This is a genomic window from Acidimicrobiia bacterium, assembly GCA_036396535.1.
Lineage (GTDB): Bacteria > Actinomycetota > Acidimicrobiia > Spongiisociales > UBA5794 > DASWKR01.
The window spans coordinates 1-57,671 of the sequence record DASWKR010000083.1 but is presented as its reverse complement, the minus strand read 5'-3'; the positions used below and the strand labels follow the sequence as shown (position 1 = coordinate 57,671).

General features: G+C 68.4%; 45 protein-coding genes and 1 tRNA gene (1 of these 46 running past the window's edge). 18 read left to right on the top strand and 28 right to left on the bottom strand.

Features of this window, described 5'->3' with window-relative positions:
• Window positions 1–463, top strand: the end of a protein-coding gene (locus VGC47_14500; GenBank protein HEX9856518.1) for a CDP-glycerol glycerophosphotransferase family protein. It extends 1,424 nt beyond the left edge of the window; 463 of the gene's 1,887 nt are visible here — the last part of the coding sequence; its start codon lies beyond the left edge, outside the window; it ends in the stop codon at window positions 461–463.
• Here the strand turns inward: VGC47_14500 and VGC47_14495 are convergent.
• Window positions 439–2,112: a CDP-glycerol glycerophosphotransferase family protein gene (locus tag VGC47_14495; GenBank protein HEX9856517.1), complete on the bottom strand. Its 1,674-nt coding sequence runs from the start codon at window positions 2,110–2,112 to the stop codon at window positions 439–441. The genes VGC47_14500 and VGC47_14495 overlap by 25 nt on opposite strands.
• 168 nt (window positions 2,113–2,280) lie before the next feature.
• Between VGC47_14495 and VGC47_14490 the strand changes: the two genes are divergently transcribed.
• The 4 genes from VGC47_14490 (at window position 2,281) to VGC47_14475 (ending at window position 5,818) form a co-directional block, all read left to right on the top strand.
• Window positions 2,281–3,282 (top strand): hypothetical protein, encoded by a 1,002-nt coding sequence (locus tag VGC47_14490; protein HEX9856516.1) that lies wholly within the window; start codon window positions 2,281–2,283, stop codon window positions 3,280–3,282.
• Window positions 3,283–3,381: 99 nt separating this feature from the next.
• Complete coding sequence (locus VGC47_14485; GenBank protein HEX9856515.1) at window positions 3,382–4,251, top strand: ABC transporter permease; 870 nt, start codon at window positions 3,382–3,384, stop codon at window positions 4,249–4,251.
• Window positions 4,238–5,029, top strand: coding sequence for an ABC transporter ATP-binding protein (locus tag VGC47_14480; GenBank protein ID HEX9856514.1), 792 nt, complete (start codon window positions 4,238–4,240; stop codon window positions 5,027–5,029). Before VGC47_14485 ends, VGC47_14480 begins: the two co-directional genes overlap by 14 nt.
• Window positions 5,030–5,818 (top strand): CDP-alcohol phosphatidyltransferase family protein, encoded by a 789-nt coding sequence (locus VGC47_14475; GenBank protein HEX9856513.1) that lies wholly within the window; start codon window positions 5,030–5,032, stop codon window positions 5,816–5,818. It begins immediately after the preceding gene.
• A 475-nt stretch (window positions 5,819–6,293) separates the two neighbouring features.
• Here the strand turns inward: VGC47_14475 and VGC47_14470 are convergent, their stop codons facing one another.
• The 3 genes from VGC47_14470 to nucS all read right to left on the bottom strand — a co-directional run bounded on the left by VGC47_14470 (window position 6,294) and on the right by nucS (window position 8,712).
• Window positions 6,294–6,527 carry a hypothetical protein gene (locus VGC47_14470; protein HEX9856512.1) on the bottom strand — a complete coding sequence of 78 codons (234 nt, stop codon included), beginning with the start codon at window positions 6,525–6,527 and terminating at the stop codon, window positions 6,294–6,296.
• Between the two features lie 313 nt (window positions 6,528–6,840).
• Window positions 6,841–7,761 carry a hypothetical protein gene (locus VGC47_14465; GenBank protein ID HEX9856511.1) on the bottom strand — a complete coding sequence of 307 codons (921 nt, stop codon included), beginning with the start codon at window positions 7,759–7,761 and terminating at the stop codon, window positions 6,841–6,843.
• A 294-nt stretch (window positions 7,762–8,055) separates the two neighbouring features.
• Window positions 8,056–8,712 (bottom strand): endonuclease NucS, encoded by a 657-nt coding sequence (gene nucS, locus VGC47_14460; GenBank protein HEX9856510.1) that lies wholly within the window; start codon window positions 8,710–8,712, stop codon window positions 8,056–8,058.
• A gap of 129 nt (window positions 8,713–8,841) precedes the next feature.
• Here nucS and VGC47_14455 point away from each other — a divergent pair, with 129 nt between their 5' ends.
• Entirely contained in the window at window positions 8,842–9,552 is a 711-nt protein-coding gene (locus VGC47_14455; protein HEX9856509.1) for a hypothetical protein, read from the top strand.
• A gap of 79 nt (window positions 9,553–9,631) precedes the next feature.
• Here VGC47_14455 and VGC47_14450 read toward each other — a convergent pair whose 3' ends face one another.
• The 4 genes from VGC47_14450 to gltB form a co-directional block, all read right to left on the bottom strand.
• Window positions 9,632–10,435, bottom strand: coding sequence for a VOC family protein (locus VGC47_14450; protein ID HEX9856508.1), 804 nt, complete (start codon window positions 10,433–10,435; stop codon window positions 9,632–9,634).
• 87 nt (window positions 10,436–10,522) lie between these two features.
• A complete protein-coding gene (gene sufB / locus VGC47_14445; GenBank protein HEX9856507.1) occupies window positions 10,523–12,628 on the bottom strand; it encodes a Fe-S cluster assembly protein SufB in 2,106 nt (701 codons plus the stop codon).
• A 406-nt stretch (window positions 12,629–13,034) separates the two neighbouring features.
• Window positions 13,035–13,622 carry a TetR/AcrR family transcriptional regulator gene (locus tag VGC47_14440; protein ID HEX9856506.1) on the bottom strand — a complete coding sequence of 196 codons (588 nt, stop codon included), beginning with the start codon at window positions 13,620–13,622 and terminating at the stop codon, window positions 13,035–13,037.
• A gap of 163 nt (window positions 13,623–13,785) precedes the next feature.
• On the bottom strand, window positions 13,786–18,210 hold the full coding sequence (gene gltB, locus VGC47_14435; GenBank protein ID HEX9856505.1) for a glutamate synthase large subunit: 4,425 nt from the start codon (window positions 18,208–18,210) through the stop codon (window positions 13,786–13,788).
• 133 nt (window positions 18,211–18,343) lie between these two features.
• On the opposite strand from gltB, the gene VGC47_14430 reads away from it, so the two are divergent.
• Complete coding sequence (locus VGC47_14430) at window positions 18,344–18,796, top strand: NAD(P)H-binding protein (GenBank protein HEX9856504.1); 453 nt, start codon at window positions 18,344–18,346, stop codon at window positions 18,794–18,796.
• A 5-nt stretch (window positions 18,797–18,801) separates the two neighbouring features.
• Here VGC47_14430 and VGC47_14425 read toward each other — a convergent pair whose 3' ends face one another.
• The 3 genes from VGC47_14425 to VGC47_14415 are packed head-to-tail and all read right to left on the bottom strand — an operon-like array spanning window position 18,802 to window position 22,377.
• The gene (locus VGC47_14425) at window positions 18,802–19,977 is read right to left on the bottom strand and encodes a dihydrolipoamide acetyltransferase family protein (protein HEX9856503.1); all 1,176 of its coding nucleotides are present in this window, start codon (window positions 19,975–19,977) and stop codon (window positions 18,802–18,804) included.
• A gap of 11 nt (window positions 19,978–19,988) precedes the next feature.
• On the bottom strand, window positions 19,989–21,149 hold the full coding sequence (locus VGC47_14420) for a PLP-dependent aspartate aminotransferase family protein (protein ID HEX9856502.1): 1,161 nt from the start codon (window positions 21,147–21,149) through the stop codon (window positions 19,989–19,991).
• 4 nt (window positions 21,150–21,153) lie between these two features.
• Window positions 21,154–22,377 (bottom strand): GNAT family N-acetyltransferase, encoded by a 1,224-nt coding sequence (locus tag VGC47_14415; GenBank protein ID HEX9856501.1) that lies wholly within the window; start codon window positions 22,375–22,377, stop codon window positions 21,154–21,156.
• Window positions 22,378–22,541: 164 nt separating this feature from the next.
• Here VGC47_14415 and VGC47_14410 point away from each other — a divergent pair, with 164 nt between their 5' ends.
• Together VGC47_14410 and VGC47_14405 are read left to right on the top strand one after the other, a co-directional pair.
• Window positions 22,542–23,336 (top strand): LLM class F420-dependent oxidoreductase, encoded by a 795-nt coding sequence (locus VGC47_14410; GenBank protein ID HEX9856500.1) that lies wholly within the window; start codon window positions 22,542–22,544, stop codon window positions 23,334–23,336.
• A gap of 33 nt (window positions 23,337–23,369) precedes the next feature.
• Window positions 23,370–24,326 carry a Gfo/Idh/MocA family oxidoreductase gene (locus VGC47_14405; GenBank protein ID HEX9856499.1) on the top strand — a complete coding sequence of 319 codons (957 nt, stop codon included), beginning with the start codon at window positions 23,370–23,372 and terminating at the stop codon, window positions 24,324–24,326.
• On the opposite strand, the gene VGC47_14400 is transcribed toward VGC47_14405, so the two are convergent.
• Genes VGC47_14400 through VGC47_14385 form a run of 4 tightly spaced genes read right to left on the bottom strand, consistent with a single transcriptional unit; the run spans window position 24,299 to window position 30,217 of the window.
• Window positions 24,299–24,961: a pyridoxamine 5'-phosphate oxidase family protein gene (locus tag VGC47_14400; protein HEX9856498.1), complete on the bottom strand. Its 663-nt coding sequence runs from the start codon at window positions 24,959–24,961 to the stop codon at window positions 24,299–24,301. The genes VGC47_14405 and VGC47_14400 overlap by 28 nt on opposite strands.
• Window positions 24,962–24,994: 33 nt before the next feature.
• Window positions 24,995–26,611 (bottom strand): DUF885 domain-containing protein, encoded by a 1,617-nt coding sequence (locus VGC47_14395; GenBank protein HEX9856497.1) that lies wholly within the window; start codon window positions 26,609–26,611, stop codon window positions 24,995–24,997.
• Between the two features lie 49 nt (window positions 26,612–26,660).
• The gene (locus VGC47_14390; protein ID HEX9856496.1) at window positions 26,661–28,436 is read right to left on the bottom strand and encodes an ABC transporter ATP-binding protein; all 1,776 of its coding nucleotides are present in this window, start codon (window positions 28,434–28,436) and stop codon (window positions 26,661–26,663) included.
• Window positions 28,433–30,217 (bottom strand): ABC transporter ATP-binding protein, encoded by a 1,785-nt coding sequence (locus VGC47_14385; protein HEX9856495.1) that lies wholly within the window; start codon window positions 30,215–30,217, stop codon window positions 28,433–28,435. Before VGC47_14385 ends, VGC47_14390 begins: the two co-directional genes overlap by 4 nt.
• Before the next feature lie 175 nt (window positions 30,218–30,392).
• On the opposite strand from VGC47_14385, the gene VGC47_14380 reads away from it, so the two are divergent.
• Genes VGC47_14380 through VGC47_14365 form a run of 4 tightly spaced genes read left to right on the top strand, consistent with a single transcriptional unit; the run spans window position 30,393 to window position 35,055 of the window.
• The gene (locus tag VGC47_14380; protein HEX9856494.1) at window positions 30,393–31,358 is read left to right on the top strand and encodes an endonuclease/exonuclease/phosphatase family protein; all 966 of its coding nucleotides are present in this window, start codon (window positions 30,393–30,395) and stop codon (window positions 31,356–31,358) included.
• Window positions 31,359–31,401: 43 nt separating this feature from the next.
• Complete coding sequence (locus VGC47_14375) at window positions 31,402–33,357, top strand: M3 family metallopeptidase (protein HEX9856493.1); 1,956 nt, start codon at window positions 31,402–31,404, stop codon at window positions 33,355–33,357.
• Window positions 33,358–33,367: 10 nt separating this feature from the next.
• Entirely contained in the window at window positions 33,368–34,171 is an 804-nt protein-coding gene (locus VGC47_14370; protein ID HEX9856492.1) for a hypothetical protein, read from the top strand.
• Window positions 34,168–35,055 (top strand): 1,4-dihydroxy-2-naphthoate polyprenyltransferase, encoded by an 888-nt coding sequence (locus tag VGC47_14365; protein ID HEX9856491.1) that lies wholly within the window; start codon window positions 34,168–34,170, stop codon window positions 35,053–35,055. The genes VGC47_14370 and VGC47_14365 overlap by 4 nt, the downstream gene beginning before the upstream one ends.
• A 19-nt stretch (window positions 35,056–35,074) precedes the next feature.
• Here the strand turns inward: VGC47_14365 and VGC47_14360 are convergent, their stop codons facing one another.
• Window positions 35,075–36,607 carry a benzoate-CoA ligase family protein gene (locus VGC47_14360; GenBank protein HEX9856490.1) on the bottom strand — a complete coding sequence of 511 codons (1,533 nt, stop codon included), beginning with the start codon at window positions 36,605–36,607 and terminating at the stop codon, window positions 35,075–35,077.
• 41 nt (window positions 36,608–36,648) lie between these two features.
• Between VGC47_14360 and VGC47_14355 the strand changes: the two genes are divergently transcribed.
• Complete coding sequence (locus tag VGC47_14355) at window positions 36,649–37,431, top strand: alpha/beta hydrolase (protein ID HEX9856489.1); 783 nt, start codon at window positions 36,649–36,651, stop codon at window positions 37,429–37,431.
• The gene (locus VGC47_14350) at window positions 37,428–37,817 is read left to right on the top strand and encodes a thioesterase family protein (GenBank protein HEX9856488.1); all 390 of its coding nucleotides are present in this window, start codon (window positions 37,428–37,430) and stop codon (window positions 37,815–37,817) included. Before VGC47_14355 ends, VGC47_14350 begins: the two co-directional genes overlap by 4 nt.
• A gap of 3 nt (window positions 37,818–37,820) precedes the next feature.
• Here VGC47_14350 and VGC47_14345 read toward each other — a convergent pair whose 3' ends face one another.
• From VGC47_14345 to VGC47_14325, 5 genes are all read right to left on the bottom strand, one after another.
• Window positions 37,821–38,432 (bottom strand): TetR/AcrR family transcriptional regulator, encoded by a 612-nt coding sequence (locus VGC47_14345; protein HEX9856487.1) that lies wholly within the window; start codon window positions 38,430–38,432, stop codon window positions 37,821–37,823.
• Entirely contained in the window at window positions 38,429–39,871 is a 1,443-nt protein-coding gene (gene boxB / locus VGC47_14340; protein ID HEX9856486.1) for a benzoyl-CoA 2,3-epoxidase subunit BoxB, read from the bottom strand. The genes VGC47_14345 and boxB overlap by 4 nt, the downstream gene beginning before the upstream one ends.
• 1 nt (window position 39,872) lies before the next feature.
• Entirely contained in the window at window positions 39,873–41,519 is a 1,647-nt protein-coding gene (gene boxC, locus VGC47_14335; GenBank protein ID HEX9856485.1) for a 2,3-epoxybenzoyl-CoA dihydrolase, read from the bottom strand.
• Window positions 41,520–41,565: 46 nt separating this feature from the next.
• Entirely contained in the window at window positions 41,566–42,174 is a 609-nt protein-coding gene (locus VGC47_14330; protein HEX9856484.1) for a CBS domain-containing protein, read from the bottom strand.
• A 94-nt stretch (window positions 42,175–42,268) separates the two neighbouring features.
• Window positions 42,269–44,992, bottom strand: coding sequence for a GNAT family N-acetyltransferase (locus VGC47_14325; protein HEX9856483.1), 2,724 nt, complete (start codon window positions 44,990–44,992; stop codon window positions 42,269–42,271).
• Between the two features lie 91 nt (window positions 44,993–45,083).
• Here VGC47_14325 and VGC47_14320 point away from each other — a divergent pair, with 91 nt between their 5' ends.
• Window positions 45,084–46,085: a TerC family protein gene (locus VGC47_14320; protein HEX9856482.1), complete on the top strand. Its 1,002-nt coding sequence runs from the start codon at window positions 45,084–45,086 to the stop codon at window positions 46,083–46,085.
• Window positions 46,086–46,307: 222 nt separating this feature from the next.
• Here the strand turns inward: VGC47_14320 and VGC47_14315 are convergent, their stop codons facing one another.
• Window positions 46,308–47,657 carry a HAMP domain-containing protein gene (locus tag VGC47_14315; GenBank protein ID HEX9856481.1) on the bottom strand — a complete coding sequence of 450 codons (1,350 nt, stop codon included), beginning with the start codon at window positions 47,655–47,657 and terminating at the stop codon, window positions 46,308–46,310.
• Window positions 47,654–48,337, bottom strand: a complete 684-nt coding sequence (locus VGC47_14310) for a response regulator transcription factor (protein ID HEX9856480.1) — start codon at window positions 48,335–48,337, stop codon at window positions 47,654–47,656. Before VGC47_14310 ends, VGC47_14315 begins: the two co-directional genes overlap by 4 nt.
• Before the next feature lie 418 nt (window positions 48,338–48,755).
• On the opposite strand from VGC47_14310, the gene VGC47_14305 reads away from it, so the two are divergent.
• Window positions 48,756–49,088: a hypothetical protein gene (locus VGC47_14305; GenBank protein ID HEX9856479.1), complete on the top strand. Its 333-nt coding sequence runs from the start codon at window positions 48,756–48,758 to the stop codon at window positions 49,086–49,088.
• Here the strand turns inward: VGC47_14305 and VGC47_14300 are convergent.
• From VGC47_14300 to VGC47_14280, 5 genes are read right to left on the bottom strand one after another with little or no spacing between them, the layout of a single operon-like run.
• The gene (locus tag VGC47_14300; GenBank protein HEX9856478.1) at window positions 49,075–50,673 is read right to left on the bottom strand and encodes an ABC-F family ATP-binding cassette domain-containing protein; all 1,599 of its coding nucleotides are present in this window, start codon (window positions 50,671–50,673) and stop codon (window positions 49,075–49,077) included. The two genes, VGC47_14305 and VGC47_14300, sit on opposite strands and share 14 nt — an antisense overlap.
• A gap of 60 nt (window positions 50,674–50,733) precedes the next feature.
• Window positions 50,734–51,885, bottom strand: a complete 1,152-nt coding sequence (locus VGC47_14295) for an LLM class flavin-dependent oxidoreductase (protein HEX9856477.1) — start codon at window positions 51,883–51,885, stop codon at window positions 50,734–50,736.
• A gap of 48 nt (window positions 51,886–51,933) precedes the next feature.
• The gene (locus tag VGC47_14290) at window positions 51,934–52,731 is read right to left on the bottom strand and encodes an MBL fold metallo-hydrolase (protein HEX9856476.1); all 798 of its coding nucleotides are present in this window, start codon (window positions 52,729–52,731) and stop codon (window positions 51,934–51,936) included.
• Window positions 52,728–55,331, bottom strand: coding sequence for a PQQ-dependent sugar dehydrogenase (locus VGC47_14285; protein HEX9856475.1), 2,604 nt, complete (start codon window positions 55,329–55,331; stop codon window positions 52,728–52,730). Before VGC47_14285 ends, VGC47_14290 begins: the two co-directional genes overlap by 4 nt.
• Window positions 55,332–55,362: 31 nt before the next feature.
• A complete protein-coding gene (locus VGC47_14280) occupies window positions 55,363–57,387 on the bottom strand; it encodes an EAL domain-containing protein (GenBank protein ID HEX9856474.1) in 2,025 nt (674 codons plus the stop codon).
• Window positions 57,388–57,581: 194 nt separating this feature from the next.
• On the opposite strand from VGC47_14280, the gene VGC47_14275 reads away from it, so the two are divergent.
• Window positions 57,582–57,667 (top strand) — tRNA-Leu (locus VGC47_14275).
• Window positions 57,668–57,671 lie beyond the last annotated feature (4 nt).

Below are 57,671 nucleotides of genomic sequence, written 5' to 3'. Positions count from 1 at the left end.
CAAGCCGCACCCGCTCACCGGACACCGGCAGGGGGAGCTCGGAGCCGTGGTGGGCGAGATCCGCGCCCTGCTGGCTGCCGATGCGACGTTCCACCCACCGACGTCAGGTCACCCCAGGGTCCACCTGTACGAGTGGTTCGACTTCGCCGACCTGCTCGTGACCGACGTCTCGAGCGTGGTCTCCGATTTCTTGGGGTGGGACCGCCCCTGCGCCGTCACGAACCCGCGCGGGCTCACGCCCGAGGCTCTTCACGACGAGTTCCCGACGACGGCGGCCGCATACGTCATCGACCCGGACTCTCCCGCCACGGCGCAGGTCCTCAGGAGCGCCCTGCTCCACGACCCGCTGCGCCCGAAGCGGGAGCAGGCGCGCACCTACTTCATCGGCGGCCAGGACGAGGATCCCCTCGACCTGTTCAACCGCGCCCTGGACGACCTCTACGGCTCGACGAGCTCGGCCTGAACCTCAGAACGGGAGATGAGCTCGCGGATCGCCCCGGCGAACCGCTCCCCGGCTCTGCCGACGTGAGCGAGGAACTCGGCCCTCGCCGCCGCCCGCAACGGGCGGCGGGTGTCTGCGCCGAGGGCGTCGGAGAGCACCGCCTCCAGCCCGGCGAGGTCGGCCCCGACGACCGCTGCCCAGGCCGCCGACGGGTACCTCGCCCGGAAGGCGTCCTCGCCGAGACCGGGCACATCGATCACCACGGCGGGCCGTTCGGTCGCCAGAAAATCGACGAGCACGCTCGAGATGTCGGTGACGAGGACGTCGGCGCGGTTGATCGAGTCGACGAGCGACTCCTCGCCCGGCTCGATGAACTCGCCACCGCGCTCCGCGACGGCATCCCGGATCGCCGCCACCACCCCGGCCAGCCTTCCGTCGACCGTCCCGGTGAGCGGATGAGGGCGGACGAGGAGGTCGACGTGGGCGGGGATGGACCGCACGAGCTCGTAGCCGGAGAGCGGAAGTGAGGACAGCGCCGTGTCGACGTGGTACCCCTCCCACGTCGGCGCGTACAGGATGCAGGGGCGGCCCTCGGCGATCGGCCGGCGTCGGATCGAGTCCGTTTGCGGCCTCCCGACGATCGACACCGAGTCGGGGCCGTCGACGATCCCTGCTCCGATGAGCCGTTCGTAGGCCGCCGCCCCGGCCACGATGTGATGGTCGTAGAGACGCATCGTCTTGCTGGACGAGGGTGGCTTGTCGCTGTCGCCATGGTGCAGCTGGACGTGGGTGAGCGAGGTGAAGCGAACGAGTTGGTTGTTCTTCGTGGCCGTGTTCACGTACACCGCCAGCCTTGCCGAGGGAGGGACGACGAGATCGAGGTCGGGAAAGTCGCCGACGAACACCACCGGCACGTCCCAGCGGCCTGCGACCACCTCGAACGTCGACTCCTCCCTGACGACGAGCAACATCGGACGTCCGGCCGCCTGCAGGTGGGGAATCCACTGATCGAGCTGGTACATGGTCCGCAGCGCCCCGCTGAAGTGGACGAGGATCACGGGTGCGTGTTCGACGACCGCGGCACCGATGACGGGCCGCATGGCGGCGGCTCCGTGACGCAGCCGGGTCACTGCCGCCCCCATCACCACCACGGCCCAGGCGGCGTACACCGCCGCGACGACGCCGAAACCCACCGTCACCGCCTCCTCCGTGGCGCCGGCGACGACCAGAGACGTCACGGCGAGCTGCGCCGCGACGCACGAGACGACCAGAGCGGCCCCGGAGCTGCGCCGGCGCTCGTCGACGTCGCCGCCGAAGCCGGCAGCCGCCAACTCTCTCGGGTAGCGCGCCCAGACGACGTTCTCGACGCCGAGGACGACGACGGCTAGCGCGGCAACCCCGGCCGCCAGCCGGGGCGGCGCAGCCCGTTCGAACGGAGCCACGATCGCCGCCATCCCGCTGGCCCACACCGAGATGAGGCCGTGTGCCAAGGCCCGCCTCCCGACGTGGCGATCGATGTAGCCGCCGCCTCCCCGGGCCAGCGCCAGCACCGCCACCGGTACGAGCAGCAACACGGCGGCGGCGGCTCGCTCGGAGCCGACAACGAGCAGCACGACGAAGAGCAGGCCGACTCCGCCGCCGGCTGCGGCCACGGCTGCGATGCGCCTCAACGGGCCTGCTCGCGGCCTGCGCTCGGTCGGTTTCACGGCAACCTCTCGCCTGGGTCGTCGACCCGGGGATGATAGGAACCCGACCGCTGAACTCCCGTGAAGGCCCGCGGATCGCCGGCGGCCCACTGGTACCCTGCGGCTCCCAGCACCAGGACCGCGGTCACCCATATGGCTTCCGTCGATCAGCTCATCCTCCACATCGGCGTCCCGAAGACGGGCTCGTCGCTCATCCAGAAGTCGCTGCGCGCCCTGCGCCAGCCGCTGCGCGACCACGGCATCGCCTACATCGACCGCAAGGCGTTCCTCGCCATGGGCGACTATCGGGCATGGGCGGCGTACGACAGGTCGGCATACTCGAAGGAGAAGTTCTCCGACGAGCTCGCCGGCGCAGTGGAGGCTGCGAGGAAGAAGGTGGCTCGCGGGGGTCGGACGTTGCTCATCTCGAACGAATCGATCTCGGGGCGGCTCTCCCCCGACTACGGGGACCCCTTCTGGCCGCGGGCAGGCGAGAGCATCGCCGAACTGGTGTCGGTGATCAAGCCGGAGCGCACCCGGGTGATCGTCTACGTCCGGCGCCAGGACAGGCTGCTCGAGTCGCTGTACATGCAGCGGATGCACCTCGGATACCAGACACGCTGGGAGCACTTCCGCGACAAGGTCTGCCGCGACGATCGGGTTCGCTACACCCAACTGCTGGCGCTCGTGGGGGCGGCTCCGAGTGTCCAGTCGTTGCGAGTTCGGCCGTTCGAGACGATTCAGGCCGGGGCGGCTGCCTTCACCGCCGACTTCCTCGACGAGCTCGGCCTGGGAGAGCTGGTGTACGAGCTCGAGCCCAAGACCCTCGCCACCACCAACCCGTCGTACACCCAGCCGGCCTGGGAGGCGGCCTTGGCGCTCAATCCCCTTCTCTCGGCGCCCGACCAGCCGAACAAGGTCCGCAAGTTCCTCACAGACCTCTTCCCGCCCGGGGAGTACCCGCCCGCCGAGCTGCTCACCGACGAGGAGCGCTTGGCGATGCTGACGCGCTACCGAGACGAGAACGAGGCGCTCTTCACGCGCTACCTGCCCGAGTTCCCGCGGGACACGTATTCGACCCTGGAGGGAACGAAGCTCCTTCGAGATGTCTTGACGCCGATCACCCTGCCGGAGGACGGCCGGCCGAAAGGGTGATGGGCGTGACTCGCTACCGGCGTTAGCATCAGCCGTCCACTCGCCGGGAATGCCAGGTTTCTCGGCGGTCGCTCCGGCCTCGCTGCTATGGAGACTTCCTTGGCCAAGCAATCCTCCACCACAGCCCTCGACGGGCTGATCGACGTGAGCGCGTCGCGCACCGTGCCCGAGTACCTCGCCGACCTGTGGCGCCTGAGGAACTTCATGGCCGAGGTCCCGAGGGCCGACCTGCGGGCCAGGAACATGAACACGCTGCTCGGCAACGTGTGGTACCTCGTGAGCCCGCTGCTCCAGGTGGGGGTCTACTTCCTCGTCTTCGGCGAGATCCTGGGTGTCGACCGCGGGCTGCAGAACTTCCTCGGATACCTGACGATCGGTGTCTTCCTCTTCCGGTACTCCCAGCAGTGCGCCATCGCCGGCGCCAAGTCGCTCACGACGAACGAGGGCCTCATCAAGTCGATCCGGTTCCCGCGCGCCGTCCTTCCGATCTCGGCCGTGACCGCCGAGACCCTGGCACTCGTCCCCGCCCTGGGCGTGGCCATCGTCATCACGATCCTCACCGGCGAGGCGATCGAGGCGCGGTGGCTGCTCTTCATCCCGTACGTCGCCCTCCTCGTGATGTTCACGATGGGGATCGCCTTCATCACCGCCCGCCTCAACGAGACGTTCCGGGACATCCAGAACATCCTCCCCATCTTCTTCAGGCTCACGTTCTACCTCTCGGGCATCTTGTACAGCATCGATCGGTTCACCGCTGAACCGGACACCCCGCAGTGGGTGCTCAACGTCGCCAGGCTGTTCCCGTTCAATCCGTGGTACTCGCTCATCACGCTCGCCAAGTCGTCGATCCTCGCCGAGGTCGACGCACCGCCCGAGATCTGGATTTCGGCCGTCTCGTGGTCGATCGTCGCCCTGATCGGCGGATTCCTGCTCTTCAAGGCCGGAGAGTCGACGTATGGCAGGAACTGACCTGCCCGGTACCGGTGAGCGGCCGATCACGCTGTCGGTGCGCGACGCCAGCGTCGTCTACCGGCCGTCGGCGGACACCAAGCGATCGCTGCGGGACTCGCTGCTCGGCAGGGCGCAGCGCAGCAGGGAGATCCACGCCGTCGAGGGCGTGTCCTTCGACCTCGCGGCGGGGGACATCCTCGGGATCATCGGATCGAACGGCTCGGGCAAGAGCACCCTGCTGCGAGCCATCGCCGGGCTGATCCCTCTCGAGTCGGGCTCGATCTACGCCAGGTCGATACCGACCCTGCTCGGGGTGGGCGCCGTGCTGCAGCCGAAGCTGTCGGGGAGGCGGAACATCATCATCGGCGGCCTGGCCCTCGGCCTCGACAAGATGACCCTGCGCGACCGCTTCGACGACATCGTCCGGTTCGCCGGCCTCGGCGAGTTCATCGACCTGCCGATGCAGACGTACTCATCGGGCATGCGCGCCCGTCTGCTGTTCTCGGTTTCGACCATCGTCAGACCCGAGTTGCTGCTCGTCGACGAGGCACTCGCAGTCGGCGACGCCTCGTTCAAGCGGCGCTCCCTGAAACGCCTCCGCTCGATGGCTCAAGATGCCGGGACGGTGGTGCTCGTCTCGCACAAGCTCGGGGAGATCAGGGGGAGCTGCAACCGGGTCATCTGGCTGGAGAAGGGCGAGAAGCGGATGGACGGTGAGCCGGCGGCGGTCATCGAGGCATACAAGGATCATTGGAAGGCGCAGGACGAAGCCGAAGCCGAGGCGGAGCAGGGTTGAATGGCGGTAGATGAGGCGGGTAGGCGACCAACCGTCGCCGAGGTGAGGGCGGTTGGCCAGCCGGCCGAGGTGCTGGCGCGCCGCTCGGAGGAGCACTGGACGGGCACCCTCTACATGAGGCGCATCTCGCCGTTCTTCACCTGGCTGGCGCTGCGAGCCGGCCTCAGCGCCAACTCGGTCACGGTCATCATGATCGGGGTCGGGATCGCCGGCGTGGCGGTGGCGACGCTGCCCGGGGTCGCCCCTGCCGTGGCCGCCCTCATCGCCATCCAGCTCTACCTGCTGCTCGATTGCGTCGACGGCGAGGTGGCCCGCTTCAACGCCACCACCGGCGCCCGCGGCGTCTACCTCGACCGGCTCGGCCACTACCTCGTCGAGGGCGGGCTCATGGTCGCCGTCGGGATCCGGGCGTCGGGTGGCGACGAGACCTGGGTCATCGTCGGGATGGCTGCCGCCATTGGAGTGCTGCTCGAGAAGGCCGAGACCGACCTGGTGCCGGCGTCGCGGCTGCGCTCCGGCTTCGGCCCGGCCCCCGCCGAGGCGGACGAGATCACCGGATCCGGCCTCGCCAGGGTGCGCTCCATGGCCCGCCTGGCGCCGATCCACATGGTCACTCACGCCGCCGAGGCGACCCTGCTGATCCTGGCCGCCGCCATCGCAGACGAGATCGCCGAGTCGATGCGGTTCGGCCGGGCGCTCGCCGTGACCATGCTGAGCATCACCTCCGTCGTCGTCGTGCTCCACCTCGTGAGCATCTGGCGCTCGCGACGGCTGGATCAGAACCCCTAGTGGTCTGTGGCGGGATTGATGACCACGGGTCGCGGCTGTCCCGGTTTGCGGCGTCGGCTACTCGGAGGTCCGGTCTGCCAGGTGCCCCCTCGGCTCGGGTCGCAGGGCGACCGCTCGCCGGTCCCCCGCCGAGCGGGAGACAGCGTGTGTGGCCCGTCCGTACGGTTGGCAGGCTTCTACGCAATCCCCCGGTTTCCGGGGGATCGACGAGCGCCGCAGGCCGAGTCGAGGGGGCCGGGCAGTGTGGCGGCCAGGTGCCCCCTTCGGCTCGGGTCGCAGGGCGACCGCTCGCCGGTCCCCCGCCGAGCGGGAGACCGCGCTTGTATGGCCGTCCCCGGTCTGCGGCGTCGGCCACCCGGCGGTCCAGAGCCGAGGTCACCAATCGAACGACGCACCACCAGAACATCGGTCGAGGCGAACAAGGCGGCGATTCGCCTCGACCTCGACTGGTGCATCACATCCGACTGCTCGTAGCCTACAGATCGCACCCAAGCAAGTCGTATTCAGCCGTCGGGTTCGTGGTGTTGAGACAGGGCAGATCCTCTTCGTCGATCGTTGTTGCTGGCGATTCGGGCGCTTCGGTCCCGCGTTCGCCGCCCAGGGCCGCGAGGGATACGCCGACAACTGCCAGCAATGCCAAGGCCACGAGAAATAGACGGAGCGGCTCAGCCCAGCCGGCGTTGCGCGGAGTGTCCTCTCCCGGCCGCATCAATCATCCTCCAGCGTGCGACGTGTCGAGTTGACCTTCGGCGTTCAGAGACCGCGACTTTATCGGCTCGGCCACATCGGGCGCGGAATCGCCGCCGATCCCAGCCCAAATGAAGACGGCGGACCGGTGGCTGAAAGCTGCTTGCGGAGAGAGACCCGGTTGAGAGAGACGGCCCTCGATCACCACGGCGGGCATGCAAACCCAGCGAAGCTGTGATCCAAGAGATTCGGCGCCCGAGCGTCTCTCGGCAGTTGCCATTCTCTCAGTGCATCTGCAGGCGTTATCAGCAGACGATGAAGCCCCGGAGGATCTCCTATCTGGATGTGGCCGTGGCAGTGACCAGGCGGCCCTGACGCGCCAGAACGTCGTCGAGACCGTCAACCTCCACCAAGTAGAGGCTGAGTTGTTGAGCCTCTGCGTCGATGACATCGTCGAGCACGTCGGATCCGATCGTTCCGAGGAACGCGATCGGCTCGGCGAGGCTCAAGTCGTCACGCAGTAGCCACACTTCGAGGGCCTGGTCATCCACGAACACTGAAAGGTCCTCCTCGGCCAAGGCCCTATCTGCCAGCATGCAGTCGTTCCATCCGAACTCCGGAACGAAGGTGCAGTAGCCCACGGCACCGAGACCGTCCCAACCGGCTCCCGTGGTCCACGACACCCACAGAGTTCGCAAGTCGTCGAGAACCTCGGCCGGGGTGTCGCCCACGTGGAGCACGCGTTCCATAGGCTCGCGGTCGCTCCACGCGATCGGACCCGAGCCTCGCAGCCACTCGCCAAAGGCGTCGCGCAGTATCGGGTCACCGCCGAACAGTGTGCCCATGAACTCGCGGGCCGATCCCAGATCGACACGTTCGGCACGAAACCGGGCGACGTTGTCCGTATCGACCTCGGCGCAATCTCCCTCGAAGACGATCCGATCATCCAACTCGATCACGCCAAGTACCCCAGTCGACGATGCGTACTCGTTCACCGTAACGACAATGTCGAGATCTTCGACGACGTCGAGAACCCTCGAAAGTCGAGTGCGCGGTACGTACAAAACGTCAGGAATGGCACCAACGAGCAACTCAGCTCCGAGATCGACGGTGAGGAATCCGACCCACTCGTCATCGTTGAACATCTGCACGTCATGCTCTACGGCGCTGCGAAGCGATGACCCGTCGAGCAGCACCAGCGACAGACTCGACCTCTCGGCATAGTCGAGCACGCTGATACGAGGCTCCTGGATCACACCTGGCTCGTCGTCATCCTCGAGGCACCCACCCAACTCATCGCCAAGGTCGCTGCGGTCAACCTGCCCAGAATTCGACACGGCAGGGGTCTGCAGTTCATCCGATGTCGAGGATCCACTGGGGGAGGCGCAGGCGGATGAGGCGACGACCATCGCCGCCAACACCAAACCGACCCGCGGCCCCCTCACCTAACCGAGATCCCGAAATCGTGTGTTGTCGAAGGCGACAGATCTGAGGTCACCGTCACCGTCCACGACATGACCTTATCGGCACTGCTCGGCAACGGAGCGGAGTCAGAACAGGCGCAGCGCGGGCGAGTCGATGCCCTTGAGCGCCTCGTAGTCGACCTCGCGCCACTCGATGCCGCGATCCTCGGAGAGGGTGCGCGCCTGTGGCTTCACCTGCTGGGCGACGAAGAGTCCCCGGACGGGGGCCAACCGCCGGTCCCGCCCGAGGAACTCGACGTAGCGGGTCAGCTGCTCGACGCCTTCGATCTCGCCACGGCGTTTGATCTCCACGGCAACGATGCCGCTCCCGTCCCGGCACAGCAGATCCACCGGGCCGATCGGGGTCGGGTACTCGCGTCGAATCAGCTCCATGCCGTCTCCCAGCAGATGGACCCGGTCAGCGAGGAGCCGCTGCAACTCGGCCTCGACACCGTCCTTCGTGAGCCCCGGGTCGTCACCCATCTCGACCGACGTGTCGAAGTGCACGACGTCGAAGCGGATGACGAGGCGCTCTCCCTTGGGATTCGTGACGGTCCAGCGCCCATCCTCTTCGACGATGTGGTTCGGAGCGTTCATCCAGTTCAGGGGCTTGTACGCCCCGCCGTCGGCGTGCACCGCGACGCACCCGTCCGCCTTGATCATCACGAGTCGAGTGGCGCGCGGAAGGAATGCGCTCAGTCGCCCCTCGTACTCCACGGTGCAGTCTGCAACGACGATGCGCATCAGACGAGCGTAACCCGGTCGGGAGCGGCGCCACCGTCGGCGAGAGGACCAATGGCCCTATGTGCGCCGTCGGCCAGACCCGAAGATTGCTTGTGACAGGGTTCACAAACCGAGAGAGGAGCCCCAGAGATGTCACGCAGGATTCGAATGCTCGGAATCGTGCTCTTGATCATCGGCGTCGTCTTCGTGGTCGCCGGTGGCGTCGCCTTCGCCAAGGTCCAGGATGGGTACGGCACGTTGCAGGCTTTCAGTGAGCAGCAGAACGTCACCCTGGCGTACACGGAGGACGGCCAGCTCACCGACCGTGGCACGACCGAGGGTGCCGACGCCATCATGGCTCTGCTCACAGAGGACTGGCAGTACCCGGTTGTCGAGGCCGACTTCGACCCCGCCGACCCCCTGGTCAACACCGCAACCGAGTACATGTACCAGATGGCCACGATCTCATACCACACGCTCAACGGCACGCAGACCGTCGTCCTCCCCGAGGACGTCGAGTACAACGGTGAGGTCTTCGAGGCAGGGACGTACGACGTTCCGGTCGACGGCCGCTACTGGACGGGGTTCGACAGGAGCCACCCACTCGACGGCATCGCCCGCGAGCAGGCGTGGACCGGCACGGCGCATGGCCTCATCGCAGAGCTCGGCGTCGGCACGGTGACCCATACGGCCCTCCAGATAGGCCTGACGCTCGCAGCCATCCTCGCAGGAGTCGGACTCATGGCGATGGTGACGGGCGGCGGCCTGGTGTGGGCGAGCAAGGACAAGAAGATCTCGTGGGCCGTCCCGGACACGATCCCGGAGTCATTCGTGGACGTGCCCAGCCAGCCCGCAATCTGACCGGACGACGCGAAGCATCATTGGATTGGGGGCCCCGACGGGGGCCCCCAATCCGCGTTCACGCTGCCCCCGACGTCGCTCAGCCGGCGGCCGCCTGTGATGGGTCGATCACCATGAATGATGCGCCGAACGGGTCCGAGACTGCGGCGATCTTCCCGAACTCGGTCGCGAACGGATCGCGCAAGATGGTGCCTCCGGCCGCCTGGGCGGCGGCGACCGCCTCGTCTGCGCTGTCGACGGTGAAGTACACGGCCCAGTGCGCAGGCACCTGCTGTGCAGCGTCCGCCGCGATCGGCATGATGCCGCCGTTGAACTGGTCGTCGGCGAGCCCTTGGCCGGTGACCTTGGTGTCCATCGCGATGAGCCAGTAGTCCGAGTCACCCTGTTGCTCGAACCGCCACGGCAGGATGGCGCCGTAGAACGCCTTCGCCGCCTCGACGTCTCGCGTCGCCAGCTCGTTCCAGGAAAAGGCGCCGTGGGCGCCGAACAGCTCGGCGCCCTTGTGGGTGCCCGGCTGCCACAGACCGAGGACGGCACCTGTCGGATCGACGACGATCGCCATGCGACCCGTGTCCATCACGTCCATCGGCGGCATGATCACCTGTCCACCAGCCGGTGCCACCAAGCCGACAACGGCGTCGACGTCGTCGACGCCGACGTAAGAGCTCCACGCAGACGGCATCCCCTCGGCTTGCAGCCCGCCGAGCCCTGCGACGTTCAGGCCGTCCCGGTAGAGGAGGGTGTAGATGTAGTCGCCGTTCTCGTCGACCTGGTCCTCACCCGTCCATTCGAAGACGGACGAGTAGAAGGACTTGGCAGCCTGGGGATCCGGCGTGGCGAGGTCGACCCACGTGAAGAGCCCGTGGGGATAGTTGTCTGACACTGCAGCGCCTCCTTGACATCGAACCGGGCGATTGGCGCGAACCATACGCGTCGGGTGTGACAGATTCGGGGGCGCGCGCACCGCCGGTCAGCCGACCGAGCCCTCCATCTGAAGCTCGATGAGCCGGTTGAGCTCGACCGCGTACTCCATCGGGAGCTCCTTGACGATCGGCTCGATGAACCCGGCGACGATCATCGCGGTGGCCTCCGCCTCGGTGAGCCCGCGACTCATCAGGTAGAAGAGCTGCTCGTCGCCGACCTTCGAGACGGTGGCCTCGTGGCCGATTTGCGTGTTGGACTCCTCGATCTCCATGTACGGGTAGGTGTCGGACCGCGAGTCCTCGTCGAGGATCAGCGCATCACATCGCACGAAGCTCCGGGCGTTCTCGGCGCCGCTCTCGACCCGCACCAGGCCGCGGTACCCGCCGCGTCCACCGTCCTTCGAGATCGACTTCGAGGTGATCAACGACGTCGTGTTCGGGGCGGCGTGGACGATCTTGGCGCCGGCGTCCAGGTGCTGCCCCTTGCCTGCGAAGGCGATCGAGAGCACCTCACCATGGGCGCCCTCTTCCATGAGCCACACCGCAGGGTATTTCATGGTCAGCTTGGAGCCGAGGTTGCCGTCGATCCATTCCATCGTGGCGTTCTTGTACGCCGCCGCCCGCTTCGTCACCAGGTTGTAGACGTTGTTCGACCAGTTCTGGATCGTCGTGTAGCGGCAGCGGCCGCCCTCTTTCACGACGATCTCGACGACCGCCGAGTGGAGCGAGTCGCTCGAGTAGACCGGGGCGGAGCAGCCCTCGACGTAGTGGCAGTAAGCGCCCTCGTCGACGATGATCAGGGTCCGCTCGAACTGGCCCATGTTCTCCGCGTTGATCCTGAAGTAGGCCTGCAGCGGCTGGTCGACGTGGACCCCCGGCGGCACGTAGATGAACGAGCCGCCGGACCAGACCGCCGAGTTGAGGGCGGCGAACTTGTTGTCGTTCGGGGGGATGATCGTCCCGAAGTACTGCTTGACGATGTCGGGGTGCTCGCGCAGGGCCGTGTCCGTGTCCATGAACAACACGCCGAGGCCTTCGAGGTCCTCCCGGTTGCGGTGGTACACGACCTCGCTGTTGTGCACGACGATGCCCTCGGCGATGAAGTTGTGCGGGCCGTCGATCTCGATGTCGTACACAGGAGCGACATCCGCCTCCTCGACCGCGACCACCCTGGCGAAGCCGAGCGTCTTGGTCTCGTGGGCGGCGAGGCTCACGGTCGGGTGCTCGAAGCGCCACGGACCTGCCATCCTCAACCCGCACAGGAGTGCGAGCTCGGCCACGTCATCCAGCAGTGACTCCGACGAGGTGCGGTCAGCCGCCTCGACCTGGCCGCCTGCGTCGATGCAACCTCCCAGGAAGGCGAGCCGCTCACCGGCCGGGAGTCCATACACCCACACCGGGAGGCGCTTGGTGAGCACATCGCCGTTGATCCCGTTGATCTCCAGCCATTCGACCAACGCCTCGGAGTCGACCGCGATCCGGGCGGAGTCCGTCGTCGTGGCCCCGCCGTCGAAGAGCGACTCGATGACGCGTAGGGCTTGGGCGCGCAGCACGCCCTGCGCCTCGGGGATCATGAACTCGACGAGGTGGGTGGGATGGTCCGCTGCGGTGTGGCCGCTGCCGTACCAGAGCCCGAGCAGCCACATGAGGTCGCGGCTCGTCTCGGACGGGAACGCCGCCGTGCTCTCTCGGTGCGGCATCAGGGCGTGGGACTCGCCGAAGTCCGGCAGATCCCGGGCCACTGCGACGAGGTCCCCGACCGACAGCTCGCCGACGGTCTTCCACTCCGTGTGCCGGGCCCGAGGCGCCCCCGGCCTCCGTGCCTCGGCGAGGACGAGGAGCGGATGGTTGTCCGTTGCGTGGATCACCCGCTCGAAGCGGGACCCGATCGTGACTCGGTAGGTCTGGCGGACGTCGGTCTGCGCCGAGTGCTTGACGGGAGCGACGGTCAACTCTCCTGTGCTCTCGTCGAGCGAGAAGACCTGGTCACCCGGCGTGACGTCCTTGATCGGGACGAGCCCTCGTGCGGTCGTGTACACCCTCACGTCACCGCGCAGGCACTCATACTGCGCCGTCACGCCGGCGAGGTACTTGCGCTCGGCCTGAGGTATGCCGAGCTTCTCGTACGTCTCCTTGATGGACTCGGGAACCATGTCCCAGTCCTTCGCCTGGCCGGTCATCGGCTTGATGTAGTAGTAGATGTCGTCGAAGTCGATCTCGTCGAGGTGCCCGCCGCCTCCCCAGGTGGGTACCGGCTTGCGAAGGAACCGCTGATAGGCCTTGAGCCTGAACTCGAGCATCCACTGCGGCTCGTCCTTGATGCGGGACATCTCGCGGATGATCTCCTCGTTCAAGCCCTTCTTCGGCTTGAACACGTAGTCGTCCTGCTTGTCGGACCAGCCGAGCTGGTACTTGCCGAGGTCGACATCAACGGTTGCCATCGAGGATCACTCCAACTTGCCGGATAGGCGTCCGCGGCAATTTCTACTATCGCCATAGTAGCAACACCCCGGGGCCACGCACAGAGCCTCGGCCTCAGCCGAGGTGAAGGCCTCGGCCTCAGCCGAGGTGAAGGCCTCGCAGCAGGAACTCGGTGGCGGCGTCCGACACCTCGTGCACGCGCTGCTTCGGATCGGGGCTCGCCTTGAGCTCGCGGGCGGCAGTCATGATCACCTCGTAGATGAGCATCCCGGCCAGCCGTCCCGGCAGCTCCCGGAACACACCTGCTGCCACCCCGTCGCCGTACACGTCGCGGAACGCTCGCGAGAGGTCTGCGTGGGAATCCTGGATCCGGCGTTGGGCGTGGTCGGACAGCCGTGCCACCTCGGTGTGGAGCACGAGGCCGATCGGGTCGGTGCCGACGAAGGCGATCATGCGGGTCGCCAGCTCCGCCAAGCGAGCGCTCGGCGGCAACCCGTCGTCGACGTCGGTCAGGATGTCCGAGACGAGATCCGGCAGGCGCGTCTCCACGAGCTGCACGATGAGGTCCTCGATGCTCCCGAAGTACTCGTAGAAGGTGGTGCGTCCGATGCCCGCCTCGGCAGCGATGTCGGCGTGCGACGTCGCCTGGACCCCCGTCTCCTCGAAACGGGCGAGAGCCGCATCGAACAGGGCGTCGCGGGTGGTAGCCGGAGGTCTGCCTGGCATCCTCCAAGAGTAACGGCTCGGGCGTGATGTGACTCGCCGGGGCGGATTGTGGGAGTGCGGGGAAGACCGGCTCCGCCCCGGCGAGCCCTCCATAGTGATACGAAGGCGCCGACGGACCGGTTCCGTTCCCGCAGACCCCCCGCAGGCCAGGCCAGACGCTGCGTCAGCCCACCGCAGCGTCGAGGACGGGCTGGTCGTCGGCGATCGGCGTGTTCGCTCTCAACACCCAGAACTCGTGCCGGGCTTCGTCCCAGCGGTCGACGATGCGCTCGGCGACCCGACTCCTCGTCTCGGCGATGTGGTCGTGCAGCATCTGTCTGACCTCGGTGGCGTCCCCGTCCTCGAGCCGTGCGGCCGTGGGGGCGGACTCGGCGAAGTGCGGCTTGGCCTCCGGATCCCACACGTAGAGGACGCCCCCGGTCATGCCGGCCGCCACATTGCGGCCCACCGGACCGATGACGGCGACGCGACCGCCCGTCATGTACTCGCAACAGTGGTCGCTGGCACCCTCGATGACGGCGGTCGCCCCCGAGTTGCGAACCGCGAAGCGCTGGCCGACCGTGCCGGCCACGTAGAGGGCACCGCCCGTCGCCCCGTAGAGGCAGGCGTTCCCTGCTCCGTGGGCCGCCGCCCCCGGCTCGCCGGCCTCCGGCCTGATCGAGATGAGGCCTCCTCCCATGCCCTTGCCGACGTAGTCGTTGGCGATCCCGACGAGGCGCAGCGCCACACCGGTGGAGAGGAACGCCCCGAAGCTCTGACCCGCGGTGCCGCTGAGACGAACGTTGATCGTTCCATCCGGGAGGCCGTCGTCGCCGTGCACCTCTGCGATCTCACCCGAGAGCCTGGTGCCGACGGCGCGGTCCGTGTTGCGCACCGGGTACGCCAGTTCGAGGGAGGCTCCGGTCGAGATGACCCGCCTCCCCTCGAGCGCCAGCTGCTCCCCCACCCGGCTCCTCGCCACGGTCCTGAAGCTCCGGTTCGTGCCGAAACGGTTGTCGAGCAAGGCCTCCGGGCGCGCCATGAGCGACAGGAACTGCGCGGCGATCGGGTCGCCCGACACCCGGGCAGTCAGCAGATCCGCTCTCCCGATCACCTCGTCGAGGGTGTGGACGCCGAGCATCGCCAGGTGCTCGCGGACGTCTTCTGCGATGTTCCTGAAGAGCACGACGAGTTGCTCGACCGAGCCGGCGTATTTTGCCCGGAGATCCTCGCGCTGGGTGGTGATCCCGACCGGGCACGTGTTCTCGTGACACTGCCTGACCATCTTGCAGCCGAGGGCGAGCAGCGCCACGGTTCCGAAGCCGTACCGGTCGGCACCGAGCAGCGCCGCCATGACCACGTCGCGGCCGGTGCGCATGCCCCCGTCCGTCTCGACGGTCATCGTGTGCCTCAGGCCGTCGCCCACGAGCGCCTGGTGTGCCTCGGCCAAGCCGAGCTCCCACGGAGAGCCGGCGTGCTTGATCGAAACGAGAGGCGATGCGCCGGTTCCGCCCGAGTTTCCCGAGATCAGCACGACGTCTGCGAGCGCCTTGGCGACGCCGACCGCGATCGTGCCGACGCCCGGGCCCGACACCAGCTTCACCGACACCCTCGCCAGCGGCTTGAACGCCTTCAGGTCGTGGATGAGCTGGGCGAGGTCCTCGATCGAGTAGATGTCGTGGTGGGGAGGGGGTGAGATGAGGGTGACACCCGGCTCCGTGTGACGCAGCGTGGCGATCTCTCCGGAGACCTTGTGGCCCGGGAGTTGGCCACCTTCGCCGGGTTTGGAGCCCTGAGCCATCTTGATCTGGAACTCCTCGGCAGACGCCAGGTATCCGGGTGTGACGCCGAATCGCCCGCTGGCGACCTGCTTGATGGGCGAATTGCGCGGCGTGCCGTACCGGGCGGGGTCCTCACCTCCCTCGCCGCTGTTCGAGAGGCCTCCGATGTAGTTCATCGCCTCGGCGAGCGTCTCGTGAGCCTCCTTCGAGAGGGCGCCGTGCGACATGGCCGCGGTCGTGAAGCGGCGCATGATCCGGTCGATCGACTCGACCTCGTCGATCGGGCCGGGCACCGCGGCCGGATGGAAGTCGAGCAGGTCGCGGATCTCGAGCGGCTCCCTGTCCTGCTGGACGACGGCTCGATAGGCGTCCCAGTCCGAACGCAGGCCGCTTCGGACCGCCTTCTGGAGCGCCAGGACGGTTCGGGGGCCGTTGATGTGGGTCATCCCACCCGAGCGATGGCGGTAGTAGCCCCCGACCTCCTCCTCCCCCGCCGCGAAGGCGGCGTGCCGTCCGAGAGCGTCCGAGGCGATCTTGTCCAAGCCGACGCCCCCGATCCTCCTCGGCACGAACCGAAAGGCGAGCTCGCACACCTCCTCGTCGAGCCCGATCGCCTCGAACAGCTCGCTGCCGAGATATGCCGTGATCGTGCAGATCCCCATCTTCGACATGATCTTCAGCAAGCCCTTCTCGAGGCTCTCCCGGTAGCCCTCCTGGGCGGCGACGGCATCGAGGGCAACGTCGCCGCGCTCGGCCATCGCCCGCACCTCCTCGATGGCGAGGTATGGATTGACCGCAGAGGCGCCGAAGCCGATCAGGCAGGCGACATCGTGGGCGTCGCGCGGTTCACCAGAGACCGCGATGATCGAGCACCGGATCCGCAGCCCGGTCTCGACGAGCCGGTGGTGCACGGCTCCGACCGCCAGGAGGATGGGGATCGGGGCGCGCGTCCCATCGACCTCCTTGTCGGAGACGATGAGGATCGTCACGCCCTCTGCGGCCGCCGCTTCCGCCTCGTCGCACAGCCGCCCGACCGCCTCGACCATCCCGCCGGCGCCTTCCTCCGCCGGGAACAACGCCTCGAGCCAGACCGACTCGAACGCAGGGTCCGACGACGAGCGGAGGCGCTGGACCTCGGCGTCGCTCAACACCGGCGACGCCAGCTCCATCAGGTGGGCCTGCTGCTCCGTCTCCTCGAGAAGCGACCCGCGCCTGCCGAGATACGAGCGAAGCGACATGACGAGCCGCTCCCTGATCGGGTCCATCGGTGGGTTCGTCACCTGGGCGAACGCTTGGTGGAAGTAACGCGAGAGGCGCTGCGGGAACCCGGACAGCACCGCCAGGCCGGTGTCGTGGCCCATCGAGAGCACCGGCTCCACGCCTGCGGTCATCTGCTCCAGGATGAGCCGGCGCTCCTCGTTGGTATATCCGAACACCCTCGCCAGCCTGGCGGGATCGAAGAGCTCGTCTTGCTGATCGTCGAACGGGTTACGCACGTAGTTCGTGTTGGTGCGGATCCATTCGCCGTATGGCGCTCGCGCGGCCAGGGCCGACTTGATCTCCCCGTCGAACGAAACGGCGCCCGTCGTCAGGTCGACCATGATCGTCTCGCCGGGCCCGAGCTGTCCCGTGCGCAATGCCTGGATCTCCTCGGCCGGAGCGATGCCCGCCTCCGAGGCGACGATCACCAGGTCCGGGGTGAGGGTCCACCTCGAAGGGCGCAAGCCGTTCCGGTCGAGGCCGGCGATGACGTGCCTGCCGTCCGAGGCGGCGATCGCCGCCGGGCCGTCCCAGGGCTCGGTCAGGAAGGCGTGGTACTCATAGAACGACAGCAGCTCCGGGGCGAGGTCGGAGACGTTCTCCCAGGCTGCCGGGATCAGCATCTCCTTGACGTGGGCTACCGAGCGGCCGGACCGGATGAGGACCTCGAATGCGTCGTCGAGGCTCGCCGAGTCGCTCCCGGTCGACTCGACGAGGGGCTTGAGGTCCTGGGTGCGGGATCCCCACACGGCCGAGTCGAGGTCGTTGCTGCGGGCCGCCATCCACGACCGGTTTGCCTGGACGGTGTTGATCTCGCCGTTGTGGGCGATCGTGTGGAACGGCTGCGCCAGCGCCCACGCAGGGAACGTGTTCGTCGAGTAGCGCTGGTGGAAGATGGCGAAGTCCGTCTCGTACATCGAGTCGGCGAGGTCCCAGTAGAAGGCCTCGATGAACGACGCGGTGAACAGGCCCTTGTAGACGATCGTCCTGCAGGAGGCGGACGGGATCGAGAAGCCATCGATCTCGTCGGCGGCGGCGCGGCGCTCGGCGACCCGGCGCGCCAAGTAGAGCTGCCGCTCGAACTCCTCTTCGTCGATGCCGGCCGGTGCCGCGATGAGGGCTTGCTCGATGATCGGAACCGAAGCCCTGGCCGTGTCGGAGAGCGCCATCGGCCCGACCGGGACGCGCCGCCATGTCAGGAAGTCGAGCTGTTCCGACTCGACGGCTGCTTCGACGGTCTTCCGGCAGCGATCTGCGTCGCTCCGCGGCAGGAAGGTCATCATCACGCCGAGGAGCTCGGGGACCGCCAGAGCTCTGGCGTCGAGCTCTCTCGCCATGAGCCGGTGAGGGATCCTCGTCATGATCCCTGCTCCGTCGCCCGTCCCGTCTGCGCTTCGTGCCCCGCGATGGTCGAGGTTGTGGAGGCACTCGACGGCGAGCCGCGCCAGCCGATGGGTCCGCCGCCCGTGGCGATCCGCGACGAACCCGACACCGCAGGCGTCGCGGAACCCGGCCGGGTCGTAGAGCGGCAGCGCCAAACGCAGTTCGCCTTTCTTGGTTATGCGCATATGCGCAGAATCCGTGAGTGAGCGATTGTACGGGTCGAGCTGCGATTCCCCAAAGCCGGCCGGGCCGCTCGTTCGAGCCCCGGAGAGCCACGGGAGGCCGCCGCCGGTGGGACGGCTGATAGCCTCGGACTCCATGCCGGTCATCGTCATCGGTGCGGACACGGACCTCGGGGAGGCGGTGCTCGACGCGCTCCTCCCCCGCGAGAGCGAGATCAGAGCATTCGTCTCGAGCCCGGAAGCGGCGGACGGGCTCCGCCGGCGCGGCTTGAAGGTAGCCCTCGGTGACGTGTCGGACGGCTCTCATGTCAGCGCAGCGGCGCGCGACGTGTTCTGCGCCGTCCTCGTCGCGACTGCAGCTCGAGACGCCAGGGAACGTTCGTTCGCGGCATCCGAGGATGCGGTCATGGCGGCGTGGGAGGACGCCATGCGGGAGGCAGGCGTGCGGCGCGTCATCTGGCTGGACGACGGCGGAGCTGCCGGGTCGAGCACGGCGGCAACCGAGACCGTGCGCGTAGACGCAGCAGGTCGCGATCCGACGACGGTGGCAACTGAGGTGGCGCGCCTCGAGGGGGCCGCCAGGCTCTGAAGGCTTCAGCCGGCCAGGAAGAGCGCCGGCTCGGCGAGGTTCTCTGCGAGCCGGGCCGCGAATCGCTGGCCGAGGGCGCCGTCGATCACGCGATGATCGAACGAGAGGCTGATCGGCAGCGTGGTCCTGGCGACGACGGCGCCGCCGACGACTGCGGGCGCCTGCCTCGCCCGTCCGATCGACAGGATGGCCGTGGTGCCGTGCGGGATGATCGGAGTGCCGTGGGTGCCTCCGATCGCCCCGATGTTCGTGACCGTGAACGTCGACCCGCTCGTCTCTCCGGGCGTGAGTTTCCTGGCCTTCGCCCGGACAGCTAGGTCGATGATCCTCGCCGCCAGGCCCGCCACGTCGAGCTGGGACGCGGCCGTGACGACCGGCACGATGAGTCCGTCCGGCGTGTCGACCGCGATGCCGACGTGGTGGCTGCGGTGCATGACGAGCTCGTCCCCTTCGAGGGTGGCGTTGAACTCCGGGAACTCGGCGAGCACAGGCAGCACGGCCTTGATGACGAGCGCCTCGATCGGTATCGGGGCCCCGAGCCGCGTCTCCAGGGCACGACGCGCCTCGAGGATCCGGGTCCCGTCGACCTCATGGAACGTGGTGACGTGCGGGATCTCCCGCCAGCTCCGCTCCATGTGCTCGGCGATCGTCCGGCGCGTCCTCGACAACTTGACGCGCTCGTCGTCTCCGGACGTCGCCGCGGGCGCGGTGGTGCCCCCGTCGGCCAGGTGAGCCTCGATGTCCCGCCGGGTGACGGCGCCACCCGGCCCCGTTCCGCTCACCGCGGCCAGGTCGACACCTGCTTGGCGCGCCATCTTGCGAACGATCGGCATGGCCCTCGGTTCGGGGGAGGCGGCCGGCCTCGCAGGTGTCGAGTCGCCTCCCGACCGGGCAGGCGTGGCTGCCGGTGCTGCGGGGGCTTCCGGCTCGGCACCGAGCTCCGAGGGGTCGCCGACGACGATGAGCACCTTGCCGACGTCGATGGTCTCGCCCTCGGCGGCCCCCAGCCGGAGAACGGTGCCGCCGTAGGGGCTCGGGATCTCGACGACCGCCTTCGCAGTCTCCACCTCGACTACGACCTGGTCGACGGCGATGACGTCGCCGACGGCGACGTGCCACTTGACGACCTCGGCGTCGACGAGGCCTTCACCGATGTCGGGCAGCAGGAACTCGCGAGCCATGGCCGCCAAAGCTAGCTGGCTGCGAGCCGACCGAGCGCCTGCTCGAGGTCGGCGATGAGGTCGGCTGCCGGCTCGACGCCGATCGAGAGGCGGAGCAGGTTGTCCGGGACGAGGCTGTGGGGACCCTCCACCGCCCTGCGGTGCTCGATGAGGCTCTCGACGCCGCCGAGCGACGTCGCCGGCACGAACACCCTGGTGCTCGTGGCCACCAGGCGTGCCGCCGCCGAGCCGCCCCGCACCAGGATCGAGAGCATGCCGCCGAAGCCGCCCGTCATCTGGCGGGCGGCGATCTCGTGTCCGGGGTGGCTCGCCAGGCCGGGATAGAGGACGGCCTCCACCATCGGATGACTCGAGAGCCGATCTGCGACAGCCATGGCGGTGTTCGAACATCGCTCGAAGCGGACCCCGAGGGTCCGCAGGCCCCGCTGCAGCAGCCAGGCCTCGAAAGGCCCGAGGGCGGCGCCGAGCAGTCCCCGCACCTGGCGCACCTCGGTCCACCTGTCGTCGTCGCCCGCCGCCACGAGGACGCCGGCGAGCACGTCGGAATGGCCGTTGAGGTACTTCGTCGCCGAGTGGAACACGAAGTCGGCGCCGAGGTCGAGCGGCCGGGTGGTCACCGGCGGCGCCACCGTGCTGTCGACTGCGAGCACCGCCCCGGCCGCGTGGGCGACCTCCGCTGCCGAGGCTATGTCGACGACGTCCCAGGTGGGGTTCACGGGCGACTCGATCCAGACGATGGCGGTCCGGCCGGGGCGGACCTCCCGCGCCAGACCGTCGGGGAGCGCCGCGTCGAAGAGTGTCAGGTCGATGCGACGCGTCTCGACGAGCCGGCGCAGCCAGTCCTGGGCGCCGTGGTACATGACGCTGGGAGCCACGACGTGGTCACCCGCCCTGACCGTCTCGAAGAAGGCCACGACCGCAGCCATCCCCGATGCGAACACAAGGGCGTCGGCCCCTCCGTCGAGCGTCCGCAGGGTCTCCTCGACGGCATCCCATCCCGGGTTCGAGTAGCGGGCGTACACGTGGGTCCCGATCGTCTCGTACGACGAGTCCCTGGCGAACGTCGTCGACGGCTGGATCGGCGGGACGACGCCTCCGGTGGCCGGGTCCGGCCGGTGGGCGTGCCCGCCGGCCTCCTCCGTGCCCCCTCCCGAGTCCACACTGGCGTCCACCGGGCTAGAAGATCTCCTGGCACCACGGGGCGACGTCGCTCGAGAACATCGAGCCCAAGCGGAGGACGTCTCGGTCGGCACCCTCGACGAGGCCTGCCCTGGCGAGCATCGTGGCGCGGCGCCCGCCGAGATAGAGCGCTCCCAGGGCGTGGGCGGGCAGCGTGACGTCCGGATGGTCGGAGGTCGGCGTGCAGCTCCCGGCGCCGTCCTCGACCTCGAGGCTGAAGGTCCCCTGCGCCCAGTGACAGAACGGGTCGACGACGTGGATCTTGATCAGGCCGTCGGCGGCGTATGTGCGGCCCTGCAGCGCCGCCGGCACGTCGTGGAGTCGGAGCCACAACGAGTCCGACACCTTGCGCGTGATCGCCCGAGGGTTGGCCACCTCCCACGGCAGCGCAAAGTCGACCGGGGCGTTCCACCACTTGACGTTCGGATAGAGGTCGACGTTGCCGACGAGGTGCCACAGCGCCCTGCGGGCCTCGGGGTTGAGGCCGATCATCTCCACCACCTCGAGCCGGCCGTTGGGGATGCCTTCGCCCCAGTCGCTCTTCTGGCGGTACGTCACGTATCCGGTCGGTCGGTCACCCTCGAAGGCGATGGCGTAGCGGCGGGCGCTCGCTCCGTCGCGGTCGCGCTCCGGGTCGTGGAAGTGTCGATGCTCCCACCAGACGTTGCCGCGGGCGAGCATCCCCGGACGATCCCGCCAGTGCTGCTCGTAGACGTCCGGGAGCATCTTGCGGGCATCGTCGGCACCGACGAGGCGGACGTGCTCCGTCGGCTCGTCGCCTCGCAGGCCGACGGCCCGAGAGTCGAACGACACGTCGAGCAGGTCTGCGGCGCTCCCGAACCCGAACCTCGAGTAGATCGGCGTCTCCGACGCCCAGAGCCCTACGAGTGGGTCACCACGGTCGCGGGCCTCGTCGAGGTGGCCGCGCATGAGCGCCCGAAGGATGCCGCGCCTGCGATGCGTGGGGCGCACGCTGACGATGGTCGTCCCGGCCATCGGCAGCGTTCCCCCCGGCACGGCCACCTCCATCGAGAAGGCTCCGGCCGTCCCGACGATCTCGCCTCCGTCGAATGCGGCGAACGTGCGCGAGGTCTCGAAGAGGTCGCGGAAGCGATCGAGCGCTCCCTCCTCATCCGAGACGTCCCCGCCGAAGTTCTCGATGAGCGACCGCCGGAACGCCTCGACGTCCCCGTCAGTGATGCTGCGCACCTCGATGTCCATCGCCGTGACGCTATCAGACGGTCCGGCGCTCGGACCGGTCGCTTCGTCATCCGACGTGCGGCGGGTCCCCTGGGCGAGGCGGCACGCCGGCACACGGAGCACCGGGATGCGGCCGTACTCACGCCGGGTAGCGTCCCCACCTCGAAGACCGAGAGGAACCCTCGATGACAGACGTTCGCATCGCCGTCCAGATCCAACCGCAACACGCCGATTACGCCGCCATCAGGGACGCCGTGGAGACGGCAGACGAGCTCGGGTTCGACGCCGCATACAACTGGGACCACTTCTACTCGCTGTCGGGCGATCCCGTCGGGAAGCACTTCGAGTGCTGGACGATGCTCGGTGCCTGGGCCGAGTGCACGTCGAGTATCGAGATCGGCGCCCTGGTGACGTGCAACTCGTACAGGAATCCGCAGCTGCTCGCAGACATGGCACGCACCGTCGACCACATCTCCGGCGGCCGGCTCGTCCTCGGTATCGGCGCCGGCTGGTTCGAGAAGGACTACGACGAGTACGGCTACGAGTTCGGGACGGGGCCGAGCAGGCTGCGGGAGCTCGACGCCGCCCTCCCGCTGATCAAGGACCGCTGGAGCAGGCTCAATCCGCCGCCGACGCGGCGCATCCCGATCCTCATCGGAGGCGGCGGCGAGAAGGTCACCCTGAGGATCACGGCGGAGCACGCCGACGTGTGGCACGCCTTCGGCTCGATCGAGACCATCAGCCACAAGCTCGGGGTCCTCGACGACTGGTGCGCCAGGGTCGGGCGCGATCCCGCCGGCATCATCCGCTCCACCGGGATCAGGGCCACCGACACGACCGAGGAAGCGCAGCGCTCCGATGCCGAGGCCCGCTACGCGTTGGGCATACGCGAGCTCACCCTCGGCTTCAGCGGACCGCGCTACGACATCGAGAGCGCCGCCCACCTCCTTGCCTGGAGGGACGAGAAGAACGCCGGGTAGCCGGCCGCCGCCGGTTGCTCTACCTTTCCGGCCGTGACGGACGCCAGCGCCACCCTCCCGCACCTGCCCGCACACCTGGTGCACGAGCTGCTGCCGTACGCCGAGCTGGTCGACGCACTCGCCGCCGGCCACCTTCGACCCCCTGCCGACGTGCGCAGGACCGTGTACTCCCCCGAGGGCGCACCCGAGGTGTTCCTGGGACTGCCCGCCTGGCAGCCGGGCGAGGCCATCGGGGTGAAGCTCGTGACGGTCTTCCCGGCCAACCCGGCCGGCGGCCTCCCCTCTGTTCAAGCGGTGTACGTGCTGTTCGACGGTGGGAACGGATCGCCGCTGGCGACGATGGACGGGACGGCGCTGACGTACCGCAAGACCGCATGCGATTCGGCCCTCGGCTCCCGCTTCCTCTCCCGTGAGGACAGCACAACACTCCTCATGGTCGGAGCCGGGGGGGTGGCGGCCCATCTCGTCGCCGCCCATCGAGCCGTGCGGCCCTCGCTCGAGCGGGTGCTCGTGTGGAATCGCACCCGGGAGAGAGCGGAGCGACTCGCCGCATCGGTTGGGGGAACAGTTGTCGACGACCTCGACGCCGCGGTCGCCGCGGCCGACATCATCTCCACGGCGACGATGACCAGCGACCCCCTCGTCAAGGGTGGGCTGCTGTCCGCCGGCACGCACCTCGACCTGGTCGGGGCCTACCTGCCGGACCATCGCGAGGCCGACGACGACTGTGTCGCCAGAGCCGCGATCTACGTCGACTCCCGGCTGGCGGCGGTCGAGGAGAGCGGCGACCTCGTCATCCCGCTCGAGACGGGAGTGATCGCCGCCGGCGACATCGTCGGCGACCTGTTCGACCTGTGCCACGGCCGCGTCGCCGGGCGCACGGACGATGACCAGATCACCCTGTTCGAGAACGGCGGCGGAGGTCACCTCGACCTGATGACCGGCAGCTTCCTGTGGGCGCGCTACCTCGCCGGCGAAGGCCTGGCGTAGCCGGTCACCGAAGGTGGTGCGGCGATGCCGCCATCGAGCCGCGGGTCGGCGACCGGCCCCTCCGGCGCCATGGTGACGGGGATGATCCCAGCCCAATGGCGGGTCGCGTAGTCCTCCTCCTCGTCCTTGGGCGGCCCGGTCCGGATCTTGGCCGACGCCTCGGCGAGGGGTAGGGCGGCGATGAGCGTCGCCGTCAGCTCCTTGTCGGTCATCGGACGCGACTCGTCCCACCTGCCGGGCAGGACGTGATCGACGACGGCCCGGACCGCCACCTTCTTCTCCGCCTCGTCCGACACGATCCGGGGCTCGCCGAAAACGACGACGGAGCGGTAGTTCATCGAGTTGTGGAATGCCGCCCGGGCCACCACGAGGGCGTCGACGAGCGTGACGGTGACGCAGACCGTCTCGCCGCGGCGCATCCCTCGCAGCAGCCTGCTGCCCGGCGAGCCATGCAGGTAGAGCGTGTCCCCGACCCTGGCGTGGATCGTCGGAATCACGACGGGATGGCCGTCGTCGATCGTCCCGACGTGGCAGATCAGCGCCTCGTCGACGATCCCGTAGATGATGTCGCGGTCGTAGACGGCACGCTCCGGCAGCCGCTTGACCTCGGTCCTCGGGCTCGGGGCCTGACTCATCGGTTTCTCCTACGTCAAGCGGCCACGGAACCGTCAGCCGAGGAGGACCTCACGCATGATCTCGACGGGCGGGGCGCCGCGGGACAGCATCCGATCGTGGAACTGCTTGAGCGAAAAAGCGGCTCCCATGCGTTCCCGATAGTCGGCGCGCAGCCTGAGGATCTGCAGCTTGCCGAGCGTGTACGAGAAGTAGCCGGGGTCGAACGTGCCGCGCTCGGCTTCCTTGCGAGCGGCCGACTCCTCGTAGAACGCCTGGTCCACGAAGAAGGCGGTGGCTTCGTCGACCGTCATCCCGTGGGCGTGGAGCCTGATGGCACACACGAAGCGACAGTTGCGGACTAGGGCCTCGCTCAGCTGCGCCAGGCGGAACAGTGGGTCACCCGCCCGAAAGCCCTCCTCCCACATCATCTGCTCGGCGTAGTGTGCCCACCCCTCGGTGAAGGCGTAGGAGGCGAGCCGCTTCGACACCTCGGTCGGGGCGTGCTGGTAGTGGAGAAAGTGCACGTAGTGACCGGGGTACGCCTCGTGGATCGAGATGTCTTCGAGGGCGTACGTGTTGAGCGTCCGCAGCCATTCCTCGGCCTCGTCGTCGCTCCAGGCCGGCTCGTCCGGGGTGACGAGGTAGTACGCATCTGTTGCCACGTTCTCGTACGGACCTGGGGTGTCCATCATGGCGAAGGCCCAGCGGAGGTGCTTCGGTGTCTCGGCCACCTTCGCCCGCACCTCGCTCGGGATCGAGATGATGTCCTTGTCGACGAGGAACTGGCGGATCTCCTCGAGCATGGCCGCGGTCACCGAGACGAGCTCGCCCCTCCCGGCGTGGATCGATGCGACCCGTTGCTCGTAGACCCGGCGCGGGCTCACGCCCGGGTCGATCTCGGCTGCGGTCGCCACGAAGGCGGCAATGTTCGCCTCGAGGTCCGCCTCGGCCATCGCCAGCATCTCGCCGAGCGACATCTCGAGCAGCTCTCCCGTTGCGAGGAGGTGTTCCATGTTCTCTCGTCCGATGGCGAACGAGTCGTCGACGTGGGGGAGACGCTCGGCTTCGAGCCAGTCGGCAAATGCCCGTAAGGCGCCGGAGGCGGACTCGATGGCCTCCCCGAGTCGACGGCGTGTCTCCTCGTCCGCCTCCCGGAATGCGTCGGCGACGTCGTCCTCGATCATCTCCGCCATGCCGGTCGTCGCGATGATCCCCCAATCGCAGAACGTCGCCGGGATCACGCGGTCCAGCCTTCTCCTTGCGAGAGCCAGGAACCCCTCGGCCTGCTCGAGGAGCCCACAGACGATCTCCGCCCTGTCGTCCACCGAGGCGAACTCGCGTTTCATGTAGAGGTCGGGGTCGAGCTGGTACACCCACTCCATCGGCAGCCGCAAGGGCTGGCGGAGCTCGTCCCACTCGAATGCCGTCCTCTCGATCTCGGCGGCGAGCAGTTTGCGATCCACGGCGTCGTCGCCGCCCAGCCCTTCCAGCCCGAGGAGGCGCTGGCGCACGGCGGCGAGAGCGTCGAGCCTCGCCCGGACGGCCGTCTCGCTCCAGTCGGGCACGACTCCGTCGTGGTCGTGGATGCCGAGGTCGACGGCGGAGGCGGGGCTGAGCGCCCAGAGATGGATGAAGGCCTCATCAACGAGGCCGTGGAAGGTGACTGTCATCTCGCCAGGCTAAACGGGGCCCGCCGACGGCCGGAGTCGGCGAAGGTGGTCACGCCACCCCGCGCGACCACACCTCGATGAGACGCCGGTACTCGGGGCTGCTCACCGCCAGCTCGGCGTGCGTGCCGTCGGCGATGAGGCGGCCTCGGTCGATCATGACCACCCTGTCAGACCGCTCGGCACTCCGCAGCCGGTGGGCGATCACCACCGAGGTCCTCCCCGCAAGCAGCACCCGCAGTGCCCCCTCGACCTCGGCCTCGGTCTCCGGGTCGAGGTTGGACGTCGCCTCGTCGAGGACGATGACCGATGGCTCGGCGAGGAAGGCCCTCGCCAGGGCTATGAGCTGGCGCTCCCCCGCCGAGAAGCGGCTCCCACGTTCCCGGATCTCGGTGTCGAGCCCCTCGGGAAGGGACCCGATCCAGTCGTCGATCCCCATGGCCCGGCAAACGTCGAGGATGTCCCCGTCGGTGGCGTCCGGCCGGGCGTACCGGATGTTGTCGCGCAGCGTCCCGTTGAACAGGAAGTCGTCTTGCGGGATGAGGGCGATCTTGCTGGCACGCGAGGCGAACGTGAGGTCGGCGAGATCGTGCCCGTCGACACGGACCGATCCCGAGGTGGGGTCGTAGAACCGCAACAGCAACTTGGCGATCGTCGACTTCCCGGCGCCCGTCTCCCCGACCACTGCGAGGCGCTCTCCCGGGGCGACGTCCAGGTCGATGGCGTGGAGCACCGGGCGGTCACCGTCGTAGCCGAACGTCACGTCCTCGAAGGACAGTCGACCTGCCACGTCTGCGGGGAGGTCGTACGCCCCTTGGCGCTCGTTGACCACCGGGCGAGTGTCGAGCAGCTCGAACAGCTTGCCGAGGGCCGCCAGGGCCGCCTGGAGGAGGTTGTACACATTGGCGAGGTTGATGATCGGCTGGAAGAACCAGTCGAGGTACAGCAGGAAGGCGATGAGGGAGCCGAGGCTGAGATCGCCGCCGACGACCCGCCGCCCTCCGAAGAACAGGGCGGCGGCGATTCCGACGGTGCGCAGGAACGACACCGTCGGGAAGTACCACGAGATCGCCTTGGCCGCCGTCATGTTGGCGTCGAAGTACCGCTCGTTGATCCGAGCGAAGTTGACCGACTGCTCGTGCTCCTGGGTGAAGGCCTGGACGACACGAACGCCGGTGATGCCTTCCTGGAGGCTGGCGAGAACCCGGCCGATGCGGTCACGCACCTGCTCGTAGGCGATCGACACCTGCCTCTGGAAGGCGACGCTCACGGCCACTAGCACCCCGATGATGGCGAGCATCTCGAGGGCGAGCTGCCAGTCGAGCAGCAGCATGGCGACGCCGACGCCGACGGCCGTCAACAGGTTCGTGAGCGCCATCACGGCGCCCTCGTTGACGAACTCGGTCATCGCCTCGATGTCCGACGTCATGCGGCTCACCAGCACTCCGGTCTTCGATCTCCCGTAGAACGGCAGGTCGAGGCGCATCAGGTGCCCGAACACGCGGTTGCGGAGCTCGAACAGGAAACGCTCGCCCACCCACGCCACGGCGTACTGCGAGACCCGTTGGGCGACGTACTGGACGGCGAGCAGTGCGATGAAGACGAGCGCCGCCACGGCGATCGCTCGCTCGTCGCCGGCCTCGATCCCTGCGTCGATGCCGCCTCGAACGGCCAGTGGGCCGAGGAGACGCGCCGCCGTAGCCAGGATCGTCGCTGCCAGCGCACCCATCGCCGGCCAGAGCAGGTGCCTACCGACCCGGGCGGCTCGCCTGAGGAGGCGTCCCGGTGCGACGATGTCGTGGTCGCCGCCGTAGCTTGCGTACTTCATGGCATCCCCTCGGCGCCGTCCCCGTCTGCCACCCTCGCCAGCACCTCGCCGTATCTCGGGATGGCGGAGAGCAGCTCCTCGTGCGTCCCGACGGCCGCGATCCTGGCGCCTTCGAGGAACACGACCCGGTCGACGAGGGCGAGAGTCGACGATCGGTGGGCGATGATGACCGTGGTCCTCCCGTCCATCACCTTGCGCAGCGCCTCCTGGATCTCCGCCTCGACGACTGCGTCGACCGATGACGTCGCATCGTCGAGTATGAGCACCCTCGGATCTCGCAGCACCGCCCTGGCCAGGGCGACCCGCTGCCGCTGACCCCCCGAGAGGCTGTGGCCGCGCTCCCCGACGACGGTGTCGTACCCCTCGGGGAGGTCGCAGATGAAGCCGTGAGCCTGGGCGAGCCTGGCGGCCGTCGTCACCTCCTCGATGCTGGCCCCCATCGCTCCGAGCGCGATGTTGTCCCGTACCGTGGCCGAGAACAGGAACGTCTCCTGGAAGACCAGAGCGACCTCGCCGCGCAGCTCGTCGAGGGTCACGTCGCGGATGTCGACGCCGTCGATGAGCACCGTGCCCGCCGTCGGGTCGTGGAAGCGCGGGATGAGGTGGGCGAGCGTGGTCTTCCCGGAGCCCGTCGAGCCGACGAGTGCGACGGAGGTGCCGCCCGGTATGCGCAGGTCGACCCCGGCGAGCACCGGTTCGCCGCCCGGGTACGAGAAGCCGACGCCTTCGAAGACGACCTCGCCGTGACCGACCCCGAGGGTGCGAGGATCGTTCGGGTCGGCAACCTCGGGCAGCGTCGAGAGCAGCTCGTCGACCCTCGTGGCGGCGGCCGCCGCTCTCGGCAGGTTGGCGAAGAACCAACCCGTGATCCGCGTCGGTAGCACGAGCGCAGCCAGGTACTGGAGGAACGCCACGAACTCGCCGAGGCTCACCGCCCCGGACACGACCCGGACCCCTCCGAGCCAGAGGATGGCAACCGTGCCTGCGGACGGAATCAGCTCGAAGAGCGGCCCGAAGGCGGCACCCTGCCTCGCCAGCGCGGTCGTCTTCTCGAATATCCGCGCCGCGGCGGACTCCAGCCTGCCTCGCTCCTGGGCCTCCTGGCCGTAGGCCTTGACGACCTGGATCCCGGCTACGGACTCCTCGACCACCTGGCTGAGGTCGGCGAGGCGCTCCTGCACCTCGAACGACAGCGTGATGACCCTCCTGGCGTACCGGTTCGCCGCCACGAAGAGGGCGGGCACCGTGAGGCCTGCGGCGACGCCGAGCACGGGGTCGATGATCACGAGCACCGCAACGACGGTGAAGAACATCACGATGTTCGCCAGCGTGATCGGGAGCATCGCAAAGATCAGACGGACCTGGGACAGGTCGGAGGACGCCCGCGCCATGAGCTGCCCGGTGGAGGTCTGATCGTGGAAGCTGAACGTCAACCGCTGGATGTGGGCGAACATTCGGTTGCGGAGGTCGGCTTCGGCCCGATAGGAGAGCTGGAACCCGAAGTAGCGCCGCGCCCCGACGCCGACGGCCTGAAGGGCGCCGCTCAGGACGATGAGCACCGCCAGGCTGGGCAGCTCGCTCGAGTCACCTGCCCTGACCGCATCGATGGCCGCTCCCACCTGGAGAGGGATCACGACGACCGAGGCGGTCCACAGCAGCGCCCCGCCGATCGACTTCGCCGAAGGCCGCGGGTAGCGCAACAGCGTCCGGCCGAGGAGACGCAGCCCGTCACGAACGACAGGGCTGGCCAGCCCTGTCTTCGTGTGCGCTCCTCCCGTCACGTCAACCCACGGTAGAGCCCTGCGGCGTGACGCGAAGACGGCCCCGGCGCCTCGCCGCCTTCTTGCCGGCCCCGAGAATTCCTGCTGGATTCGGTCAAGGACGGCCCACAACACGACGATCTAATGCACTGGGCCGTCGAGTGGCCCAGAAACGTCGCTCACCTGGAGTCCCGCAATGGCCGTGCGCAGAAGGTCGATGGTCAACAGCGGATTCAAGACGACTGTCGGCCTCATCCTGCTGACCGTCGGCTTCCTGGCGACCCTCGGCACGATCCTCGGCTTCCTCGGGTCGTTCTGGTGGGCGTTCGACGCCCTGGCCAGCTTCCGAGTCCAGTACGCCGCCATCCTGCTCGTCTGTGGCTTGCTCTACGGACTGGTGCTGGCGAGGGGGGCGGCTCTCCTCTTCATCGTCCTCGCTCTCGTGAACATCGGCGTCGTGGTCCCGCTCTACCTGAGGCAGCCGGCCGCGGCGGCGAGCGACGCCGGGCTCACGCTCGTCAGCTACAACGTCGAGTCGATCGGTCGGAGGATGCCCGAGGTGGTGACATGGCTCGACCAGACGACGGCCGACATCGTGTTCCTGCTCGAGTCGTCCGAGGACTGGGAGGGGCCGCTGCGGAGCTCGACGTTCGACGTGGTCAACGAGCTCCCTGTCGACAGGCGCAGCGGCATCCTGGTTCTCTCCAAGATGGATGCCGACGTGTCGCTCATGCGCCTCGGCAGGGTCAGGGAGCCGGTGGTGAGGGTCGAGACGAACGTCGCAGGCGAGGACATCGTCGTGTATGCGGTGCGCGTCAAGGCGGCGAACACCGAGACCGCCGCCGTCCAGCACGCCGAGGTACTCGAGGAGCTGGCCGAGGCCGCCTCCGGCGAGCTGCTGCCCGTCGTCGTGATGGGCGACCTCGGAGACACGCCCTGGACGCACACCTTCCGTCAGCTGGCAGGCGATGCCGACCTGGTCAACTCGCTCGACGGGTACGGGATCCAACCATCGTGGCCCGCCCAGATGCCGTTCGGGCTCAACCTGCCGCTCGACCACATGCTCCACAGCAGAGAGCTGACGACCATGGCGCGCGCCACGGGGCCCAACCTCGGCGCCGACCACCTTCCCCTGCTCGTGACCGTGGGACTGGCCGGCTGACGCCGGTCTGACAAATCGAGCCCCTGGCTACGCTGGCGCCCCGATGCTGACCGATTACTCCGAGATCACGCCGCACTCGATGCGGCGCGCCGTCGACCAGGCGCTCTCCGACGCCGACGACCTGGTTGCCGGCGCCGAGTCCGCCGGCGCCATCCGCACCTTCGAGAACTCGCTGTCGCCGCTCGAGGAGGCGGCGACTCTCGTCGCCGACGCTTACGGAGTCGGACCCTTCTTGGCGAGAGCGCATCCCGACCCGGAGGTGAGGGCGGCGGCGATCGAGCTCGAGGAGCGGCTCGCCAAATGGCGCACCGACCTGGTCTTCAGGCGAGGACTCTACGAGGCCGTGACGGGGTACGACACGACGGATGAAGCGGCGGCTCTCACGGGCACGAAGCGCCGCCTCCTCGACTTCTGGAAGCGAGATCTTCGCAGGGCGGGCCACGAGCTCCCCGATGCCGAACGGGCCCGTCTCCAGCAGCTCCAGGAGCGTCTCGTCGAGCTGGAGGTCCACTTCGCCACCAACCTCGACGCCTACGAGGACTGGATCGTCGCAGGAATCGATGACCTCGAGGGGCTCCCGGAGGACTACGTCGCCCGCCTCGAGGACGGCGACGAGCCGGGCACGAAGAAGGTCACGATGGCGTACCCGGACTACCGGCCGTTCATGGAGCAGTCGAATCGGCGCGACCTGAGGCAGGCGCTCCAGTTCAAGTTCTGGAACCGGGCGGTGACGGACAATCGGCCGCTTCTCGAGGAGGCGGTGCGCATCCGCGACGAGATCGCCGAGGTGCTCGGGTATGCGACCTGGGCGCACTACGCCATCGAGGTGAAGATGGCCAAGACGCCCGACGCCGTGTTCGGCTTCTACGACGGGATCGTCCCGGGGCTCACGAAAAAGGCCCAGCAGGAGCGCGACGTGCTCCAAGCCCGCCACGAGATCGAATACCCCGGCGACACGATGCAGTCCTGGGACTGGACCTATCACCACACCCAGCAGCGCAAGAGTGATCACGGCGTCGATCCGGTCGAGGTGTCGGCGTACTTCGAGCTCGAGGCGACGATCGACGGCATGTTCGACATCACGGGCGACGTCCTCGGCCTCGACTACCGGAGGCTCGACGACGCCTCCACGTGGCACCAGGACGTGATGGTCTTCGAGATCCGCGACCGGGCACGGGATGAGGCGATGGCGTACTTCCACGCCGACTTGTTCCCGCGGTCCGGCAAGTTCGGACACGCGGCCGCCTTCCCGCTCGTGTACGGCAAGGCGCTCCCGGACGCTACGTACCGCAAGCCGGTGGCAGCCATCCTCTGCAACTTCACGAAACCGACCGCCGACCGGCCTTCTCTCCTCACCCACGACGAGGCCATCACGCTCTTCCACGAGTTCGGGCACGTCCTCCACTTCTGCCTGACAACGGTCGACCTCATCCGCTTCTCCGGGTTCGACACCGAATGGGACTTCGTCGAGGCGCCATCCCAGATCATGGAGCACTGGATGTGGCGCCCCGAGGTGCTGCAACGCTTCGCCAGGCATCACGAGACGGGAGAGCCGATCCCGACCGAGCTCGTCGACAGGCTCATCGCGGCACGTGACCTGAACACCGGCCTGTTCAGCATTCGCCAGGTGTCGCTCGGAATGTTCGACCTGGCCCTCCACGCCAACACCGGCGCCAAGGACCTCGACGCCGCCCAACGAGAGGCTTATGCGTACACCCAGCTCCCGTTCCACGAGGGCACGTTCTCACCTGCGAGCTTCGGTCACCTCATGGGTGGCTACGACGCCGGGTATTACGGCTACCTGTGGTCGAAGGTGTACGGGGACGACATGTTCGCCGCCTTCGAGGAGGCCGGAGTGCTCGATCCTGTCGTCGGCGCCCGCTATCGGACCGAGGTGCTGGCCAGAGGCGGGGCGAGGGACGCCATGGACCATCTGCGGGCCTTCCTGGGCCGCGAGCCGTCCAGCGACGCATTCTTGAGGAACCTGGGCCTCGACTGAGGTCGGACACATGAACCACCGCAACCCGATCCTCGTGGCAGCCTTCGCCCTCGCCGTGCTCCCGGCGGCATGCGGACGGGTCGCAGCCGATACGACATCGCCGCCGTCGCCTCGGCAGCCGGTCACGACCACGGTCGCTACGGCGATCGAGCCGCTTCCCCACGAGACTCCGCCCTCCTCGAACGGGCAGGCAGCGGCGGCGGAGCCGGATCTGAGCCTCGTCCTCCCAGCGGTCGAGCCTGACGTGCCCCCCGCCGACCATGTGCGAGTGAGCATCGACACGACAATCGACGAAGGCGAATGGGCCTCCGCCGGTCTCTACCGTTTCCCGAGTCATTCCATCGAGGCACTCCACTACGGCTTCGACCGCGACCGCATGGTCGTGAGGGTCGATTTCGCAGAGGAGGTTCTCGGCGACGACGGCGCCGGATTCGACCTGTACATCGGGACGGCAGGCGCCGGATCCTTCGGCCTCACCCCGGCCGGCACGTTCCTCGGGTTCGAAGCCTCACACGTCGTCTCGTGGCGCGGCGTGCATCCGATCGTCATCGGAGACGCCGTCGAATACGAAGGGCTCGTGATCTACCAGGGCGGGGCGCACCCTGCCGGATTCGACGGAAGCCGCGTCGAGTTCGCCATCCCACTCGCCGACCTCGGAGGGGTGGATGCAGCTGCCGAGCTCCGCTTCCGCCTCGTCGACGTCACCGGAGGCCCCGAGCGCGTCGTGCTACCTGTCGCCGGCCCCGGACTGGCGCTGGTCCCGTTGGAAGACGCGCAGGGTGCGCGCCCCGACGGTGCGATCATCGCCGGATGAGCGCCGCCACCGGCCTACGTCCCTGGGTACTCGCAGCAAGACCGGCCACCCTCTGGGCAGGAATAGCACCGGTCATCGTCGCCGGCGGGCTTGCCCGTGGCAACGGCTTCCGATGGGACGCGCTCGCCGCATCGGCAGTCGTCGCCGTTGCCCTCCAGATCGGCGTCAACTTCGCCAACGACGTCGCAGACGCAGCCCGGGGGGCCGACACGGCGGATCGCGTGGGACCGGCCCGGGCGGTGGCGTCGGGACTCATCTCACCGGAGAGGATGCGACTCGGGATCGCCGTCATGTTCGGCACCGCCGCGGCTGCAGGGCTGTACATCTACACGCTGCGAGGCTGGCCGGTCATCGTCATCGGAGCGGCGTCGATGGTCGCCGCCCTCGGCTACACCGGCGGCCCGGTTCCGTACGGATACCGGGCGCTGGGTGAGCTGTTCGTCCTGGTCTTCTTCGGCTTCGTGGCGACGGTGGGCACGTACTACGCCCACACCGGCGCCGCTTCCTCGGGGTCCTGGTTCGCCGGAGCCGCCATGGGATTCCTGGCGGCTGCGATCCTCGTGGCGAACAACGTTCGGGACATGGCGACGGACGCCGCCGCCGGCAAGCGGACCCTGGCGGTCGTGCTCGGCCGATCGCGGAACGAGCAGCTGTTCGCGGCGTCACTGGCGGCAGCATTCGCGTCGGTGACGGCAGCGGTCCTGCTCGGTGACGCCCCGGCGGGGACGCTCCTCGCCCTGCTGGCGATCCCGCTCACCGTCCCGCTCGCCGCCACCCTGCGAGCGCGCCAGGGCAGGGCGCTCATCCCTGTCCTCGAGGGCACGGCGCGCCTCCAGCTCTTCGTCGCGGTCCTATACGCGACCGGAGCGATCGTCTTCGGCTGAGTCGGCCCGGCCGGCGCCGTCAATCGACAGAGGCACGCGTCTCCCTGAGCTTGAAGCGTTGGATCTTCCCGGTCGCCGTTCTCGGAAAGTCGTCGACGAACTCGACGACGTGCGGGTACTGGTACCGCTGCAAACCAGCCTTGCACCACTCCTGCAACTCGGGGACGAGGTCGTCCGCGGCAGGGGGCTCGGCGGGGATGAGGACCGCCTTGATCCGCGAGAGGTGGTCGATCTCGACGCCGACGACGGCGGCCTCGCGTACTGCCGGGTGCTCCATGAGGCGGTTCTCGATCTCGATCGGGCTCACCCAGAGGCCTCCGACCTTCATCATGTCGTCGACGCGGCCCTCGTAGGTGCAGAAACCGTCCTCGTCCATGTGGTACCGGTCGCCGGACGCGAACCATCCGTTTCGGATCTTGGCGGCGGTGCGTTGCGGCTGGTTCCAGTACGAGCTGAGGGCGCTCGGGCCCCGCACCCACATCTCGCCGGCTTCACCCGCCTGGCATGGCCTGCCGTCGGGGTCGCGGACCTCGATGTCGTACCCGGCGACCGCGGTACCCGATGTTCCGGTGCGAACCGCGCCCGCACGGTTCGAGCAATAGATGTGGAGCATCTCCGTCGAGCCGACGCCGTCGAGGATCTCGATCCCGGTTCTGTCGTGAAAACGCCTCCATATCTCGGGGGGCAGGGGCTCGGCGGCAGATACGCCGAGCCTCACGGATCCCCAATCGACGTCTCCGAAGCCGGGGTCGGCCAGCAGCGCGTTGTAGAGCGCAGGAACGGTGAAGAAGAGCGTCGGGCGCTGCGACGCCACTCTCTCCAGGATCCGGTCGGAGGTCGGCCTGCCCGTCAAATAGACGGCAGTTGCCCCGCTCCACAGCGGGAACGACAGGTTGTTGCCCAGGCCGTACGCATGGAACATCTTCGTCGTCGAGAACGTGACGTCGTCCGGACCGATGCCGAGGACCGGCTCGGCGTACAGCTTGCAGGTGGCAGCGATGTCCCCGTGCGTGTGGACCACGCCCTTCGGGTTGCCGGTGGATCCGGAGCTGTACAACCAGAACGCCTGGTCGGAGTCCTCGGAATCTGCCGGATCGAGCTCGGAGTCGCCCGAGGCTATCCAGTCGTCGACGGACCAGTCGCCCGGGCCGTTGGCGACGGCAAGTCGCACGCCCGGGCGCCCGGCCAGCTGCGGTGTGACCTTCTCGAGGAAGGCGCCGTCGACGACGGCGAGCTTGGCGGCCGAGTCGTCGAGGAAATAGCCGAAGTCGTCCGGTCTGGCGAGGAAGTTCACCGGCACCGGGACGGCCCCGATCCGCATGGCGCCCAAGAACACCGATGGGAAGGCGGGAGTGTCGTCGAGAACGAGCAGGATGCGGTCTCCACGACCGATTCCGGCGCTCGCCAGGCGGCGTCCGACGCGACAGACGGCCGCATGGAGGCGCTCGGCCGTCCAGGCTTCGTCTTCGGCCGTCACGAGGACGGTCCGGTCGGCCCAGCCGGCGTCGAGCCATCCATCGATCAGCGTGCTCGTGTTCGATCCCGTCTGCATCGGTGCTCGATGGTACCGGGTGGCCTCGTATGATCGCCGCCGTGGCGCAGGACATGCCAGGCGAGAACGTCACCGTCGACGGCAGGTCGCTCGAGGTTCGGCGGCTCGGGGCCGGATGGGCCGGCGCCACACCGCTCGTGTTCCTCCATGAGGGTCTGGGGAGCGTCGAGCTGTGGCGCGAATTCCCGGGCATGCTGTCGGACGCCACCCGGCGGCCCGCCATCGTCTACAGCCGCGCCGGGTACGGCTGGTCGGATCCCGTCGAAGCGCCGCGCCCGCTCGACTTCATGGATCACGAGGCGCTCGTCGTCCTGCCAAAGCTGCTGGCCCGCTTCGGCATCGTCGCCCCGTGGCTCGTCGGTCACTCCGACGGCGCCTCGATCGGTCTGATCCACGCCGGTTCGGGTCACCCGGTGTCCGGCCTCGTGCTCATCGCCCCGCACGTGCTCGTCGAGGACGTCACGATCGCCGGTATCGAGGAGGCGTCGCGGCGTTTCGAGGAGGGCGCGCTGGCCGAGCGGATGCTCCGTTACCACCGAGATCCCGTTGCCACCTTCACCTCGTGGCGGGACGTGTGGCTCAGCCCCGGGTTCCGCGCCTGGAACATCGAAGGGCACCTATCCGCCATCCGCGGCCCCGTCCTCGCCGTGCAGGGCGCAGACGACGAGTTCGGGACGGCTTTGCAGATCAGGGCGATCGAGCGCGGGATCGCCGGCGACGTCGATACCCTGATCCTCCCCGGTTGCGGCCACTCGCCGCACCTGGCCCAGCCGGCCGCCGTCGTGGGTGCGGTCGCCGAGTTCGTCATGAGGAGGAGAGCGTGAAGCCGTCGACCACGATCCGGCGCCGTGTCGAGTGGATGGACACCGACGCAGCAGGCATCTGGCACTACTCGACGGTGATCAGGCTCGCGGAGGCCGCCGAGGCAGATCTCCACGGGCGCCTCGGGATCAAGCAAGTCACCTTCGGGGCAACGCCTCGTGCCCACATCGAGTTCGACTTCGAGAGCCCGCTCGAGTTCGACGACGAGGTGGACGTCACCCTCAGCGTGGCCGCGCTCGGGACGAGCTCCATCACATACGACGTCGCCGTCGCCGGGCCGGCGGGACCTGTCGCCACGGGTCGCATCGTCACCGTGTTCATCGACGGCGAGACGAAGCGCCCGGCACCCTTGCCGGATGACGTCAGGCGCGCTCTCGAGGGGACCTGACGCTCAGGCGGCCCGGAGCAGCACGAGCACCGCCCGCCGGCATTCGTCGCGATAGGCGTCATGGTTCGTGGCCCACTCGACGGATTGGAGCCACTGCAGGAACATGCCCTCGATCACCGCCCGCATCTGGGTCGCCGCTGCGGCAACGTCGTCCACGGAGAACACCCCGGCGGCTGCCCCTGCCTCGATGACCTCGCGGTAATGGCCGTTGATCGTCTCGCGGGCAGTGGCGCCGAGCCACTCGAAGTTCGCCAGGCGCGTCTGGTGCTCGACGCCGTCCAAGTAGAACCGGAAGAAGTCGCGGTTCTGCTCGGGCCCCACCCAGACGGCGTCGAGGAGGCGCGAGATGGCGTCGCGGCCGTCGGTCGCTCCCTCCATCGAGGCGCGGATGCGCGATGCGGTGGCCGCCAGGACCCACTGCAACGCCGCCAAGACCAGGTTGTCCTTCGTCCCGAAGTGGTAGAGCAGCAACGCCTTCGAGACCCCGGCCTCCCTGGCGACCATGTTCAGGGAAGCCCGATGGACGCCGCTCCTGGCCATCACCCGGTAGGCGGCTCGTGTGATCTCCGCCCTCCGGCCGCCCGGGTGCCGTTGGACCGGCGCCTCGTGGATCACGGCAGCTTCACGTAGAGGTAGTCGATGGGCTTGTTCTGGATGCCGCGCGAGGGCGGGGCGATCCAGCGTGCGAACTCGCCCGGTTCGAATCGGGGATGCATCAGGCTCTCGATGAAGGTCTTGTCCTCCGTGCTGGGCAGCCAATCATGCTTCCTCGCCGCCAGCTCCTCTTCTTCGATCACCCGGCCGTCCGGGGTGGCGGCGACGTCCGCCAGCTCGCCGATCGCCCTGTTGAAGGCAACGTGCGGCAGCGTGATCTCGAAGTCGATGCCGCGCCCGGCGATCTCCCTGTTCCATCTGGTGACGCCCCCTTGGCAGTCGTCGATGAAGTCGTCGCGCAGTCTGGCGTTCAACCCGTTGAGGGCAGGGACGTCCACGTTGCGCAGTTCCCCGTCGACGAGCCTCATCACCGGATACGTGGCGCCGCGCAGCTGGTGGTCGTCGTCGAGCCTGTCCTCGTGGTACCGGCCCTTGATCCCTGCGTTGAAGAAGTTGGCGGCATTGGTCGACTCCTCGGAGCCGAACAGGTCGAGGGTGAGCGAGAAGTGCAGGTTCGTCTTTCGCTGGATGGTCGGCAGGTCGATCACCCCGAGGCTGCGGACTGCCTCGATGTCGTACGGGTCGTCGATGCCGGCGTCGGCCATCGCCTGTGCCGTCGCTTCCACGATCCTCTTCACGCCGGTGTAGCCGACGAACATGTGGTGAGCCTCTTCGGCGAGCATGAAACGGCAGGTTCGGGAGAGCGGGTCGAAGCCGGACTGGGCGAGCGCCTCGAGCTGCATCTTCCCGTCGCGGTCCGTGAAGAACGTGAACATGAAGAACGAGAGCCAGTCCGGGGTCTCCTCGTTGAATGCCCCGAGCATCCTCGGCTTCTCGGCGCTGCCGGACTGCCTGGCGAGGAGCTCGTGCGCTTCCTCACGCCCGTCCCTGCCGAAGTACTTCTGGAGGAGATACACCATCGCCCACAGGTGCCTGCCCTCCTCGACGTTCACCTGGAACAGGTTTCGCATGTCGTAGAGCGAGGGGGCGGTCGCCCCGAGATGGCGCTGCTGCTCGACCGAGGCAGGCTCGGTGTCGCCCTGGATGACGATGAGCCTGCGCAGCATCGCCCTGTACTCGCCGGGGACCTCCTGCCACGCCGGCTCGCCGACGTGCTCGCCGCAAGGGATCACCCGGCCGTCGACGGGCGGGGCGAGGAGGATTCCCCATCGATAGTCGGGCATCTTCACGTACGAGAACTTCGCCCAACCGTCGTTCTCGACGCTCACGGCGGTCCGCAGGAACACGTCGGCCGCCTGGAAGCCCTCGGGGCCCATCGACATCCACCAGTCAAGGTAGCCGGGGTGCCACTGCTCGAGGGCGCGCAGCAGCTTGGGGTCGTGGGCCAGACCGACGTTGTTCGGGATCCGCGTGTCGTAGTCGACCGCATGAGACGTCATCTCAAACCCTCCTCTTGTCGAAGTCCGGCCGGATCCCGGTCCCGTAGCGTCGCAGCGCTCCGCTTTCGCCTGAGGCATTGGGACGCTGGAAGACCCAGTTCTGCCACGCCGTCAGCCGGCCGAAGATCTTCGTCTCCAGGGTCTCGGGACCGGGAAACCGCAGGTTGGCCTCCATACCGGTGAGCCCGTCCGGCGAGAAACTGGCTCTCTCCTCGATGATCACCCGAAGCTCGTCTTCCCAGTCGAGCTCATCCATGGCGTCGGTGACGAGCCCCAGGTCCGCCGCGACGGCGGCGGCGAGGCGCTTGCCGACGGCGCTCGCTGCCGCCTCGAGCCCGGCGGGATCACCCCAGAACCGTGCCTCGAGACGAGACAGGCCGTTCGACATCGGGAGCAAGCCGGCGTTCGATTCGGTGAGCATCAACCCGGCCTCCTCCGTCCCGCCGGCGCGGGGACCATCGAGCATGTAGGCGCGGTCGGCCAGGAGCACCAGCTCGGCGACGACGCCCGCGAAACAGCTCCCCGGCTCGACGAGGGTGATGATGGAGCGCGACGTCAGATCGAGGCGTTTCAAGGCCCTGCGCCACAACAACGTCACCTCGTTCACGAACCAGTCATCGCCGTGAAGTGTCATGAAGGCATCGTGAGCCGTGACCAAGTCGGCGTCGCCGTCCGTCCTCACGACGAGTGTCCCGATCTCGAGCTCGTTCACTCTCAGATGCAGCACGGCGTCGTCGAGCTCGCGGGCGGCCCGCAACGCCCACCAGTCGGCCCCGCGACGCGCCGCCTCCGCCGGGTCGGCTGGGGCGGCGTCGTCCGGGCCGTGGATCGTCACATCGGCGACGCGCCCGGCCCGATCGATCGCAACGTCGACGGCGCTGTAGCGCACGACGTCCCCCTCGAAGGTGCGGTCGAGGGGCTTCAGCTCCACGCCGGGGACGTCCCGCGGCCGACCGGATCGATCCGCCACCTGGCGCCCCCGCTCGGCGACGGTCTCGGCGAAACGCGAGCCGGGCACGAGCTCGTCGACGAGCCTCCACTGCAGCGCCCGGGAACCCTTCACGCCCTCCTCGACCGTGCAGAAGACGTCTGCCCTGTCACGGCGGACGTGACGCTTGTCGACGAGGCGCGTCAGCCCCCCGGTTCCCGGCAGGACCCCGAGCAGGGGTACCTCTGGGAGCGCCACGGAGGCGCTCCCGTCGTCGACGAGCATGATGTGATCCGTCGCCAGGGCGAGCTCGTAGCCCCCGCCCGCCGCGGTCCCGTTGATCGCCGCCAGATAGCGCTGGCCCGAGTGTTCGGACGCCTCCTCGATGGCGACGCGCGTCTCGTTCGTGAACTTGCAGAAGTTGACCTTGAGAGGGTGCGGAGCGCCGGCGAGCATCCCGATGTTGGCGCCGGCGCAGAAGACCCGGTCCTTCGTCGAGCCGATCACCACGGCCCCGACCTCCGGATGCTCGAACCGGAGTCGCTGCACTGCGTCCGCCAACTCGATGTCGACCCCCAGGTCGTACGAGTTGAGCTTGAGCTGGTAACCGTCGTCGAGCGCTCCATCCGGGTCGACATCCATGTCGAGGAACGCAACCGGACCATCGAAGTGGAGGCGCCAATGCCGGTACACGTCGGGGCGCGTCTGGAAGTCGATCATGTGGTCGACTCTATCCTGACCGTGCGGTCAGGGCAAGAGGGCTCCCTCAAGCGCCGTCGTCGACTCGCCATCCGAGGTCGTTCTCCACCCTGACGACGCCGTCGAGGCGTCGGGCGAGCTCCTCGAGGAGCCTCGCCTCGTTGCGGGTGCCGATCTGCCCGGAGAACGTGACGATCCCGTCGGCCACGGACACGTCGATGTCGTCGGGGTCGACGAAGAGGACGCGCCGCAGCAGATCCTCACGGATCTCGTCCTCGATGATCTCGTCGGGGCGGGTGAAGGCGGCGACGACGTCGAGTCTGGAGATGATCCCGACCATCCTGCCCTCGCCGTCGACGACCGGGAGCCGCTTCACGTCGTGGACCACCATGATGCGCGCCGCCTCCGCGAGCGAGGCGTCCGAGTCGATCGTCACGACCCCCCGGTTGGCCACCTGGCCGACGTTCTCGACGGGCGGGACGGTGTCGGCAGTGTCGCGGGCCACCTCGAGCCGCAGGAAATCGGCCTCCGTGATGATCCCGACGACACGACCTGCCTCGTCGACCACCGGCAAGCCGCTGACGCGGTGGCGGAACATGAGCCGGGCCGCCTCGTTGATCGGCGTCCCGACACCCACCGTGATCACGTCTGTTGTCATCAGGTCGACGACGCGCATGGCCTCGGTCCTCTGGTGGAACTCACTCCGTTCTTGCGTCCCTCCATCGCTCAGTGCGATGGCGGGACGCCGGAACGGTCCGCATTCTTGCAGCTCAGCTCGTCACGACTCGGATGTCCTGCCGGGTGGGGATCCAGGTCGCCGTGGTGGCTGCGACGCGAACCCTGGCGTCGACGACGACCACGCCGTCGCCGGGGGCGAGGACCTTGACCGGGTTGAGGTCGATCTCGGCGAGCTCCGGGATGTCCTCGACCATGGCGGAGAGCCTCAGCAGGACGTCGACGACGGCGTCGACGTCGCCCGGCTCGATCCCGCGGTAGCCCTCGAGGAGCTGCGAGGCCTTCACCTCGCGGACCATCTCGATGGCGTCGACGTCCGTGAGCGGGCTGATCCGGAACGAGACGTCCTTGACGAGCTCGACGAAGACGCCGCCGAGCCCGAACACGATGAGCGGGCCGAAGTTCGGGTCCTCCGTCATCCCGACCAGCACCTCGTGACCGCCCGCCACGAACCTCTGGACGATCACCCCGTCCGAGTCCGGGACGGCGCTCGTCACCGTGGCGAATGCGGCGCGCACCGCCTGCTCGTCTCGCAGATCGAGAGCGACGCCTCCCACGTCGGACTTGTGCAGCGCCGAGGGGGCGACCACCTTGAGGACGACGGGCCCTCCGATGGACGCCGCGGCGCTCACCGCCTCCTCCTCGGATGAGGCCCTGGCCTCCTCGACCATCGGGATGCCGTACCGCTCCAGAAGCAGGCGGGTCTCGTCGGCGGAGAGCCATCCGCCCGTGTCTCCCGTCCTGACGAGGGCAGCTGCGACCAGCTCGGCGGCACCGCCACCGTCGACGTCCTCGAAGACGGGCACCGAGCCTTCGGTGCGCTGGCGCCACTCCGAGTACCGCACGGCAGAGGCGACCGCCTTGGCGGCCCGTTCCGGGAACGGGTAGACCGGGATGGATCCGCCCACCATCTCTCCGGGCGCCCCGGCCGAGCTCATGTAGACGCTGAGAAACGTCTTCCTCCCCCCACTCCCCTCGCCTGCCGCCGTGATGGCGCCCGCCGTCTCGGCGGCGCCGATCGATGAGGCCGGGATGAAGATGGCCACCACGACGTCGACCTCGTCCGATTCGAGGAGCACCGACAGGCAGCGCCGGTACTCGTCCGGGCCGGCGCTGGCGATCATGTCGACCGGATTGCGGATCGAAGCATCCGGCGACAGCACCTCGGCGAGGACCGCCTGCACCTCGGCGGAGAGCTCAGGGATCTCGAGCCCGAGCGCCTCGAGGGCGTCGACCGCCAGGATGGCGGGGCCCCCGGCGTTCGTGACGATCCCGATCCGCTTCCCTGCCGGGAGCGGCTGCTTGGCGAGCAGCGCAGTGACGTCGAACATCTCCTCGAGCGTCTGCGTGCGGATGACCCCGCTCTGGTGGAACAAGGCGTCGACGGCCGCGTCGAGGCTGGCGAGCGAGCCCGTGTGGCTTCCGGCGGCGCGGGCTCCTCCAGATGTCCGGCCGGACTTGACTGCGACGATCGGCTTCTTCCTACCGATCCGCCTGGCGATGCGGGCAAACCGGCGTGGGTTACCGAACGACTCGAGGTAGAGCAGGATCACGTCGGTCGACGGATCGCCCTCCCAGTAGAGCAGGAGGTCGTTGCCGGACACGTCCGCCTTGTTGCCGACAGACACGAATGTCGAGATCCCAATCCCGAGGCGCGAGGCATAGTCCAAGATCGCGATGCCGAGAGCCCCACTCTGGCTCGACATGGCGACGTTCCCGCGCGGCGGGTACACGGGACCGAACTGGCCGTCCATGTTGACGAGCGGGTCCGTGTTGAGGATCCCCATGCAGTTGGGGCCGATCATTCGCATCCCGGCCGATCTGACGACGGAGACGAGCTCTCGCTGAAGAGCCGGTCCATCGCCCGCCGTCTCGCCGAAGCCTGCCGAGATCACGACGATCCCCTTGACACCCTTCTCGGCGCACTGCTCGACCACGCCGACGACCTGGCGTGCCGGCACGACGATGAACGCCAGGTCGACGGGATCCGGCACGTCGAGCACCGTGGCGTATGCCTTCACCGAGCGGACGACCGGGGCGCCGGGATTCACCGGGAACACCGGGCCGGTGAAGTCGCCGTTGACGAGATTGGCGAAGAGGCGCGCCCCGATGGATCCGGGCGAACGGCTCGCCCCGATGACGGCGATCGAGTGCGGGTAGAACAGAGGATGCATCGACGAAGCGATCGAGCGGCGCTCGAAATCGTCCTCGGCTGCCTCCGTGGACGGCGAAGGCGCCGTCGGGAACTCGACGTTGTAGACGCCCTCCTCGAGCTCCCGGCTCAGCTCGAAACCGGAGTCGCGGAACACCCGGATCATGGCGTGGTTGTCTGCCAGCACGAAGGCCTTGAACGCCGTGATCCCCTGGGTGCGGGCATAGGCGGTGATCTGGCGCAGCAAGGCGGTCCCGATCCCCCTCCCCTGCGCCTCGTCGATGACCGCAAAGGCGACCTCTGCCGTCGATCGATCGTCCGTCAGAGCGTCGTACCGCCCGACGCCGAGGATCGACTGCCCTTCGACGACGACGAACGCCATGCGCAGCCCGTAGTCGATGGTCGTGAAGTACTCCAGCTCCTCCGGTGTCAGCTCCTGCTTCACCCTGAAGAAGCGTTGGTACACCGACCGGCGGGACAGCTTCGAGAACATGACGGCGAGCGCGGCGGCGTCGCCCGGCACGATCGGCCGCATGAACACCGTCGTGCCGTCCTTGAGTACCACCTCGAAGGACCAACCACTGGGCACTTGGCTCGCCGCTGTCATCTGGGCAGGGTATCCGCTCTCCCGGCCGCTCGGCTCCGGAGTGGCATTACCCTACGGCCCGTCCGGGAGCCGACGGAGGTGCTCGCAGCCGATGGTCGACTGGTACGCCTGGGTCGGGTTCATCGCATTCGTCGTCGCCTTGCTCCTCGTCGACCTGTTCGGCTTCCAACGCAAGGCGCACGAGATGGCCACGCGCGAGGCGGCCGTCTGGGCAACGATATGGATCGGGCTCGGCCTGGCGTTCACGTTCGTCGTCTGGGGGTGGCTCGGCGGGCAGGCCGCAGGCGAGTACCTCTCGGGATACCTCATCGAGAAGAGCCTGTCCGTGGACAACGTCTTCGTCTTCGCGCTGATCTTCGGGTTCTTCGCCGTGCCCGGGATGTACCGGCACCGCGTCCTGTTCTGGGGGATCTTCGGGGCCCTGGTGCTCCGGTTCGCCTTCATCCTCGCCGGGGTGAGCCTCCTCGACCGCTTCGAGTGGATGATCTTCGTGTTCGGGGCGTTCCTGCTGTACACGGCGTGGAAGATGTTCACGCACTCCGGCGTCGAGCTGCATCCCGACGACAACCCGGTGATCAGAGCGGTGCGCCGTTTCGTTCCCATGACGCCCGACTATGTCGGAGCCAAGCTGTTCGCCCGGGTCGACGGCCGGCTGCTGGCGACGCCGCTGTTCGCGGTGCTCGTGCTCATCGAGACGTCGGACGTCATCTTCGCGGTCGACTCGATCCCCGCAGTGCTCGCCGTCACCAGGGATCCGTTCATCGTGTTCTCGTCGAACGCCTTCGCCATCCTCGGACTGCGAGCGCTCTACTTCCTGCTCGCCGACGGCATGAACCGCTTCCGTCACCTCAACACGGGGCTCGCCGCCATCCTCGGATTCGTCGGCGCCAAGATGCTGCTCAGCGAGGTGTTCCACATCCCCGTATGGGTGTCGCTCGTCGTGATCGCAGCCATCCTCACTGTGGCGATCTTCGCATCGCTGCGCAGCGCACCGGAAGACCTCGAGGAAGAGGTCTCGCACGCCCCGTTCGCCGGGGCGTTCGCCGGGCTCAGGGCGCGCCGCAAGAAGGACGACGACCAGGCAGAGCGATGAGCGTCCCGCGAAATTTGCCGTTTGTTAACGGTTTCGGGGAAGTGCCCCTAACCAGCGTGGCGGGAAGCTGAGCACGCTCCCCCCCACCAGGGAGAGTGAAGGGGAAACACGCACGTCGCGATGGGTGGACGCCCCCTCATCTGCTTGCTCCATCCAACGTGAAGGAGAGACCCGCCTCCGGCGGGTCTCTCCGCGTTCGCGAACATGGCCCGACCGCCGTGGTCAACGAGTGCGGGTCGTCTGAACGGGCGGTGGGGCATGTGAGGGTCGCAGGGTGCGCCCGAAGGTCACTTCGACACGACCGCCGCCGCCCGGACGATTCCCGACGACGAGGTCCCCTCCGGTCCTCTGTGCGGCGCGCAGCGCGATGTCGAGCCCCAGCCCGGTCGAACCTCCCCCGCTCTTGCCGCGCGAGGTCGCCCCTTCGACTGCGAAGCCGTCACCCTTGTCCTCGACGACGAGCAAGGCGAGCCCGTTGGGCCCCGGCTTCGCCTCGACGCTGTAGCCGACACCCGGGCCCGTGTGGCTGAACACGTTCTCGATGAGGGTGTCGATGAGCGCCCCGAGCTCGTCGGCGTCGAGGGCGACACGGAGCTGCCCCCCCGTGGTGTGCACGGCCGCCGGCCTGCCCTGCTCGTCGGCGAGGATCTTCCAGAACGTCGCCCTGTGGCGCACGACCGATGCCAGGTCGGCGCCGGCCGGCTGCCGGGCCTCGGTCGGCCTCCTCGCCTCCTCGATCATCCTGTCGACTGCCCGCTCCATGGCGTCGATGTCCTCGAGCAATCCGGCAGCTTCCAGCGGATCTGTGAGCGTTTCGGCCTGGAGCCGCAGCGCCGTCAACGGGGTGCGCAGCCTGTGGGAGAGGTCGGCGACGGACTCCCTCTCAGCCGAGAGCAGGTCGCGAAGCCTGCCGGCCAGGTAGTTGAACGCCTCTCCCGTATCCGCCACCTCGGCTGGGCCGCTCGGCATGACGCGAACGCTCAGATCGCCCCCGCCCAGCGCCCTGGCGGCGTCGCTGAGGGCCGTCACCGGACGCACGACGGAGCGCGCCAGCCTGTCGGCGGCGAGCGCCGCCACCGTGATGAGGAACAGGCCGAGCCCGCCGAGCATGAGCCAGGCGACTGTGACGCCGCGTCGCAACTCGGCATCCGTCACAAACGTCCGCACGACCACCGTGTCGGCGGAGGCCAAGGTGTCGGCCGTCAGGACGGGGACGAGCACCTCGGCACCGCCCTCCGTCCTCGCCGTGAACGCCGCTCCCCGCAGCGCCTCGTCGAGGTTGGGGCTCCCCACGAACGGTGCACCGATGGACGTTCCGTCGGGGAAGATGATCGTCACCCCCTGCCTGGAGCGGAACGCCTCGATGACCGCCTGCGCCAGGTCGGGGGTCACCTCGGCACGCGACGCCGTGGTGATCGCCAGCGTCGTCGCGATCGACTGGGCATCGGTCTCGGCACGCTGCAAGGCCCTGGCCTCGGCCTGGTTCTTGACGAGCGTCGCCAGCGGGATGATGAATGCGAGGACGACGAGCGTGGTGACGGCGAGCGAGACCAGCGCCAGCCGGCCTCTCATGGCTCGGGGGCGACGAGCTTGACCCCAACCCCGAACACGGTCTGCAGGTAGCGGCTCTCGGCTGCGGTCTCGCCCAGCTTCTTGCGGAGCCAGGAGATGTGAACGTCGACCGTCTTCTCGCTGCCGCCGTATGGCTGGCGCCACACCTCGGCGAGGAGCTCACGCTTCGAGACGACCTCGCCGGTGCGCTCCGCCAGAAACCGGAGCAGGTCGAATTCCTTGGGCGACAGGTCGATCAGCTCGCCCTCGAGCTTGGCCTCCCGGGCAGCGGCGTCGATCGAGAGGCCGCCGACGACGATCGGACCGGGGCGGCCGTCCGCACCGACGCGGCGCAACACCGCCCTCACCCTCGCCTCGAGCTGCTCGACGGAGAAGGGCTTCACGAGGTAGTCGTCCGCTCCGGCGTCGAGGGTGCGGATCACGTCCCGGTCCTCGTTGCGCGCCGTCGCCACGATGATGGGGACGTCGCTCACGGCCCTGATCATCTTGAGCAGCTCTGCGCCGTCGAGGTCGGGGAGCCCCATGTCGAGGATCACCAAGTCGGGGCTGGACTTCACGACGGCTTGCAGCCCGTCCATCGCGTTGGCCGTCGTCTCGACGTCATGCCCCCGGTCGGCGAGCACTCTGGCGACGAGCTCGCGGATGCGGTGCTCGTCCTCGATGATGACGACAGTCGACATGGCGCCCAAGCCTATGGCTCTTCTCCGAGAATCTCAATAAGCTCTTAGCAACTCCTTATCCACTTGTTGGCAAACCCGAAAGATGGTGTTGCGCACAATGCTCCCAATGCGGCAGAGACTCCTTCTCGTCGCCGGCTGGGCTGCAGCTGCCGTGATAACCAGCCTGGTTTCATCGGGTGCAGTAGCCGTGGCGGGAGGACAGGTCTTGGACCAGCCCTCCCGACCGCTTTCGGCGGCCGAGGTCGCGGCGCTCCCTGTTGCAGTACCGGCGGGTGCGTCTCTGAACGAGAGCGAGCCCCTTGCCTCCGGCGGCTCAGTCCCGAGGGAGGCGCCTCCGCCGTCGGAGCAGGCCGCGACCAACGGGCCGGGAACTGGGGCAGATGGCCCAGCCGGCGACAGAGGAGCCTTCGAGATCGACGTGCTCGATCCGAGCAAGCCGAACCTCGGACGCCCGATCGAGGGCGTCGATGTCGCCTTGCCGCCCGACCCGCTCGACCCTTCTCCCGAAGCGACGAGCACCGTCCAGCACATGCGAGGCGGATCCGTCAAGGTGGAGGTGCGCGGCGACTCGCTGATCGTGCGGTGGGTCATCCCCCAGCCGGGCTACGTCACCGAGGTCGCCTCGACGCCCGGAAGGCTCGAGATCAGATTCAAGGGCCCCGTCCCTGGTCCGACATTCGTGGCCTGGATCGAGGAAGGCGTGCTCATGACGGAGCTCGTGGCGGCGGAAGCCGGCGTCACGCAAGGCTGACGAGCTCGAGCATCGACTCGTCGAAGTAGGCCGTCTCGCCCTCGGGCATGAGTATGACGCGGTCGGGAACCAATTCCTCGACGAACTCCGTGTCGTGACTCACGAGGATCATCGTCCCTGCGTACTGGACGAGCGCCTCGAGCAGGGCTGCTTTCGCCTGGGGGTCGAGGTTGTTGGTCGGCTCGTCGAGGAGCAGCAGGTTGTGCCTGCCGATGACGAGCTGGGCGAGCACCAGTTTCGTCTTCTCGCCGCCGCTCAGCGTGCCGGCGTCCTGGTCGACCTTGTCTGCCAGGAGGAAGTGCCCGAGCACCGACCGCAGCAGCTGATCGGGGGCGTTCGACACCTCTCTCATGTGGTCGAGGACGGTGGCCCCGCGGTGGATCAGCTCGTGCTCCTGGGCGTAGTAGCCGATGGACGCCCGCAGCCCCAGCTCGACCTCGCCCAGGTCAGGGGTATCGACGCCTGCGAGGATCCGCAGCAGCGTGGTCTTCCCCGCACCGTTGAGGCCCATGATGATCATGCGCTCGCCGCGGTCGATGTCGACGTCGACGTCGACAAAGACGACGTTGTGGCCGAACGCCTTGCCGAGGCCCGACGCCTTGATGGGCGTGCGACCCGTCGATTCGGGCTGGGGGAACCGAACGGCAACCGATCGCCGCTTCGCCCCGATCTCGGTGCGCTGACCCTTCAGCCTCTCGACCCTCGTCTCCCAGGACCGGGCGCGCTTCGCCATCGACTCCGTCGTTCCCTTGAAGCGGCGGATCCCCAGCTCGAGGCGGGCGATCTTCTCGTCCTGATGCTTCCGCTCACGCACCCGTTGCTCGTGACGCCTCTCCCGCTCCGAGAGGTAGTAGCTGTACGTGCCGCGGAACGGCTCGAGGACACCGCTCTCGACCGCCAGCACCGAGGTGATCGACTGGTCGAGGAGCGGGAGGTCGTGGCTGATGACGAGGAGCGCTCCGTCGTACTGGCCGAGGAAATCCATGAGCCACGCCTTGGCGTCGATGTCGAGGTGGTTCGTGGGCTCGTCGAGCAGCAGCACGTCGGTCTCGGCGAACAGGATCCTCGCCAGCTCGATGCGGCGCCTCTGACCGCCCGACATGGTGGCGGCGAGCTGGTCGAGCTCGTCGGACGCTATGCCGAGCGAATGGGCGAAGCGCTTGGCCTCAGCCTTGGCGACGTAGCCTCCTGCGGCGGTGAACTCGTCCTCGAGCCTCGAGAACCGGGCGATGAGGCGGTCTCGCTCGACACCGGCGGCAGCCTCCATCTCGCGCCGGGTCTTCTCGATCCTGCGCTCGAGGTCCCCTATCGAGCGGGCGGTGAGGATCCGTTCGAGGGCGGTCACCTCGGCATCGAGGAGCTGTTGGAGGGCCGCTTCTTGCGACAGATAGCCGATCCTCCCGGACCGGGCGATCGTGCCGGCGGCCGGGTCGCGCTCGCCGGCGAGGGTACGCATCAGGGTCGTCTTGCCCGCGCCGTTCGGGCCCACCAGACCGACTCTGTCGCCGTCGTGAAGGGAGAAGGAGGCTCCGGAGATGAGGGTTCGGACGCCCGCCTCGATCGTGACATCGCGAGCGATGATCATGCGAGGGACAGCGTATCAACCGTTGCTTGCACCGTGGTCGCGCCTCAGCGCCCCCCAGGCCTACCCGTTGCCGTGCTCGATGCCGCGGCGCTTCAGCCTGCGAAGCACCCCGACGATCGACCGCAAGGCATAGAGGGCATCCCGGCGGGAGACGAGCGCCGAGACCGGCTGGAGCACGACGTGCCGCAACCCGGCGTCGACGTAGCCGCCGAGCCTTGCGAGGACGTCGTCGGGGGTGCCCCACAGGATGCGGTCGGCGAGGGCGTCGACCGGGACCTTGGCAAGGGCCGCCTCCAGCTCGGCTCTCGGGTGGCGCTGCGGAACGAAGTCGACGAGCCCTCCGAATCCCTCGCCGAGAGGGTGCGGCACGCCGAGCTCTTCCCACAGGTGATGCGGGGCGAGGAGTGCCGTGAAGCGGACCGCCTTGTGGTCGAGTATCCGGCGCGCCCTCGCGTGGTCGGGCGCCAGCACCACATACGCCGACCAGGCAGGAACGATCGCCGACGGGTCGCGGCCGACGGCGGCCGCCGCCTCTCGGACGGCCCCGAGCTTGGCGGCATACTCGTCGGGGCGCATCGGCAGCGCTGGGTACCACCCGTCGCCGTACTCTCCCGTGAGCCTCAGCATCCGAGGACCGTGGGCTGCCACCCAGATCTGCGGGGTCCGCCCATCCGGAGCGTTCAGGTCCATGAGGGCGTCGTCGAACCGGAAGGCCTCACCCTCGAACTCGAACGGCCCCCGCGAATCGAAGCATCTGCGGATGATCTGGAGCGCTTCCTCCAGCCTGGCGACTGGTCGCTCGAAGTCGAGGCCGTACGGCTCGACGTTCTCGCGCTCGCCTGCTCCGATGCCGAGGATCGGGGCGCGGGCTGCGACGTGCGCCAGAGTCATGGAGGCCTGGGCGAGGAGCACGGGATGACGCCGCACCGACTCGGTGACGCCGACACCCACTTGGATGCGTCGCAACTTCGTCGCCAGGTGCCCGAGGAGGGTCTGGTAGTCGAAGTAGGCGTGGGGGCTCCCGGCCGGGTCAGCCAGCCAGGAGAAGTCCCGGTCCCACATCTCCTGGGGGAACCAGCCGAGGAAGTGGTCGACGGTCCACGCCACGTCGAAGCCGAGCCACTGTGCCGCCCGCCCGAATGCGTCGATGCGACGCACCGGGGGCTGCGATCCGACCGACAACCCGATCGTCACGTGTGAGGCGTCGACCATTGGCGGCGAGGGTAGGCGCCGAGTGCGAGGGCCGGGCCTCGTCATGGTTCAGCCGAGCTCGGCGTAGGCGCGGTGCAACGCCAGGCACATGACGTCGGCCGGATATGGGCCCTTCCCGACGTCGATCGAGTCGAGTGGCGTCCCCGATCCCCAGGCATCGACGGCCATGGCGGCGATCGCCTCGAGCTCTCCATGTTGGGTGCGAACGGCGGCCGGTCCCATCACATCTCCATGTCCCGGAACGATGACACCGGTTGATCGCTCGATGACCCGGTCGACGGTGCTCGGCCAGGCGATGGGATAGGCGTCGCCGAACGACGGAGGGGCCCCCTGCTCCAGCAGGTCACCCGCCCAGAGCAGCGGGTCGTCCGAGAGCGTGATCACGACGTCCCCCCCGGTGTGGCCGCGGCCGAGGTACGCCAGGTGGACGGTCCTCCCCCCGATGTCGATCGAGGCCGAGTCGTCGAAGACCTCGGTCGGTGGAGTGATCTCGACATCGTCGACGTCGCCGTGCTCCTCCGCCGGCATGTGCTCCTTGGCGGCCTCTCTGGCCCTCTCCCCGTTGGCGGCCAGCTCGTTGCGCGCCTCGACGTGGCCCCACAAGGCGGCGTTTCGGAACTCGGCGTTCCCGAGGGTGTGGTCCCAGTGCCAATGGGTGTTCACGACCCAACGCACCGGGAGGGCGGTGAGCGTTGCGATCTCGTCGAGCAGTTGGCGGGCCTGCCGGTGTGACGACCTGGTGTCGATGACGAGCACCCCGCCGTCGCCGAGGATCACACCGATGTTCTGGTCGAGGAACTCGTAACGCCTCGTGAACGCCCGGTCTCCGACTTCTGTGAACGTCACAGCGCCCAGCCGAAGCGGTCGCCCGCCTCCTCGGCGCCGCCTGCGCCGCCGGCTCCCTGGCGCAGCCGGACGTCACCGACCGGGGTGACGCCCGACCGCCTGCCCTTAAGGATGGTCACCTCGCCATGACCGCCGGTGACGGGCTGGGGGATGCCGATGGCGAGATCGTCCAACCCGTTCCCGTCGAGGTCGATGGCGTGGATCGCCGTGCCGAACCCGTCGCCCTCCGCCGCCGGCCCCGCAATCCCTCCGGTGTCCCGATCCCACACCGCCGACCTGTTCGTCCTGGGACCGCTGAGGCCGCCCGGCACCGTGGTGACCCTCCCGGCGCCTCCGGCGTTCGGCGCTCCGAGGGCAAGCTCGTCGATGACGTTGCCCTCGATGTTCCCAGCTGCGACCACGCGGCCGACATTGCCGGAACCGGCCGGGAGCCCGACGCCGGCCTTGAGACGCACATCGCGCTTCGACAACCCGTCCCGCCCGCCGAAGACGACGGAGACGTCCCGGCCGCCCGATCCGGGGGCGCCCGCCACCAGGTCGTCGAAGCCGTCCAGGTCGAGCGTCCCGGCGGCCACCGAGGTGCCGAACTCGGTTCCAGCCTTGAGCTTCCCTTTGATCCCGGCGCTGCCTCGATGCAGCCGCTCGTCCCTGGCGCCGAGACCGCCGCTCGTACCGAATACGAGGTGGACGGATCCTGCGTCCGCCCGGCCTGCTACGTCGTCACCGGGAACGCCGACCGCCAGGTCTGCCCGGCCGTCGCCGTCGAAGTCACCAGCCGCAAGTGCGGCTCCGAAGCGGCCGCCGTCGACGTTCCCCCCCTTGATGCCCGGCATGCCGCGATGGACGAGGCCGCCCGCCTCCAACCCGGACGAGGATCCATAGAGCACCTGGACGGCGCCGGCGTTCGACGCAGCGCCGATGTCCTCGGACGGGATCCCGATCGCCAGATCTGCGTACCCGTCGGCATTGAAGTCGCCCGAGGCGAGGGCGGCGCCGAAGCGGTCACCCGGCTCCGGGGCGCCGGGCACGCCGCCCGAGCCCTGCGACCACGACTGAGCCTCATCGGCGACGAGGCCGGACTGGCTTCCCGGCACGACGACCACCACCCCGGCGTTCTGGGCGCCGGCGCGATCCTCCTTCGGGACCCCGATGACGAGGTCCTGGAATCCGTCCCCGTCGAAGTCGCCGCAGGCGAGTGACTGCCCGAAACCGTCGCCCCTCTCCGGCTCCCCGGGGAGGCCTGCACCCTGCCGCAACGTCAGGTCGGCGGAGGCGTCGATGAGCCCGGCGGGTGTGCCCGGGAAGACCTGGACGACGCCGGCCCGCCTCGCCCCCGAGTGGCTCTCCCCCGGGACGCCGACGGGGAGGTCGGCGCGCCCGTCCCCGTCGAAGTCGCACTCGGGATCGCGGTCCGGAACGAACCTGTAGATCGTCCCACCGGCCGAGAGGTACATCTCACCGAAACCGTCGAGTCCGAACGACAGCGGGCTCCCCGGTGCGTCGAGGATGCTCCCCCACTCCTGATGATCGACGGCCCGGCCATCCCGCAACCGGAAGCTCGAGAGCCTCCCCGAGCACAAGTCTGCGTAGAAGTAGTGGCCGCGCAGCTGGGGCAGCAGGTTGCCGCGGTACACCTTGCCGCCGATGATCGAGCAGTTGCCACCTGCGTGGGAGAACTCGTGGATCGGGCCGGTCAGGCCGGCTGATCCGCAGTTCGTGGGCGGCTCGTAGCAGTGGTTGCCCTCCCGGACGTCCCATCCGAAGTTGATTCCCGAGGCGCCCGCCTCGACGTGATCGACCTCTTCCCATGCCGATTGGCCGACGTCCCCGATGAGCATGTCGCCTGTGGCGTCGTCGAAGGCGAACCGCCACGGGTTGCGCAGCCCGTACACCCAGATGCGGTCATCGCCGGGCTTGCCGACGAACGGGTTGCCCGGCGGGCCATCCCCGCTGTCGGGGTCGATCCGGATGATCGAACCGAGGATGTTGTTGGTGTTCTGGGCGTTCTCATCGGGGTCCCCTCCGCTGCCACCATCGCCGAACGCCGCGTAGACGTAGCCGTCAGGACCGACGGCTACCTGGCCACCGTTGTGGTTCGAATACGGCTGGTTCTGGGTGACGAGGATCTTCGCCGATGCCGGGTCGGCACGGTTCGGATCGTTGTCGGACACGGTGTAGCGCACGATGCGGGTGTCGCCCCCGCCCGCATCTGCGGTGTAGTCGACGTAGAACCTGCCGTTGCTCGCATAGTCGGGGTCGAAGGCGAGGCCGAGGAGGCCTTGCTCTCCTCCTCCCGAGTACACCGGGCCGGTGATGTCGAGGAACGGAGTCGTGAGGAGCTGGCCGTCCTCGAAGATACGGATCCGCCCTGCCCGCTCGACGAGGAACAGCCGGTCGTCGCCGGGGGGAGCCGTGATGTCGACGGCGCCGATGCCCGATACCACGGGTACCAGGTCGACGCCGTCGGTGGCGACTGCGCCGGCGGGGGCCGTGGGGACGGCCAGGAGCGAAGCAGCCAGGGCGAGGACGACGACGACGCGGCGGATGAGATCTCCCCTTCTCGTCCGGCGAGGATATCGCAGGCTGGGCGGCAACGGCATGGCGCCCGCGGTTCGTGCCGCTCGGGGATGCTCAGAACGTCGGCGCCGGTGCCGGCGGCGCGATGGCGGCCGTGAGGAGGGCGTCGAGGTCGAGTGTCTGGGCGAACTCGGCGAAGTCATCGGGGGGCAGCGGATGGCTGAGGAGGAAGCCCTGCACCTTGTGGCACCCGAGCTCGCCGAGGAGCATGAGCTGCTCGGCGCTCTCGACGCCTTCCGCCACGATGTCGAGCCGGAGGTTCTTGGCGAGCGAGATGATGCTCGACGAGAGGGCGACGGCATCCTCGTCGTTGAGGAGGTCACGCACGAAGGCCCTGTCGAGCTTCAGTGAATCGAGTGGCAGCCTGCGCAGATAGCTCAGCGACGAGTAGCCGGTGCCGAAGTCGTCGATCGAGACCCTGACCCCCATGGACCGCAGCCGTTCGAGGGTCCGCCGTGCCAGCTCGGTGTCGTGCACCACCGCCCCCTCGGTGAGCTCGATCTCGAGCTGCTTGGCCGGGACCTCGTGGCGTACCAGGGCATCGCTGACCGACTCGACGAGGTTGCCGCGCCTGATCTGTCGAGACGAGACGTTGACGGACACGCAGATCCCGGGCAGGCCGTTGTCGTTCCAATGGCGGATCTGCCGGCACGCCTCGTCGAGCACCCACTCGCCGAGCGGCAGGATCAGATCGGTGTCCTCTGCGATGGGGATGAACCGGCCGGGCATGATGAGCCCCCACTCGGGGTGACGCCAGCGACAGAGTGCCTCGACGCCGACGGTGCGGCCGGCGGCGGCGTCGATCTTCGGCTGATACCACAGCTCGAGCTCGCCGCCGACCTCGAGCGCCCGGCGCAACCCGTCGATCAGGTTGAGCCTCTCCGACGTCTGCTCTCGCAGCTCGGGCGTGAAGTACTGATACGTGTTGGCGCCTGCCGCCTTGGCGCTGTACATGGCGATGTCGGCGTCACGGAGCAGCGCCTCGGCGTTGTCGCCGTCGACCGGGTACAGCGAGATGCCGATGCTGGCGGTGATGTGGAGCTCGCGGGTGCCCACCCGGTACGGCACCTCGAGCGCCCTGAGGATCTTCGTCGCAACGTGGCCGGCATCCTCGACCCTCTGGGCGCCTTCGAGGATCACCGTGAACTCGTCACCGCCGATGCGGGCCACCGTGTCGCTCTCCCTCACGGACTCCGTGAGCCGCGCGGCAACTTGCTTGAGGAGCTCGTCCCCGACGACGTGCCCGTAGTGGTCGTTGACAGCCTTGAAGTTGTCGAGGTCGAGGAACATGAGCGAGACGAGCCCGCCGTCGCGCCTGGCTCGGGTGATCGCCGAGTGGAGCCGGTCGTTGAACAGGATCCGGTTGATGAGCCCGGTGAGCGGATCGTACTGGGCGAGGTAGTTGAGCCGCTTCCTGTCGCCCGCCCGCTCGCTCTGGTGGTCGCGGTCGCGCTGCGCCCAGGCCTCCTGCACCTTCTCGACGGCCGGCTTGAAGAGGAACAGCATCTCGAAGATGAGCAGGGCGATCGTGAGCCCGAGGAATGCGAGCTGGGTCCGCTTCAGCGAATGGACCCTGGCCTCCGCCTCGGTCTGATAGCGGAAGGCAACGGCGGCCATCGAGTCCTCGTACCGGTCGGTGAGGGACTCGAGGTCTGCGACCGCCACCGCTGACGGCGTTTCACCCGCCTTGGCGGCGTCGAGGATGACCTCGCTCGCCTCGGCCACGACCTCGAGGTCGGGCTCGGCGGCGGCGAGCAGCGCGTCGATCTCGCGGCTGTTGTCACCGGACAGGCTCAGGCTCGGGTCACCCCACCGAAGTCCGTCGTGGACCGCGTCGAGTCGCGCGATCGTCCGTTCGATGCTCCCGATCCGAGAGGCGGTCATCTCGCCGGCAGCCAGGTCGGCGGCGTCCTCGGAGAGACGCTGCGAGAGCTGGATCTGGTTGGCGGCCACGCCGACCACGGTGGCGTCGTCCTCTTGACGCGTCAGTGCCCGGAACACCAGCAGCGTCGAGATCACCGCGAAGACGGCGATGAGCGCCAGACCCACTACGTAGCGGCCTACGGGGCGATATGGCACGTCGGCGTCGTATGCCGCCGCGCGTCTACGGCTACGGAAGAGGGTCAAGGGGGATCACCCTCCGAACGGTTGAAATGACCACTCTCCGTGGTCTTCGGCACCGCAGAGGGCGATCTTGAGACAACCCGTGAGCAGGGAGTCCGGCCCGGCGTTCCCCCGCCCACGCCGACACGCGGCTGTAACGTTCCGGGCACGCCCGGATGGCGGAACTGGTAGACGCGGCGGACTTAAAATCCGCTGTCCCTTCGGGGGCGCGCAGGTTCGAATCCTGCTCCGGGCACCGG

Coding starts and splice junctions, on each gene's coding strand:
- VGC47_14490 (HEX9856516.1), top strand. CDS start 2,281: ATGGCTTCCGTCGATCAGCTCATCCTCCACATCGGCGTCCCGAAGACG.
- VGC47_14480 (HEX9856514.1), top strand. CDS start 4,238: ATGGCAGGAACTGACCTGCCCGGTACCGGTGAGCGGCCGATCACGCTG.
- VGC47_14475 (HEX9856513.1), top strand. CDS start 5,030: ATGGCGGTAGATGAGGCGGGTAGGCGACCAACCGTCGCCGAGGTGAGG.
- VGC47_14470 (HEX9856512.1), bottom strand. CDS start 6,527: ATGCGGCCGGGAGAGGACACTCCGCGCAACGCCGGCTGGGCTGAGCCG.
- nucS (HEX9856510.1), bottom strand. CDS start 8,712: ATGCGCATCGTCGTTGCAGACTGCACCGTGGAGTACGAGGGGCGACTG.
- VGC47_14455 (HEX9856509.1), top strand. CDS start 8,842: ATGTCACGCAGGATTCGAATGCTCGGAATCGTGCTCTTGATCATCGGC.
- sufB (HEX9856507.1), bottom strand. CDS start 12,628: ATGGTTCCCGAGTCCATCAAGGAGACGTACGAGAAGCTCGGCATACCT.
- VGC47_14440 (HEX9856506.1), bottom strand. CDS start 13,622: ATGCCAGGCAGACCTCCGGCTACCACCCGCGACGCCCTGTTCGATGCG.
- gltB (HEX9856505.1), bottom strand. CDS start 18,210: ATGCGCATAACCAAGAAAGGCGAACTGCGTTTGGCGCTGCCGCTCTAC.
- VGC47_14430 (HEX9856504.1), top strand. CDS start 18,344: ATGCCGGTCATCGTCATCGGTGCGGACACGGACCTCGGGGAGGCGGTG.
- VGC47_14425 (HEX9856503.1), bottom strand. CDS start 19,977: ATGGCTCGCGAGTTCCTGCTGCCCGACATCGGTGAAGGCCTCGTCGAC.
- VGC47_14415 (HEX9856501.1), bottom strand. CDS start 22,377: ATGGACATCGAGGTGCGCAGCATCACTGACGGGGACGTCGAGGCGTTC.
- VGC47_14410 (HEX9856500.1), top strand. CDS start 22,542: ATGACAGACGTTCGCATCGCCGTCCAGATCCAACCGCAACACGCCGAT.
- VGC47_14400 (HEX9856498.1), bottom strand. CDS start 24,961: ATGAGTCAGGCCCCGAGCCCGAGGACCGAGGTCAAGCGGCTGCCGGAG.
- VGC47_14395 (HEX9856497.1), bottom strand. CDS start 26,611: ATGACAGTCACCTTCCACGGCCTCGTTGATGAGGCCTTCATCCATCTC.
- VGC47_14390 (HEX9856496.1), bottom strand. CDS start 28,436: ATGAAGTACGCAAGCTACGGCGGCGACCACGACATCGTCGCACCGGGA.
- VGC47_14380 (HEX9856494.1), top strand. CDS start 30,393: ATGGCCGTGCGCAGAAGGTCGATGGTCAACAGCGGATTCAAGACGACT.
- VGC47_14375 (HEX9856493.1), top strand. CDS start 31,402: ATGCTGACCGATTACTCCGAGATCACGCCGCACTCGATGCGGCGCGCC.
- VGC47_14370 (HEX9856492.1), top strand. CDS start 33,368: ATGAACCACCGCAACCCGATCCTCGTGGCAGCCTTCGCCCTCGCCGTG.
- VGC47_14365 (HEX9856491.1), top strand. CDS start 34,168: ATGAGCGCCGCCACCGGCCTACGTCCCTGGGTACTCGCAGCAAGACCG.
- VGC47_14360 (HEX9856490.1), bottom strand. CDS start 36,607: ATGCAGACGGGATCGAACACGAGCACGCTGATCGATGGATGGCTCGAC.
- boxB (HEX9856486.1), bottom strand. CDS start 39,871: ATGACGTCTCATGCGGTCGACTACGACACGCGGATCCCGAACAACGTC.
- boxC (HEX9856485.1), bottom strand. CDS start 41,519: ATGATCGACTTCCAGACGCGCCCCGACGTGTACCGGCATTGGCGCCTC.
- VGC47_14330 (HEX9856484.1), bottom strand. CDS start 42,174: ATGCGCGTCGTCGACCTGATGACAACAGACGTGATCACGGTGGGTGTC.
- VGC47_14325 (HEX9856483.1), bottom strand. CDS start 44,992: ATGACAGCGGCGAGCCAAGTGCCCAGTGGTTGGTCCTTCGAGGTGGTA.
- VGC47_14320 (HEX9856482.1), top strand. CDS start 45,084: ATGGTCGACTGGTACGCCTGGGTCGGGTTCATCGCATTCGTCGTCGCC.
- VGC47_14315 (HEX9856481.1), bottom strand. CDS start 47,657: ATGAGAGGCCGGCTGGCGCTGGTCTCGCTCGCCGTCACCACGCTCGTC.
- VGC47_14310 (HEX9856480.1), bottom strand. CDS start 48,337: ATGTCGACTGTCGTCATCATCGAGGACGAGCACCGCATCCGCGAGCTC.
- VGC47_14300 (HEX9856478.1), bottom strand. CDS start 50,673: ATGATCATCGCTCGCGATGTCACGATCGAGGCGGGCGTCCGAACCCTC.
- VGC47_14295 (HEX9856477.1), bottom strand. CDS start 51,885: ATGGTCGACGCCTCACACGTGACGATCGGGTTGTCGGTCGGATCGCAG.
- VGC47_14285 (HEX9856475.1), bottom strand. CDS start 55,331: ATGCCGTTGCCGCCCAGCCTGCGATATCCTCGCCGGACGAGAAGGGGA.